At 63.5% G+C, this 57671-nt stretch carries 51 protein-coding genes, 1 other RNA gene and 1 riboswitch (2 of these 53 running past the window's edge); of the genes, 24 read left to right on the top strand and 28 right to left on the bottom strand.

What is annotated here, in order from left to right:
* Together ACFV4R_RS01275 and ACFV4R_RS01270 are read left to right on the top strand one after the other, a co-directional pair.
* Positions 1–339 carry the 3' portion of a PadR family transcriptional regulator gene (locus ACFV4R_RS01275; RefSeq protein WP_377202695.1) on the top strand. The gene continues 273 nt to the left of window position 1, outside the view, so the window shows 339 of its 612 coding nt (coding positions 274–612); the start codon falls outside the window, past its left edge; it ends in the stop codon at positions 337–339.
* Between the two features lie 121 nt (positions 340–460).
* On the top strand, positions 461–535 hold the full coding sequence (locus tag ACFV4R_RS01270; protein WP_369299106.1) for a 50S ribosomal protein bL37: 75 nt from the start codon (positions 461–463) through the stop codon (positions 533–535).
* A gap of 161 nt (positions 536–696) precedes the next feature.
* Here ACFV4R_RS01270 and rsrA read toward each other — a convergent pair whose 3' ends face one another.
* Positions 697–957 (bottom strand): mycothiol system anti-sigma-R factor, encoded by a 261-nt coding sequence (gene rsrA, locus ACFV4R_RS01265; protein ID WP_015937560.1) that lies wholly within the window; start codon positions 955–957, stop codon positions 697–699.
* On the bottom strand, positions 954–1718 hold the full coding sequence (locus ACFV4R_RS01260; RefSeq protein ID WP_377202696.1) for a sigma-70 family RNA polymerase sigma factor: 765 nt from the start codon (positions 1716–1718) through the stop codon (positions 954–956). Before ACFV4R_RS01260 ends, rsrA begins: the two co-directional genes overlap by 4 nt.
* Positions 1719–2013: 295 nt before the next feature.
* On the opposite strand from ACFV4R_RS01260, the gene ACFV4R_RS01255 reads away from it, so the two are divergent.
* The 10 genes from ACFV4R_RS01255 to ACFV4R_RS01210 all read left to right on the top strand — a co-directional run bounded on the left by ACFV4R_RS01255 (position 2014) and on the right by ACFV4R_RS01210 (position 10571).
* The gene (locus ACFV4R_RS01255; RefSeq protein ID WP_015937562.1) at positions 2014–2562 is read left to right on the top strand and encodes a DoxX family protein; all 549 of its coding nucleotides are present in this window, start codon (positions 2014–2016) and stop codon (positions 2560–2562) included.
* Between the two features lie 5 nt (positions 2563–2567).
* Entirely contained in the window at positions 2568–3995 is a 1428-nt protein-coding gene (gene aroA / locus ACFV4R_RS01250) for a 3-phosphoshikimate 1-carboxyvinyltransferase (RefSeq protein WP_377202697.1), read from the top strand.
* The gene (locus tag ACFV4R_RS01245; protein ID WP_377202698.1) at positions 3979–5094 is read left to right on the top strand and encodes a ribosome small subunit-dependent GTPase A; all 1116 of its coding nucleotides are present in this window, start codon (positions 3979–3981) and stop codon (positions 5092–5094) included. Before aroA ends, ACFV4R_RS01245 begins: the two co-directional genes overlap by 17 nt.
* A gap of 61 nt (positions 5095–5155) precedes the next feature.
* Positions 5156–5968: a histidinol-phosphatase gene (gene hisN, locus ACFV4R_RS01240; RefSeq protein WP_015937565.1), complete on the top strand. Its 813-nt coding sequence runs from the start codon at positions 5156–5158 to the stop codon at positions 5966–5968.
* 160 nt (positions 5969–6128) lie between these two features.
* Positions 6129–6242, top strand: a riboswitch (SAM riboswitch).
* A 38-nt stretch (positions 6243–6280) separates the two neighbouring features.
* Positions 6281–7699, top strand: a complete 1419-nt coding sequence (locus tag ACFV4R_RS01235; RefSeq protein ID WP_377202699.1) for an aminotransferase class V-fold PLP-dependent enzyme — start codon at positions 6281–6283, stop codon at positions 7697–7699.
* 77 nt (positions 7700–7776) lie between these two features.
* Positions 7777–8535, top strand: a complete 759-nt coding sequence (locus ACFV4R_RS01230; protein ID WP_377202700.1) for a class I SAM-dependent methyltransferase — start codon at positions 7777–7779, stop codon at positions 8533–8535.
* Positions 8536–8580: 45 nt separating this feature from the next.
* Positions 8581–9294 carry a metal-dependent transcriptional regulator gene (locus ACFV4R_RS01225; RefSeq protein WP_377202701.1) on the top strand — a complete coding sequence of 238 codons (714 nt, stop codon included), beginning with the start codon at positions 8581–8583 and terminating at the stop codon, positions 9292–9294.
* A 15-nt stretch (positions 9295–9309) separates the two neighbouring features.
* Positions 9310–9744, top strand: a complete 435-nt coding sequence (locus tag ACFV4R_RS01220; RefSeq protein ID WP_377202702.1) for a fluoride efflux transporter FluC — start codon at positions 9310–9312, stop codon at positions 9742–9744.
* Complete coding sequence (locus ACFV4R_RS01215) at positions 9741–10142, top strand: fluoride efflux transporter FluC (protein WP_377202703.1); 402 nt, start codon at positions 9741–9743, stop codon at positions 10140–10142. Before ACFV4R_RS01220 ends, ACFV4R_RS01215 begins: the two co-directional genes overlap by 4 nt.
* Positions 10143–10193: 51 nt before the next feature.
* Positions 10194–10571, top strand: a complete 378-nt coding sequence (locus tag ACFV4R_RS01210; protein ID WP_377202704.1) for a hypothetical protein — start codon at positions 10194–10196, stop codon at positions 10569–10571.
* A 15-nt stretch (positions 10572–10586) separates the two neighbouring features.
* Here ACFV4R_RS01210 and ACFV4R_RS01205 read toward each other — a convergent pair whose 3' ends face one another.
* Positions 10587–11570: a S1C family serine protease gene (locus tag ACFV4R_RS01205; protein WP_377202705.1), complete on the bottom strand. Its 984-nt coding sequence runs from the start codon at positions 11568–11570 to the stop codon at positions 10587–10589.
* A gap of 400 nt (positions 11571–11970) precedes the next feature.
* Between ACFV4R_RS01205 and ACFV4R_RS01200 the strand changes: the two genes are divergently transcribed.
* On the top strand, positions 11971–14121 hold the full coding sequence (locus ACFV4R_RS01200; protein WP_377202706.1) for an acyltransferase family protein: 2151 nt from the start codon (positions 11971–11973) through the stop codon (positions 14119–14121).
* Between the two features lie 197 nt (positions 14122–14318).
* Here the strand turns inward: ACFV4R_RS01200 and ssrA are convergent.
* The 13 genes from ssrA to ACFV4R_RS01135 form a co-directional block, all read right to left on the bottom strand.
* Positions 14319–14687: a transfer-messenger RNA gene (gene ssrA, locus ACFV4R_RS01195) on the bottom strand.
* Positions 14688–14787: 100 nt separating this feature from the next.
* Positions 14788–15264: an SsrA-binding protein SmpB gene (gene smpB, locus ACFV4R_RS01190; RefSeq protein WP_015937574.1), complete on the bottom strand. Its 477-nt coding sequence runs from the start codon at positions 15262–15264 to the stop codon at positions 14788–14790.
* Between the two features lie 83 nt (positions 15265–15347).
* Positions 15348–16772 (bottom strand): peptidoglycan DD-metalloendopeptidase family protein, encoded by a 1425-nt coding sequence (locus tag ACFV4R_RS01185; protein WP_377202707.1) that lies wholly within the window; start codon positions 16770–16772, stop codon positions 15348–15350.
* Positions 16773–16799: 27 nt separating this feature from the next.
* Positions 16800–17714 carry a permease-like cell division protein FtsX gene (gene ftsX, locus ACFV4R_RS01180; RefSeq protein ID WP_377202708.1) on the bottom strand — a complete coding sequence of 305 codons (915 nt, stop codon included), beginning with the start codon at positions 17712–17714 and terminating at the stop codon, positions 16800–16802.
* Positions 17711–18499, bottom strand: coding sequence for a cell division ATP-binding protein FtsE (gene ftsE / locus ACFV4R_RS01175; RefSeq protein WP_377202709.1), 789 nt, complete (start codon positions 18497–18499; stop codon positions 17711–17713). The genes ftsX and ftsE overlap by 4 nt, the downstream gene beginning before the upstream one ends.
* A 183-nt stretch (positions 18500–18682) precedes the next feature.
* Positions 18683–19798, bottom strand: a complete 1116-nt coding sequence (gene prfB, locus ACFV4R_RS01170) for a peptide chain release factor 2 (protein ID WP_261619205.1) — start codon at positions 19796–19798, stop codon at positions 18683–18685.
* A 67-nt stretch (positions 19799–19865) separates the two neighbouring features.
* On the bottom strand, positions 19866–20309 hold the full coding sequence (locus ACFV4R_RS01165) for a pilus assembly protein TadG-related protein (protein ID WP_377202710.1): 444 nt from the start codon (positions 20307–20309) through the stop codon (positions 19866–19868).
* On the bottom strand, positions 20306–20695 hold the full coding sequence (locus ACFV4R_RS01160) for a hypothetical protein (protein ID WP_377202711.1): 390 nt from the start codon (positions 20693–20695) through the stop codon (positions 20306–20308). Before ACFV4R_RS01160 ends, ACFV4R_RS01165 begins: the two co-directional genes overlap by 4 nt.
* 112 nt (positions 20696–20807) lie before the next feature.
* A complete protein-coding gene (locus ACFV4R_RS01155) occupies positions 20808–21224 on the bottom strand; it encodes a TadE family protein (protein ID WP_377202712.1) in 417 nt (138 codons plus the stop codon).
* Between the two features lie 4 nt (positions 21225–21228).
* Entirely contained in the window at positions 21229–21522 is a 294-nt protein-coding gene (locus ACFV4R_RS01150) for a hypothetical protein (RefSeq protein WP_377202839.1), read from the bottom strand.
* A gap of 88 nt (positions 21523–21610) precedes the next feature.
* On the bottom strand, positions 21611–22549 hold the full coding sequence (locus ACFV4R_RS01145; protein ID WP_377202713.1) for a type II secretion system F family protein: 939 nt from the start codon (positions 22547–22549) through the stop codon (positions 21611–21613).
* Entirely contained in the window at positions 22546–23403 is an 858-nt protein-coding gene (locus ACFV4R_RS01140) for a type II secretion system F family protein (protein WP_377202714.1), read from the bottom strand. Before ACFV4R_RS01140 ends, ACFV4R_RS01145 begins: the two co-directional genes overlap by 4 nt.
* Positions 23400–24623 (bottom strand): CpaF family protein, encoded by a 1224-nt coding sequence (locus ACFV4R_RS01135; RefSeq protein ID WP_377202715.1) that lies wholly within the window; start codon positions 24621–24623, stop codon positions 23400–23402. Before ACFV4R_RS01135 ends, ACFV4R_RS01140 begins: the two co-directional genes overlap by 4 nt.
* 295 nt (positions 24624–24918) lie before the next feature.
* Between ACFV4R_RS01135 and ACFV4R_RS01130 the strand changes: the two genes are divergently transcribed.
* Entirely contained in the window at positions 24919–27726 is a 2808-nt protein-coding gene (locus tag ACFV4R_RS01130) for a GH25 family lysozyme (protein ID WP_377202716.1), read from the top strand.
* Between the two features lie 66 nt (positions 27727–27792).
* Here ACFV4R_RS01130 and rfbA read toward each other — a convergent pair whose 3' ends face one another.
* Positions 27793–28665, bottom strand: a complete 873-nt coding sequence (gene rfbA / locus ACFV4R_RS01125) for a glucose-1-phosphate thymidylyltransferase RfbA (protein WP_377202717.1) — start codon at positions 28663–28665, stop codon at positions 27793–27795.
* Between the two features lie 55 nt (positions 28666–28720).
* Between rfbA and rfbB the strand changes: the two genes are divergently transcribed.
* Genes rfbB through ACFV4R_RS01105 form a run of 4 tightly spaced genes read left to right on the top strand, consistent with a single transcriptional unit; the run spans position 28721 to position 32294 of the window.
* The gene (gene rfbB / locus ACFV4R_RS01120; protein WP_261619200.1) at positions 28721–29719 is read left to right on the top strand and encodes a dTDP-glucose 4,6-dehydratase; all 999 of its coding nucleotides are present in this window, start codon (positions 28721–28723) and stop codon (positions 29717–29719) included.
* 3 nt (positions 29720–29722) lie between these two features.
* Positions 29723–31147: a sugar nucleotide-binding protein gene (locus ACFV4R_RS01115; RefSeq protein ID WP_377202718.1), complete on the top strand. Its 1425-nt coding sequence runs from the start codon at positions 29723–29725 to the stop codon at positions 31145–31147.
* Positions 31144–31875 carry a glycosyltransferase family 2 protein gene (locus ACFV4R_RS01110; protein ID WP_377202719.1) on the top strand — a complete coding sequence of 244 codons (732 nt, stop codon included), beginning with the start codon at positions 31144–31146 and terminating at the stop codon, positions 31873–31875. The genes ACFV4R_RS01115 and ACFV4R_RS01110 overlap by 4 nt, the downstream gene beginning before the upstream one ends.
* An 8-nt stretch (positions 31876–31883) precedes the next feature.
* Positions 31884–32294 carry a DUF2304 domain-containing protein gene (locus ACFV4R_RS01105; protein ID WP_377202720.1) on the top strand — a complete coding sequence of 137 codons (411 nt, stop codon included), beginning with the start codon at positions 31884–31886 and terminating at the stop codon, positions 32292–32294.
* A 55-nt stretch (positions 32295–32349) separates the two neighbouring features.
* Here ACFV4R_RS01105 and ACFV4R_RS01100 read toward each other — a convergent pair whose 3' ends face one another.
* Positions 32350–33231 (bottom strand): glycosyltransferase, encoded by an 882-nt coding sequence (locus ACFV4R_RS01100; protein WP_056085029.1) that lies wholly within the window; start codon positions 33229–33231, stop codon positions 32350–32352.
* A 240-nt stretch (positions 33232–33471) separates the two neighbouring features.
* On the opposite strand from ACFV4R_RS01100, the gene ACFV4R_RS01095 reads away from it, so the two are divergent.
* From ACFV4R_RS01095 to ACFV4R_RS01080, 4 genes are all read left to right on the top strand, one after another.
* Positions 33472–34401: a glycosyltransferase gene (locus ACFV4R_RS01095; protein ID WP_377202721.1), complete on the top strand. Its 930-nt coding sequence runs from the start codon at positions 33472–33474 to the stop codon at positions 34399–34401.
* Positions 34402–34433: 32 nt separating this feature from the next.
* Positions 34434–35141, top strand: a complete 708-nt coding sequence (locus ACFV4R_RS01090) for a glycosyltransferase (RefSeq protein WP_377202722.1) — start codon at positions 34434–34436, stop codon at positions 35139–35141.
* The gene (locus ACFV4R_RS01085; protein WP_377202723.1) at positions 35138–36196 is read left to right on the top strand and encodes a glycosyltransferase; all 1059 of its coding nucleotides are present in this window, start codon (positions 35138–35140) and stop codon (positions 36194–36196) included. The genes ACFV4R_RS01090 and ACFV4R_RS01085 overlap by 4 nt, the downstream gene beginning before the upstream one ends.
* 102 nt (positions 36197–36298) lie before the next feature.
* Positions 36299–37489, top strand: a complete 1191-nt coding sequence (locus ACFV4R_RS01080) for a lipopolysaccharide biosynthesis protein (RefSeq protein ID WP_377227102.1) — start codon at positions 36299–36301, stop codon at positions 37487–37489.
* Between the two features lie 59 nt (positions 37490–37548).
* Here the strand turns inward: ACFV4R_RS01080 and ACFV4R_RS01075 are convergent, their stop codons facing one another.
* The 6 genes from ACFV4R_RS01075 to ACFV4R_RS01050 form a co-directional block, all read right to left on the bottom strand.
* Entirely contained in the window at positions 37549–39519 is a 1971-nt protein-coding gene (locus ACFV4R_RS01075) for a DUF6541 family protein (RefSeq protein ID WP_377227104.1), read from the bottom strand.
* 157 nt (positions 39520–39676) lie between these two features.
* Positions 39677–40402: an ABC transporter ATP-binding protein gene (locus ACFV4R_RS01070; protein ID WP_045729775.1), complete on the bottom strand. Its 726-nt coding sequence runs from the start codon at positions 40400–40402 to the stop codon at positions 39677–39679.
* Positions 40403–41284, bottom strand: coding sequence for an ABC transporter permease (locus ACFV4R_RS01065; protein WP_056085018.1), 882 nt, complete (start codon positions 41282–41284; stop codon positions 40403–40405).
* On the bottom strand, positions 41281–43305 hold the full coding sequence (locus ACFV4R_RS01060; RefSeq protein ID WP_377202726.1) for a glycosyltransferase: 2025 nt from the start codon (positions 43303–43305) through the stop codon (positions 41281–41283). Before ACFV4R_RS01060 ends, ACFV4R_RS01065 begins: the two co-directional genes overlap by 4 nt.
* A complete protein-coding gene (gene glf / locus ACFV4R_RS01055) occupies positions 43302–44489 on the bottom strand; it encodes a UDP-galactopyranose mutase (RefSeq protein WP_043794670.1) in 1188 nt (395 codons plus the stop codon). Before glf ends, ACFV4R_RS01060 begins: the two co-directional genes overlap by 4 nt.
* 120 nt (positions 44490–44609) lie before the next feature.
* Complete coding sequence (locus ACFV4R_RS01050) at positions 44610–45194, bottom strand: acyltransferase (protein ID WP_377202727.1); 585 nt, start codon at positions 45192–45194, stop codon at positions 44610–44612.
* A 185-nt stretch (positions 45195–45379) separates the two neighbouring features.
* On the opposite strand from ACFV4R_RS01050, the gene ACFV4R_RS01045 reads away from it, so the two are divergent.
* A complete protein-coding gene (locus tag ACFV4R_RS01045) occupies positions 45380–49411 on the top strand; it encodes an FtsK/SpoIIIE domain-containing protein (RefSeq protein WP_377202728.1) in 4032 nt (1343 codons plus the stop codon).
* Here the strand turns inward: ACFV4R_RS01045 and ACFV4R_RS01040 are convergent.
* On the bottom strand, positions 49406–49804 hold the full coding sequence (locus ACFV4R_RS01040) for a hypothetical protein (RefSeq protein WP_377202729.1): 399 nt from the start codon (positions 49802–49804) through the stop codon (positions 49406–49408). The two genes, ACFV4R_RS01045 and ACFV4R_RS01040, sit on opposite strands and share 6 nt — an antisense overlap.
* A gap of 321 nt (positions 49805–50125) precedes the next feature.
* On the opposite strand from ACFV4R_RS01040, the gene ACFV4R_RS01035 reads away from it, so the two are divergent.
* Positions 50126–50374, top strand: coding sequence for a WhiB family transcriptional regulator (locus ACFV4R_RS01035; RefSeq protein ID WP_015937605.1), 249 nt, complete (start codon positions 50126–50128; stop codon positions 50372–50374).
* Between the two features lie 134 nt (positions 50375–50508).
* Here the strand turns inward: ACFV4R_RS01035 and ACFV4R_RS01030 are convergent, their stop codons facing one another.
* The 3 genes in view from ACFV4R_RS01030 to ACFV4R_RS01020 are tightly spaced (at most 57 nt apart) and all read right to left on the bottom strand, a layout consistent with a single transcriptional unit that may run on beyond the window.
* Complete coding sequence (locus ACFV4R_RS01030; RefSeq protein WP_377202730.1) at positions 50509–51981, bottom strand: sensor histidine kinase; 1473 nt, start codon at positions 51979–51981, stop codon at positions 50509–50511.
* A 28-nt stretch (positions 51982–52009) separates the two neighbouring features.
* A complete protein-coding gene (locus tag ACFV4R_RS01025) occupies positions 52010–56863 on the bottom strand; it encodes an NAD-glutamate dehydrogenase (RefSeq protein WP_377202731.1) in 4854 nt (1617 codons plus the stop codon).
* A gap of 57 nt (positions 56864–56920) precedes the next feature.
* Positions 56921–57671 carry the 3' portion of a CpaE family protein gene (locus tag ACFV4R_RS01020; protein WP_377202732.1) on the bottom strand. 557 nt of this gene lie beyond the right edge of the window, so only the last 751 of its 1308 coding nucleotides appear in the window; its start codon lies beyond the right edge, outside the window; it ends in the stop codon at positions 56921–56923.

Genomic DNA, 57671 nt, shown 5'->3' with positions numbered 1-57671 from the left:
GAGAACGAGATCTCGGCCTCCGTGCGCCGGCTGGCGGACAGCCTCCGGGAAGACATCCGAAGCAACATGCGCGGCCTCCGCGCGGACCTCGCAGCCACGGCAGAGGCCGCCCGCGCCACCGCCGCCGCTGAGTTCAGGGGCAGGCCCGGACGGACACCGGCCGAGGGAACCCGGGCGCTGAAGGAAGCGGAAATGATGCTGCAGGTATTCCGCGACGATCTCCGGCGGGAGCTGCGGCTGAAGGCGGGCAAGGAGCCGCTGAGCCCCGTGGCCTTGGAGACGGTCCGCACTGTGCTGGAGCAAGCCAGGATCGCCGTCCTGAACTCCCTGGCGCGCTAGCAGCGGCCACACCCGCCTGGTCCAGCTGCAGGTCATGCGGTGATGCCGGTTCGCGGCGGGTCTGATCATGTGGGAGACTGGAGGGCAGCTCTTTTGAGTACCGAAAGTAAGGAGGCCAGCTATGAGCAAGCGTGCACGCAAGCGTCGTGACCGTAAGCGTGGCGGCGCGAACCACGGGAAGCGCCCCAACACCTAGGCAACAGCCAGGTATCACGGTTCAAGTGAAAGACCCCGGACGCCAATCGGCTTCCGGGGTCTTTCACTGTTTAAACTTGCTGCTGCTTCCCGCACCCAAAGTATCCCGTTCCGAGCGGGTTGCCGTCGCGGCGCGTGGTCAGCGCACCGCCGCGTCCTGTTCTAGGCGTCCACGGGCCTGATGGCGTGGATGCGGTCCAGGATGGCGTTCTTGAGGTTGTCCGGGGCCGCTTCGGTGCAGGAGCGCTTCACCATGTTCCGGATGACGCACTCAAGGTCATACTGCTCCGTGCATTCCGGACATTCGTCGAGGTGGGTCTTGATCTCCGTGATGTCCTCACGGGTCAGCGCACCATCGAGGTACTCATAGATGCGTTGCATCCGGGTGTCGTCGCAATCGCCCAATCCCTGGCAGTCGCTCATTTCCTGCTCTCCTGTTGTTTGGTGTCGGCCGCGGCCTGCGATTCCACGCCCGTCTTGAATCCGCGCTCTGCGGCGTACTCCGCAAGCATGTCCCGCAACATCTTCCGGCCGCGGTGCAGCCGGGACATCACCGTTCCGATGGGGGTGTTCATGATGTCGGAAATTTCCTTGTACGCGAACCCCTCCACATCCGCGAAGTACACGGCCAGCCGGAACTCCTCGGGAATGGCCTGCAGGGCGCGTTTGACGTCGGAGTCCGGAAGGTGGTCCAACGCCTCGGCCTCAGCGGAACGGAGTCCGCTTGAGGTGTGCGATTCGGCGCGGGCCAACTGCCAGTCTTCGATGGTGTCCGAGTTGGACTGAAGGGGTTCGCGCTGCCGCTTGCGGTACAGATTGATGTAGGTGTTCGTCAGAATCCGGTACAGCCAGGCTTTCAGGTTCGTTCCCGGCTTGTACTGGTGGAAGGCCGAAAACGCTTTGGTGTAGGCCTCCTGCACCAGGTCTTCGGCGTCGGACGGGTTGCGGGCCATGCGCATGGCCGCGGAGTAGAGCTGATCGACGTACTGCATGGCGTCACGCTCAAACCGGAGCCTGCGGTCCTCCACCGATTCGGTGGAAACGTCCAGGCCGTTGCCGCCCGAATCGCCGGTGGGTACGGCCCGGGTTTCCCCGCCGTCTGCCGGCACTGCAACTTTTCCGCCCTTAGCTTCAGCGCCGGACGCTTCATACATGGCCGAGACGGCCGGATCCAAGGTACTCATTGCCTTCAAGTCTACTGTCAGGCTCCTCGGCCCGGCGCTGCCATACTCCGGCAACGCGTCCGATACCAGGTCCAGTGCCACCGGCCCTGGAGCACCAACTCCGTCCAACACCCTCGCCAAGGCCCAACTCCGCTCTCTGTCCGGTGTCCCGTTTTGCTGCTTGCTTTCGGGCCCAACCCCCTGTGCGGGCCCAAGAGCCATAACCGCCTGCCTTGGGCAAATATTCCCCAAAAGTGCAAGACTAGAACGGACTGATGCCGCTGCCGATGCGGTTCGTCCAGCCAGGAGGAAATCCATGTCCTTTGTCCGCACGCTCGCCCGCCCCATGCTGGCTTCCAGCTTCGTCATTGCAGGATTGGACAAGCTTAAGAACGCCGACGACACTGCCCAGCAGTTGTCACCCCTGCTCCGCAAGGCGGCGGCGTCCCTGCCCTTCCAAACGGACGAGAAGACGCTCGCCCGGGTCATCGGAGGAACCCAGGTAGGCGCGGGAGTGCTCTTCGGACTGGGCAAGTTCTCCCGGCTTTCCGCCACCGTCCTGACGGTGGTCTCGCTGCTCAACACCTTCGTTGAATGGCGCAGTGCGGACATCAGCAGCAAGGAAGGCCGTGAAGCCCGCCGGGGCCAGCTGCTCAAGAACCTGTCGCTCAGCGGCGGCGCACTGCTGGCTTCCGTTGACACCGCAGGCAGGCCCGGACTGGCGTGGCGCGCGGAGCACCTGGCTGCCGACGCCCGCAAGGGTGCCGCCCACCTCGCCGCGGATGCGCGCAAGACCACGAACAAGAAGCTGACCAAGGCCGACAAGGCCGTGCGCCGCGCCGTGGAGCAGGCTACGGGGGCCTAAAGGACATGATCGCTGCAGCCGCTGCCCGGAATGATTCCGGAACGACTGTCCCCCACTGGCCTGCACCCTACGCAGACCGTCCCGTAGATGCCACCGTCACCGTTCCCGGCTCCAAGTCCCTGACCAACAGGTATCTTGTCCTGGCTGCCCTGGCTGACGGGCCGTCGCGGTTGCGGGCGCCCCTGCATTCCAGGGATTCCGTCCTGATGATCGAGGCGCTGCGCCAGTTGGGCGCCACGATTACCGAGGTTCCCGGGGACGGCGCGTTCGGCCCCGACCTTGAGGTGGTACCGATGCGGCACCTGGAACCTGAACGGCAGGGGGCTGCAGCGGGCACCGCCGTCCGCATCGACTGCGGCCTTGCCGGCACCGTCATGCGCTTCGTTCCACCCCTCGCGGCGCTGCGCAGCGGTACCAGCACGTTCGACGGCGACCCGCACGCGCGGAAGCGCCCCATGGGGACAATCATCGAGGCCCTGAAAGCCCTTGGCGTCAATGTCTCGGCGGAAGACGGCGGCACCCCCGCGTCGCTGCCGTTCGTCGTCGAAGGGACCGGAGAAGTCCGCGGCGGGCATCTGGTCATCGACGCCAGCGCCTCCTCGCAGTTCGTCTCCGCACTCCTGCTGGTCGGTGCGCGGTTTACCGAAGGCCTGCACCTGGAGCACGTTGGCAAGCCTGTGCCCAGCCTCGACCACATCAACATGACGGTGGCCGTACTCCGCGGCGCCGGCGTGCAGGTGGACGATTCCGTTCCCAATCACTGGATTGTTGCACCGGGGCCCATCCGTGCCTTCGACCAGCAGATCGAGCAGGACCTTTCCAATGCAGGTCCGTTCCTGGCCGCCGCCCTCGCGTCCGGTGGAACAGTCAGGATCCCCGGTTGGCCGGAGCAGACGCAGCAGGTAGGCGACCTGTGGCGCAGCATCCTGGCCCGGATGGGTGCAGAAGTGACACTACTGGACGGGGTGTTGACGGTCCGGGGCGGTTCCGAGATCAAGGGGGCGGATTTCGCCGACACCAGCGAACTGGCACCAACAGTTGCCGCACTCTGTGCCCTGGCCACCGGCCCGTCCCGCCTGAGCGGCATCGCCCACCTTCGGGGGCATGAAACGGACAGGCTCGCCGCACTGGTCACCGAGATCAACCGCTTGGGCGGCGACGCAGAGGAAACCAGCGACGGCCTGGTCATCCGCCCGGCGAAGCTGCATTCCGGCGTTGTCCACAGCTATGCCGACCACCGCATGGCCACTGCCGGGGCAATCCTCGGCCTCGCCGTCGAGGGCGTCCAGGTGGAGGACATCGCGACGACGGCAAAAACCATGCCGGACTTCCCGCGGTTGTGGACGGGCATGCTCGCACAGCAGGGCCCGGCCCCGGCCACTCAAGGCTCCGAAAACGGTGCGGGAGGTTCCGCCGGTGCCGCGGAGGACTGACTCCTGGGACGAATCCGACGTCCGGATCCGGCCCAACAAGAAGGGCACCCGGCCGCGCACGAAGGACCGCCCCAGCCATGACGACGCCGTAACAGGCCGCATCATCACGGTGGACCGCGGACGCTACACCGCCGTCGTTGACGAAGACTCCGGCGACGAACGGACAGTCATTGCCGCGCGGGCGCGGGAGCTGCGCCGGAACCCGGTGGTTGCCGGCGATTTCGTCTCCCTCGTCGGCGACGTGTCCGGGGCCCCCAACACCCTGGCGAGGCTCGTCAAAATCCAGGACCGCACCACCCTCCTGCGCCGCAGTGCAGACGACACTGACCCCATTGAACGTGCCGTCGTGGCCAACGCCGACCAGCTGGTAGTAGTGGTGGCAGCAGCAAACCCCGAACCCCGCACAGGATTCATCGACCGCGCCCTCGTGGCAGCGTACGACGCCGGCATCGAGCCGATCCTGCTGGTCACCAAGGCGGACGTGAAGGATCCCGGCGAGTTCCTGGCCAACTACACGCACCTTGACTTCCCGGTCATCATCAGCCGGACCGCCGACCTGGAGGCGTCAGGGATCGACGCCCGCTCCGATGACGGTTTGTCGGCCCGGCTGGACAGTGACGCCGTTGCCGGGCTCAGGGCACACCTGGGAGGCAAGGTCACCGTAATGCTCGGGCACTCCGGCGTCGGTAAATCCACCATGGTGAACGCCCTGACCGGCGCGGAACGGGCCACCGGCGGTGTGAATGCGGTAACCGGACGGGGCCGGCACACGTCGTCTTCGGCCCTTGCCCTGCGCCTGGCCGACTCCCCTCCCGGCAGCTGGATCATCGACACCCCGGGCATCCGGTCATTTGGCCTCGCCCATGTGGATCCGGACCGGATCCTGAGGTCGTTCCCGGATCTTTCGCCGGGCACAGACGATTGCGAACGCGGCTGCAAGCACACCGCCACTGCCGTCAACTGCGGGCTCGACGCCTGGGTGGCCGGCGGACACGCAGGACCCACCGGTGAAGCACGCCTGGCTTCGCTCCGCCGGCTCCTCGGCGCCGATCCCAGGATGGAAGCCCAGGAGGCCAAGGAGCTCGGCACCATCAGCTGACAGCGCCAACCGGCACGGCCGACCTCCCGGCAGAACCGGCGCCAGACGGTAGTTTGGAACCATGATCCAACCCGCTTCGACCTATAACGACGACCTGCGCCTGGCCCATGTCCTGGCCGATTCCGTGGACGACCAGACCATGAGCCGCTTCAAGGCACAGGACCTCCACGTGGAGACCAAGCCCGACCTGACGCCGGTCACCGATGCGGACAAAGCCGCCGAGGAAGCCATCCGCGGCCAGCTCTCACGCTCCCGCCCCCGCGACGCCGTGCTGGGCGAGGAGTTCGGCAGCACCGGCCACGGCTCACGGCGGTGGATCATCGATCCCATCGACGGCACCAAGAACTTCGTCCGCGGCGTTCCCGTCTGGGCTACGCTCATTGCCCTGGTCGATGAGGGCGAGCCGGTAGTCGGCGTCGTCAGTGCACCCGCCCTGGGTAAGCGGTGGTGGGCAGCCAAAGGCATGGGGGCTTACATGGGCCGTTCCCTTGCATCGGCCACCCGGCTCCGGGTCTCGGACGTTTCCACCCTGTCCGACGCTTCACTGTCCTATTCCAGCCTGGGTGGCTGGAAGGAACGCGGCAACCTTGACGACTTCCTGGGCCTGACCGAGGACGTCTGGCGCACGCGCGCCTACGGTGATTTCTGGTCCTACTGCATGGTGGCCGAAGGGTCGGTGGACATCGCCTGCGAGCCCGAACTGAACCTCTATGACATGGCCGCCCTCGTGCCCATCGTGGTGGAGGCCGGCGGCCGCTTCACCTCCCTCGAGGGCGAGGACGGCCCCTTCGGCGGGAACGCCCTGGCCACCAATTCCATCCTCCATACCGAAGTGCTGCACCGGCTGAACCCCGGCCTGGACGACCTCCTGTAGGCCGGCCTCCTTCCGAACAATCGACGGCGGGCGCCTCCAAAAGGGGGCGCCCGCCGTCGTAATCTTCGAAGAAAGCCCGATTCGGGGCCGCGCGTAACAAAACCCTTAACAATCCTCCCGGCTTCAGACCGGGCCGCCACATGTTCTATGGTTTTATCCAGGTCACGAGTGCCAGCGCTAAACCCCGGTTTGCTGGCCGGCAACCCTCCATTCGCGGTGGGGTGCCCCGGGTGACGACCAGGCCGGTCCGGAGCGGATGCGGCAAGCGCGGATTCCAGCACTGCCGGAGTCCAGTCCTGAAGTGAGGTCTCCATGACTACTGCCGTCGACTCCCCCATTAACGCCATCGCCGCCGAAAGCGTTTCGGATGAACGCCTGGCCGCGGCCGGACGTCCGCTTTCCGCAGTTACCGGCGCTGAAATCCTGGCCCCGTTGATCTCCGGCGGCCACGTACGCTACGCCAACCTTGACTACGGGGCTTCCGCGCCTGCGCTGACCGTGGTGTCGGCCTACCTCAATGAGATCCTGCCGTTCTACGCCAGCGTCCACCGCGGCGCGGGTTACGCATCGCAGATCAGCACTTCCGTTTACGAGAACGCGCGCAACATCGTCCGCGAGTTCGTCGGCGGCCGCCCCGACGATTCCGTCATCTTCACCCGGAACACCACCGATTCCCTGAATCTGCTCGCCGGTTGCCTCCCCGGCACGGAGGGCAAGCCCGCCGGTGACGTCCTGTACCTGGACATCGAACACCACGCCAACCTGCTGCCGTGGCAGGGTGTCCCCCACCGGAGCATCGTTGCCGCCGACACGATCGCCGGGACCATCCAGTCCGTGCGTGCCGAGCTTGAGCAGGGCGGGGTCAACCTGCTGGCGGTCACCGGCGCCTCGAACGTCACCGGCGAAATCCTACCCATCCGGGAGCTTGCCGCCCTCGCCCACCGGCACGGTGCCCGCATTGTGGTGGACGCCGCCCAGCTGGCGCCGCACCGCCGCGTGGACATCAGCGCCGACGACGTCGACTACCTTGCCTTCTCCGGGCACAAGCTCTACGCGCCCTTTGGCGCCGGCGTCCTGGTGGGCCGCCCGGACTGGCTCGACGCTGGAACTCCACACCTCGCCGGCGGTGGCGCCGTTAAGGAAGCAAAGCTCGACGGCGTCAGCTGGGCCAGCGGCCCGGCCCGCCACGAGGGCGGCTCCCCCAACGTGCTGGGTGCGGCTACCCTGGCGCGGGCAACGCAGGTTATCGCGAGCCTGGACCAGGACCGCTGGCACGCCCACGAGTCGGCCATCCGTTCCTACCTGGTGGAAGGCCTGCAGGCGATCGACGGCGTCACCGTGCACCAGATCTTCAAGGACACCGATCCTGACAAGGACACCATCGGGGTGGTGAACTTCTCGGTGGCGGGTTACGATGCCGGCCTGGTAGCCGCCTACCTGTCCGCCGAACACGGTGTGGGACTCCGTGATGGCCGATTCTGCGCCCACCCGCTGCTGAAGCGCCTGGGCCTGCCATCGGGATCGCTGCGGGCAAGCTTCGGAGTCGGCTCCCGGCTCGAAGATGCCCAGCGGCTCCTCGCAGGCATTGAAAAGCTCCGACGCGACGGGCTCGGCTGGGACTACGTAGTGGATGCCGGCCGATGGGTGCCTGCCAACGACACCAGGACCTACCCCCACTGGGCACCGAACACCCCGGGAACTGCCGGCGCAGCTCCCTGCCTCGACGACTGACAGCCGGAAGCCCGCACCCGGGTGCATGCGGTAAATTCGGACGGTACCCGCAGGGAATCAGCTGAAGGAGGCCGCACGTGGTTCGGGGTGGGCCCAAGCTCGATCACGGGCGGCGCCAGGAGCTCGGCCAGAGCTTCCAGGACGGCGGCAAGCACTATGACAGGGTCCGTCCGGGGTATCCGGCGGAATCAGCACGGTGGCTGGTGCCCGCGGGCGCCCATGATGCGCTCGACGTCGGTGCCGGGACGGGCAAATTCACTGACCTGCTGCTGGCGCTGGGATTGTCCGTAACCGCCGTCGACCCGTCCGCGGACATGCTGGCGCAACTGTCCGCCCAATATCCGGCCGCTGCTGCCCTCCCCGGCACGGCCGAGGCCACCGGGCTCGCTGACGCAAGTTTCGACGTCGTCAGCGTTGCCCAGGCCTGGCACTGGTGCGACGCCCTCGCGGCCAGCACGGAACTGGCCAGGGTCCTCCGCCCGAAGGGAACGCTGGGACTGGTGTGGAACCAGCTGGACACTTCGGTGCCGTGGGTGCACCGGCTTTCCCGCATCATGCATGCCGGGGACGTCTACAAGCCCGGACAGCGGCCGCTGGTGGGCCCGGAGTTCGAGGGCCTCGAAGGGCACGTGACCCGCTGGCAGGATCCTGTCACCCCTGCCGACCTGATGGAACTGACCAAATCCCGAAGCTATTACCTGCGGGCCAACGAGCAGACCCGGGCCAAAGTCCTGGCGAACCTCAGGTGGTACCTGCATGAGCATCTGGGGCACGCCGAGGATGAAGAACTCAGCCTGCCCTACCTGACGTTGTCCTGGCGGGCCGTCCGCGCGTGACACGCCGATCCCGGCCGCGTCCCGCCAACGGGTAGGCTTGAACGTGTGAAGACCAGCGCGCCCTCCTCCTCCATTGAGGACTACGTCAAGGTGGTCTACTCGTTCACGGAATGGCAGGACAAGCCCATCACGTCCTCGCAGCTGGCGCAGCGCCTGGGAGTGGCAAATTCCTCAGTTTCGGAGATGGTCCGCAAGCTGAAGGACCAGGGCCTGGTGGACCATAAGCCCTACAGCGCAATTACCCTCACGGACGCCGGGCTCCGGCTTGCACTCTCCATGGTGCGCCGCCACCGGCTCATCGAAACGTACCTTGTCCAGCAGCTGGGCTACAGCTGGGATGAAGTCCACGACGAAGCCGAACTCCTGGAACACGCTGTCTCAGACACCTTTATCGAACGGGTGTCAGCCCAGCTGGGCCATCCGGACCGCGACCCGCATGGTGATCCCATTCCCACGGCCGACGGCAAGGTCCACATGCCCGTTGCCCGCCTCATGGGTGAACTCGATGAGGGCCACACCGGCCGGATCACCCGAATCAGCGACGACAACCCTGAACTGCTGCGCTACCTCGCGGCCGAAGAGATCGACCTTGATTCCGAGGTTGAAATCCTGGGACGGCGGCCCTTCGGCGGTGCCCTGATCGTGCGGATCAGCAGTGCCGGCCGGACCAGGGAATTCGATCTTGCCGACGAGGTCACCTCTGCACTGTGGGTACACACCGGCCGCCCCCATGAGGGTTGCATCCTGGCGGAGTCCTGACATGCGCAGGGCCGGATGAGGGAGTCGTGGATTCCGTCGGGCCGCGCCTGGCTTGCGGTTGCCGCCGGCGGCCTCGTTGGTTCTGAACTCCGGTACGGACTGGGCCTTGCCTTCCCCGACTCCGCCGGGGCCGTGCCCTGGACAACGCTCTGGATCAACGTCGCCGGCAGTTTCGTCCTGGCCGCCCTGACCACCGCCTGGATGGCGCGGCCGCAGACCGCATTCTGGCTCCGTGCCGGGCTGGGGCCGGGACTGCTCGGCTCCTTCACGACGTTTTCAGCGGTGGTGTTTGCCGTGGACCAGCTGGGGCGCGACGGTCAGCATATGGTGTGGATCGCCTACCTGGGGCTCTCCCTGCTGCTGGGCCTGCTCGCGGCTGCCCTGGGCTGGCGCCTCGGTAAGCTCACCGGGCGAGTGTCCACCCCGGGCGGCTCCGGGAGCCGGCAGTGATCAGCGCCGTGTTGGTGGGAATCTTCGGTATCTCGGGTGCGCTCCTGAGGTTCGCCACGGACAGCTGGTTCGCCCACCACAGCTCCCGGCGCACCGTACGGCTGGGACTGTCGAAGGACCGGCTCCACTGGCCCTGGGCAACACTTGTGGTCAACGTGGCAGGCTCCTTCATCATCGGGATCTCGTACGGCCTCACCACTCAGCTGGGGTTGGGGCACGAATGGGGCGTTGGGCTGGCGACGGGCTTTGCGGGCGGCCTGACAACCTTCAGTTCCTGGACCACTGCCACAGTGCGCCTGCTCGGGGAGGCAAGGTTCGGAGCCGCAGCCATGAACATCGCCGTCAACCTGGTGCTGGGCCTTGGCGCCGCCGCCGCCGGGATCGCCTTGGTGTCCTGAGGACTCCGGCCTGTCCATACCGGCCTGTCCCGTTCACGTATTGTGGAGGTGATGATCAGCAGACGCGACGTGGCAATAGCCCTCGATATCCCCATGGAAATGGCCCAGCGCCACGGCCTCCCTAAGTTCATGTCCGAGGAGCAACTCGGCGCGCTGTTGGACAGCCCGCCGGCCTGGCTGGAACAGTCCCGTGCCAACCGGACGGGCAAACGGCCGGTGTGGGTCCACCTGGTGTGCGCGGTGTGCGGTTACGAGGAAGCCGCACGGCCTAAAAAATGGTGGCCGGACTTCACCTATGTTGTGTGCGACCATCACCGCCCGGACGAAGTGCCGCCGGCCCAGCCGGGATTTGTCCGCAGTGAGTTCGACGGCGTCGGCACCCGCTTCGTTGGCATCGCGGACGTGGAAGCGCCCGACGGCGGACGCTAACCCGTTCAGCCACGCTCACTTGGGGTTGCTGGTCATTTCGTCAGGGACCGCCACCAGGCGGAGCTCAGCCCCATCACGGAACACCGCCAGGTCCAGTGGCTGGCCGATGGCATCGGAGAACAGCAGCCGCTGCAAGCTTTCGGCGTTGCTGACCGCCCTCCCGCCGGCGGTCATGACAATATCTCCTGCAGCCAGTCCGGCCCGGTCTGCCGGAGAGCCGGGCAGCACCTCAACAATGCGGAGCCCGTCCCGCTGGCCGCTCCGGATGACTGCGCTGGGATTGAGCCGGACCGGGGTACTGACGAGTCCCAGGTAGGCCCGCCGCACCCGGCCGTCCGAGAGCAGGGCGGAAATGATCCGCCGGGTGGTGGAGTTGATGGGGATCGCCAGGCCCAGCCCTGCCCCGGCCACGGCGGTGTTGATGCCCACGATCCTGCTGCGAGTATCGGCCAGGGCACCGCCCGAATTTCCCGGGTTCAACGCAGCGTCGGTCTGGATGACGTCCTCGATCACCCTCCGGTTGCCGTCCGCCCAGACCGGTATGGCGCGGCCCAGGCCGCTGACCACCCCCGCCGTTACGGAACCTGCAAGTCCCAAGGGGTTTCCGACGGCAACGACAAGTTGCCCCACGCGCAGCGACTCGGCATCCCCCAGTTCGGCGGGCAGGACCTTGGGGCGCCGGCCATGGACCACTGCAAGGTCGGACAGCGGGTCAGCGCCCACCAACTCCAGCTCCATCCTGCTCCCATCGGCAAAGACCGCGTGCCCGGTCCTTGTTCCCGCCACAACATGGGAGTTGGTGACGAGGTAGCCGTCCTCCGTGAAAAGCACCGCTGAGCCCGCTCCAACGCGCATCCGGCCGTCGCGGCGCGTGGCTGACATCTCAATGGCGGCAACATGCGGCGTGACCGCCGCTGCCACCCGCATGACTGTGCGTGAATACGAATCCAAGGCGTCGTCGTCGTACCTGTCCGAAGCCTCTTCCCGTGCCCGCTCCATGACGCACCTCCCTGTCCCGGCACCCTGCGCCCGCCGCGCTGGGGGCTTACCGGGTACAACGGGCGGCCGCGCAACGCTAGTCCCGGGCCGGCTACGCCTTGGGTGAACGCCTGCTCTGGGTGCTCGTCCCCCTCTGCAACCGCATATCCGCCGCACCCCGGGCCGCCCTTCACCTTGGCCGGCCCGCACCATCAGCGGGGCATGTGCGGTGCTAAAGTACCCGAGGGGAATTCCTACACAACCCCACACACCATGCGGGTTGTACTGGCTTCACCGACGATGCGGTTTTCATGCCACCCGGGCGTTGTTCCCGACGGAAAGCACGCCTGGCCGCCAAAGCTCTGCCGGCACAGGAACCCACACCACGGTGAACCCACAGGACGAATAACAAGGAGTACGTGTGACCGGACAGGTCTTGTTCCGAACGCGGTCGGAACTGCGACGAAAAGAATCGGTCAACGCGACGCGTAAGGACATCCAGGCCCTTCGGGCCCTGGCAGTCATGCTGGTGGTCCTCAACCACTTGTGGCCAGTCCGGCTCCCAGGCGGGTACGTCGGCGTCGACGTATTCTTCGTGATCTCGGGCTACCTGATCTCCAAACACCTGCTCGGTGAACTGGAACGGTCAGACCGCATCAACCTTGGTCAGTTCTATGCCCGGCGGATCAGGCGGCTCCTACCGGCAGCAACCCTTGTGGGCGTCGTTTCCCTCCTGGCCGCCTGGGTGCTGCTTCCGTTCTCACGCTGGGTGGCCATAGCCCAGGAGACCATGGCGTCGGTCCTGTATGTCGAAAACTGGGTTCTGGCCGCCAAGTCCGTGGACTATTCAGCACACAACGAAGCCGCGTCCACCGTGCAGCATTATTGGTCGCTCTCAGTCGAGGAACAGTTTTACCTGGTCTGGCCGCTGCTTATGCTCGGGCTGTTTACGGCCGCGGTCAAGTTCCGGCTCCGCCGGCGGGCGCTACTGACCCTGGGGGTCGCGCTTGCCAGCGTCATCGCGCTGGTGTTTTGCATCTGGTTTACGTACACCAACAGGAGCCCGGCCTACTTTGTCACGCCGGCCCGCGTCTGGGAGTTCGGCGCCGGGGCCCTGGTGGCCATTGGGGGCGCCCACGCTGTGGGGGCCCTGCGCCTGCGGCTGCCTTCCTACCACGTGGCACTCCCTGGAACAGCGCAGTGGCTGGGGTACGGCCTGATCGCGTTCTCCGCCCTGACGTTTAATGAGCAGACGTTTTTTCCCGGTTTCGCTGCCGCGGTTCCCGTGGTCGGCACTGTGCTGGTGATTGCTTCGGGGCCGAACAGCCCCTTTTGGTCGCCCAACCAGGTCCTTGCCGCCAGGCCAATCCAGTTCGTGGGCGATGTGTCCTATTCGCTGTACCTGTGGCACTGGCCGCTGATTGTCCTGGCGCCGGCCATCCTGAGCCGCCCGCTGGGGACCCTGGACAAGATCGGTATCCTGGCACTGGCCATAGGGCTCTCCTACGCCTCGAAGAAACTCGTTGAAGACCCGGGCCGCACCAAGCTCCTGAAGGGGGCCAAACCACTCCGGGTCGTCCTGGTCATGGCAGCAGCCATGGCCACCGTCTGTGCCTTGTGCGGGGGTCTCTTGCTGAGTTTCGGAAAGGCGCAGGAGGCAGAGACAGCCAAGCTGCAGAATCTTTCCGGTGACCCCTGCTACGGCGCCCGCAGCCTGGACCCGAAAAACAACTGCGGTGATCCCTTTGGTGCTGCCCGGGTTGCCAACGTGGGCCCGAACGAGGCGCCGCGCTTTGACGCCCCGGAGTGCCACCCGGCCGCAGACCCGATCGTTTTTGAAGACCAGAAACTCCTGACGGAGTGCGACTTCACAGGCGGCGCTCCGGCCACCGCAACTGTTTGGCTGATCGGCGACTCACACGCGGAGCAGTGGAAGAGCGCCCTGTATGAGCTTGCCCGGCTGCACAAGTGGAAGCTGAAGGAGTCCATGGTGGGTGGGTGTCCGTTCGTCGACGTAAAGCGGGTCGCTTTCATGGGCGAACCCGCGGATGACGCACGCTCCCAGAAACGGTGCCTGGAGTGGAGCAAGCAGGTGACGGACAGGATCGTCCAGGAAAAACCCGGCATGGTCTTTGCTTCCTCCTTCGGCGCCGGCGAGACGATCGACGACGGCACCGGCCGCCCCCAGTTGGAACAGTACAGCGACGCCGTCGCGAAGCGGTTCCTGGCTTGGACGGGTGCAGGATCCCGGGTCTTCGTCTTCCGCGATCCCCCCTTGACCCTGCGCCACAGCAGCCCGGACTGCGTGGCGCTCAACCAGCAACAGCCCATCAACTGCGCAAACCCCCGTACCGAGGCTCTGGTGCCGGACCCGATTGCGAGTGCTGCCGTTGGCATGGGCAAGCCCTCGGTGAAGGTGCTCGACATGTCTGACCAGTTCTGCGACGACCAGACCTGCTACGCGGTGATCGGCGGCCTGCAGGTCTACGCCGATTTCGACCATGCCTCACGGAGCTATGTCCACTCGCTGATGCCGGTGGTGGCGCAGCGCTTCAACGAGGCCCGGCAATAATCCTGTCTCCAGGGGTTTTGAGGAACCGGCCCCTGGACCGCACTGGTCCAGGGGCTGTCCCTTGCATGGGGCACCTGCCCGGTCAGTACGGGCAATCCGGGCAATCCGGGCAAAGAAAAACACCCCGGTCCGAAGACCGGGGTGTTTTTCTCGGTAACTCGATCCATCCTCAAAGGATGTCCCGAATCACCGCTTGGGTGTGGAGATGGGGGGAATTGAACCCCCGTCCGATGTCGTGTTGTCAGGGCTTCTCCGGGCGCAGTTTGCGTCGGACTTTCTCGGCCCCAGCCATGCTGCAAACAGCTGGCTGATCCGGGCCCAGTCATCTAAGAGTCCCGTTTACCCCGATGACGGGGGCAAACAGCAGTGGCTATCTAAATGACGCCAGGATCCGGGGCAATAGCAACCTCGGGCTGACGGACTGTCTTACTGCTTAGGCAGCAAGAGCGAAGTCAGTGCGCTTAGATTCGGCACTTATTGGTTTGCAGACAGCGTTTACGAGATAATTCTGCATCCTCGGCCCGCTTCACCTGTCGCGACTAACATCGTCGAAACCGATCATCCCCGTATTTTGTTACCAATCCATGTTACCCAATCCAGCGGGCGTACCCGCCGGACTATTCATAGTAACGCATGTTGTGCCGGATTCATTCCGGGCGACACCGCTCAGCCGCGCCGCCTGTTGCGTTCCCGCATCTCGCGCTGGGCTTCGCGGTTGTCCTGTTGTTCGCGGAGTGTCTGCCGTTTGTCGTACTCGCGCTTACCGCGGGCTACGCCAATTTCAACCTTCGCGCGGCCATCCACAAAGTAAAGCTGGAGCGGCACGATCGTGTAGCCGGCTTCCTGGACCTTGCGGGAGATCTTGATCAGCTCTTCGCGGTGCAGGAGCAGCTTACGGCGGCGCCGGGCAGCGTGGTTGGTCCAGCTGCCCTGGTTGTACTCCGGGATGTGGATGGCTTCCATCCACAGTTCGTCGTTATAGAAGGTACAAAACCCGTCCACCATGGACGCGTGCCCCTCGCGAAGGGATTTCACTTCGGTGCCCATCAGCGCAATGCCGGCCTCATAGGTATCCAGCACGTGGTAATCATGCCGGGCCTTGCGGTTGGTGGCCACCACCTTACGGCCACTTTCTTTGGGCACGGAACAGCTCCTCAATCAAATCGAAATGTCCTCCGGCCGGGTCGCAGCGGAGTCATACCAGTGTACGGCAGGGCCGCACAGCCCTAGAGCAGGCCCATCGGGTCGACGGCGGCACCGTTCAGCCAGGTTTCGAAGTGGGCGTGGCAGCCAGTGGAGTTGCCGGTACTGCCGGAGTACGCGATGAGCTGGCCCTGCGAGACCCGCTGCCCATTCGACACCACAATGCTGGAGTTGTGGTAGTAAATGGTGGTCAGGGAGTTGCCCTGCACCACCCCATGGTCCAGCTTCACCCGCCAGCCGCCGCCGTCTGCCGAATTCCATCCGGAGCTGAAGACTTCACCGGCTGCTGCGGCGTACACAGGGGTACCGCAGGCGGCACCGAAATCGATACCGGTGTGGACGTAGCCACCCTGGCCGTAAAAATCGATGGTCCCCGGCGGAGTAGTGCGCCAACCAAAACCGGACGTGATGGGAATGCTGCCGTCGAACGGGTGGCGGAGGCCGAAGGCCGACGGCGATCCGGCAGCAGGCGGGACGTACGGCTGGACCGGCGGTGCCGGGCGGTTCGCTGCCGCAGCCGCGGCGGCGGCAGCCGCAGCAGCTGCTTCGGCCAGCCGGCGCTGCTCGGCTTCCCATGCCTCCCGTGCCCTGCGATCGCGTTCGGCGATCTCGTTGGCCACCTGGTTCTGGCTTGCCTGGACTCCGGCGAGCTGGGCCTGGATTCCCGGCTTGGCGGCCTGCAGCTCGGCGTCGAGGCGCGTCGTATCAGCGATCAGCTGGTCAACCTGGGCTTTCTTGGCGGCGGCCTCGTCGCGGGCCGCCTTCTCGCGCTCAAGGGCGGCGTCAGCCTTTGCCTTCAGGTCCTTGATTTCCGCTTCCACGGCCTGCAGACGTGCCTCGGAGTTGACGTTGGTGGCGTTCTGCTGGCTCAGCTTGTCCATGGCGGCGTTCTGGCTGCGCATGGCCTGATCTGCCAGGTCCATGGTGTCGGTGAGGCTGCCTCCGTTGTTGGAACCGAAGAACAGCGAGAGGTTGGAGGGGACACCGCCGGACTTGTACGCCTGTGTGGCGATCTGGCCGATCAGTTTCTTGGTGTCGGCGATCTTCTGCTTGTCAGTTTCCAGCTGCTGCGTGATTTTGGCCTTGTTCTGCTGCGCCATGTCAACGCGGGCGGACAGTGCCTCGACTTCCTTGACGGCGCTGGCCACGCGCCCCTGCGCTTCGAGCAGCGCCTGCTGGGCGCCGGGCAGTTGGCCCTGGTACAGGACCAGGTCACCGGCGGCCTTGGCAATCCGTGAGTCAACAAACTCCAATGACTGCTGGACACGTTGCGCTTCGGCCTGGAGCGCGGCCTGCTTGTCCTCCAGCTCATCGGCGAATGCCGGCGGTGTGGACGAGGCAAGCCCGGAAGCGAGGACGACGGCGAGTACCCCGCTCAGGAGCGCCGAGCGGCGTGCGGCATGACGCCTCGGTCGCAGGCGCACGAGATTTTCTGACGTTACGTTCATCGGCATTCCTTGGTCGGTTTGCATAGCCTAAACGCGCAAATATCTGCGAAGGGTCAAGAGGGACGAAATTCCAGCCAAGGATCCGCCAAGGATCAGCAGTGCAGGCACCAGGATCAGTGTCTGGCCCGAGGAAATGAAAGCGGTGTCCGGATACTGCTTGGACATGTACTCCCCCAGGAAGAAGTGGGCCACGGCCCACAGCGTTGCCGAGGCAAGGGCTGCACCGATCACCGCTGCTATGACGCCTTCGAGGATGAAGGGTAGCTGGATGACGGTCTTCGAGGCGCCCACGAGGCGCATGATTCCGGTTTCCCGCCTGCGACTGAAGGCCGAAAGCCGGATGGTGGTGGCGATCAGCAGGATGGCACACACGATCATGACACCCGCGATGCCCACCGCAACGAGGGAGGCCCCGTTCATCACCGAGAAAAGCCGCTCCAGCAGCTGACGCTGGTCGATCACGGTTTCCACTCCGGGCTGGGAGCTGAATGTTTCACTGATGATTTCGTACTTTTCCGGGTCCTTCATGTTGATCCGGAAGGAAGCCGGCAACTGGTCCGGAGTTACGGAATCGACGATCGGTGAGTTCGAGAACTGGTCTTTGAAGTGCTTGTAGGCATCTTCCTTGGACTCGAACTGAAAGTCGTTGATGTATTGGGCCACTGCCGGAGACTCGAGCAGGGTGTTGAGGCTGTCCTGCTGCTCCGGGGTGACCGAACCGCCTGCGCAGCCGCTGGCCGTGGAGCCGTCGCTGCAAAGGAAGACGGCTACCTGGACTTTGTCGTACCAGTAGCCCTTCATCTGGTTGATCTGCATCTGCAGCATTCCGGCGGCACCCACGAACGTCAGGGAGACGAACGTGACCAGGATGACCGAGACCACCATCGATAGGTTGCGGCGCAGGCCGCTGCCTATTTCGGAAAGGATGAATGCGAGCCTCATCGCTGCGCCTCACCTTCACTGCCATCGTCCGCCGGACGGGCGTCGGGGTCGTCCCTGCCGCTGGCGTCCTTGAGCCTGCGGGACTGCCCGATGACCGGAATCATCGAGGTGTAAAGTGCCTTGGCCTCGTCGCGGATCACAACGCCGTTCTTGAGCTCGACCACCCGTTTGCGCATTTCGTTGACGATGTCGTCGTCGTGGGTGGCCATGACCACCGTGGTGCCATTCTGGTTGATCTTGTCCAGCACTCCCATGATGCCCATGGAGGTGGTGGGGTCCAGGTTTCCGGTCGGTTCGTCAGCGAGGAGGATGCCGGGGCGGTTCACGACTGCCCGGGCAATGGCGACACGCTGCTGCTCGCCGCCGGAGAGCTCATGAGGCATCCGGTGTTCCTTGCCTTCGAGCCCCACGGTCTTCAGGACCTCGGGGACGGTGTCGCGGATGACGCTGCGGCTCTTGCCGATGACCTGCATGGCGAAAGCCACGTTGGCGAAGACGTTCTTTTGGGGCAGGAGGCGGAAATCCTGGAAGACGACGCCGATGCCGCGGCGGAGGCGGGGCACCCGCCAGCTCGAGATCTTCGCGACGTTCTGGCCGGCCACGTAGACGGCGCCCGAGGTGGCGCGGTCCTCTTTGAGCACGAGCCGGAGGAAGGTTGATTTTCCGGAGCCTGACGCTCCGACGAGGAACGCGAATTCGCCGCGGTCGATCTCAAGGTTGATGGAGTCCAGCGCCGGCCGGGCCTTCTGGTCGTAGACCTTGGTGACATTTTCGAATCGGATCATGGCCCTAAGTACCCTGCAGGGCATGGCTGATGCGGAATGCAGCCCAGTTCTGCAGCCGGTGCACGGGTGTTCGTTGGGGGAAGTAGGGCCCCGGCCCCTCGACTATACGCAGGATTGGCTGCCTAATACGCGGCTTTGGGGGCGTGTCGCGGTAAGCCGATCCGCCGTTGCGGTGTTCCGGCCCTACTTCTCAGCGTTACGGTTGTCTGTGCGCCAGCGGATGCCGGCGTCGATGAAGTCGTCGATCTCGCCGTCGAAAACAGCCGAGGTGTTCCCCACTTCGTGTTCGGTGCGCAGATCCTTGACCATCTGGTAAGGGTTCAGGACGTATGAGCGCATCTGGTCTCCCCAGGATGCCTTGACGTCCCCGGCCAGCGCCTTCTTCTCGGCGTCTTCCTGTTCCTTCTTCAACAGCAGAAGGCGGGACTGCAGGACGCGCAGTGCCGCTGCCCGGTTTTGCAGCTGCGACTTTTCGTTCTGCATCGACACCACTACGCCGGTGGGAATATGCGTGAGCCGGACAGCGGAGTCTGTGGTGTTGACGGACTGGCCGCCGGGACCGGAAGACCGGAAAACGTCGACCCGGATCTCGTTATCCGGGATGTCGATCGAATCCGTCTGCTCGATCAGTGGAATGACCTCCACCGCGGCGAAGGACGTTTGGCGCCGGCCCTGGTTGTCGAAGGGGCTGATCCGCACCAGCCGGTGGGTGCCGGCCTCAACGCTGAGGGTGCCGAACGCGTAAGGGGCCTTGACCTCGAACGTGGCCGACTTGAGCCCTGCTTCCTCGGCGTAGGACGTGTCCATGACTGTAGTGGGATAACCGTGGCGCTCTGCCCAGCGGAGATACATCCGCATCAGCATTTCAGCGAAGTCGGCGGCGTCCACACCGCCGGCGCCGGCACGGATCGAGACCACAGCCTCACGCTCGTCGTACTCGCCGGACAGGAGCGTAACCACCTCGAGGTTCTTCAGCGCCTTTTGGATCGACTCCAGCTCCGCGGCCGCTTCTCCCATGGAGTCGGCGTCACCTTCGTCCTGGCCGAGCTCCACCAGGACTTCAAGGTCATCGATGCGCGATGCCAGGGTTGTCAGCCGTTCCAGCTCGGACTGCCGGTGTGAGAGGCGGGAGGTGATTTTCTGCGCCGCGGCGGGGTCGTCCCACAGGTCCGGCTCCCCCGCACGTTCACTGAGTTCGGCGATGTCTTCCCTCAGCGCGTCCATGTCGGTAACCCGTTCAATGGACTCGTAGGTGGCGCGGAGCGCGCGGATTTCAGCGGAAAAATCAATATTGGCCATGGTCGTTTAAGCCTACGCCATCCGGCGAAAGGCGCCGTTCCTTGCGCCGGGGCCCGGGATTGCCTGCCTACCGTGTTAACCGCGAGCGCGCTGTCGACGTCGCTTCAATCAGGATTCCGTCTGGAACCAGGAAGTTCACCACCGGCGGATGGACCGCGGCGGTGAGCACCACAACAGCGGTAGAGCCATCCGGGGTACCGGTTGCCCCGCCAACTGCCAGGGCGTCAAACCGTGCCGAGGCGGGGCTCCTGGCAACAAAGTCAGCCGCGACACTCCGAACCCGTGCGGGGTTGAGGACGGCAGATGGGCTGCCGCCCTGGGAAGCCACCTCACCCAGCGTGTAGCTGTCCGCGGCAGCAAGGGAGGCGCCGTCAGCCAGGGACAGCAGGCGCTTATGCTCCAGGTAAACGGAAGAAATTCCCATCACGACGGCGGCCACCAGGAGTGCCAAGGCCACATACCCGATAATCATTACCGTTATCTGGCCGTCCTCGGATGTCGATTCCCTCACCGGAACCTCCCCACAATCTGGGTAGCGGCTGCCTCCACCTCGGTGGCAGAGAGCCGGACGCCATCCTGGAATGGAACGAACGGCAGCGGGATGGACAACCTGACGGTGACGGTCACAGCAGTGCCCGGCGCGTGACAGTCAGCGGGGTCACAGGTTGTTGCCATCGAGGCCTGGTCCGGGCTGTGTCCAAAGTCGGCCAATGCCAACGCCACGGCCTGCTCCGCGGCCGCCTGGGCTGACGCGCTGTCGGGTTGGGCGACGTAGACCTTCGCAGCCTGGTCGGCTGCGCCCACCACAGCGAACGAGCCGCCCTGCATCTGGGCGACGGTGATGATGAAGTAAACGAGCGGGACCATCAACAGCAGGGCAAGGAACGTGAACTCCACAACCGCACTTCCCTCCTCCCTGCTCCCGGCGGCTCGCCGGCGGGATGATTCCGGTCCCCGGCACAGTGCCTCCAGCAACCGGCAACGGACAAGCCGGAGCACTCGCCGGAAGTCACGGCTGTACCGCTGCATGGCCCGTCACCTCCAGCGTTCCCCGGGGTCCGATCAACCCCACTACAGGCATGGGAGCCCGGACCGTTACTTCCAGCGTTCTTAGCCCCTGAACGGTCACTTCGTTCGTGCTGATCTCCTCAGCGAAGGATGGGTTCAGGGCAGTCATGATGAGGCCGCGGGTCCGTTCTTCGGCATCACTGGCACCCCGGTCAGCGAGTGTTCCGTACCGGGCGCCAGAAGCTGCCGCGTCAATCAATGTGTTCCGGACGTGCAGAACAAGGGTCAATTGGAGAATTGCCAGGAAGAACATCGTGAGCAGTCCGCCCACCAACACAAAATCCACGATCGCCGAACCCTGTTCCCGGCCACGGACACCTGAAGGACTGCCACCGGTGGGGCGTACGGAAGCGGCCATGGGGCTAGTTGCCCACCTTGTCCATTGCCTGGTTGAACATCGCCTCCAGCGCGGGACCGGCGAGCGCCAGCAGGGCAGCCACGAGCACCGCGGACATTAATGTGATCATGACCCACCCAGGAACATCACCCCTCTCTGGACCATCGGCAACGTGGGACATCCCGCGCTGTTGCGCGCCGCGCTGGACGGCAGGGAAACGGTACCGGGCCGCGCGCCGGACGCCCGTGCCGGCCCATGCGGCGGGTGAGGTGGCGACCGCGATCAGTAATAGTGCCCAGCGGAGTACTCGAGTCTTCATTTGCTCTTCCTGTCCCTTGTTGTTTTCCGTGCCGTTGACGGCATTGCCTTGGATTGCATGCTGTTTTCGTCCCGATCAGATGGCGCCATTAGAGACCCAGGCTGATTGCGGCGATGCCGGGAAAGACGGCAAATACCACCGTCAGCGGAAGCACTCCGAAGACGAGGGGCACCATCATGGCAATTTCCTTCTTACCGGCGGCTTCCATCAAGTCCCGCTTGGCTGTGTCGCGGACATCCTGGGCCTGCGCCCGCAGTACGTCCGCGAGGGGTGTCCCCCGTTCCACCGCAACAACGATTCCGTCCACGAACCGGACGAGCGGTGCAAGGTCCGTACGCGCGGAGAACTCCTGGAGGGCGTTGACCAGAGGCTTGCCTGCCCGCGTTTCTGCCAGGATCATGGAAAACTCCTTGGACAACTCGCCCTTGGCGCTCCGGCAGACCCGGTCCAGGGCTCCGGTGGCACTTTCCCCTGCACCGACGGCCAGTGCCATCAGTTCGGCGAGGCTGGGAAACTCGGCCATCATGCGCTCTTCCCTCCTGCGGACCTGCACACCCAGCCAATAGTCCCGGAGAACGAAGCCTGCCACCCCGCTGCCGATGATGGCCACAGCAGCCAGCAGGGCGTTGAACCTTCCGGCCGCAGCTCCAACGGCGACAATGGCCGAAGTTAGGGCGAAACCTGCGGCACCCCACATGACCTGCTCAGCGCGAAAATCTATAACTGACTTGCTGATTCCGGCCTGCGCGAGCCGGCGGGCTGTTGCCCCTGGAGCAGGACTCATTTTCCCCAGGGTGGAAATGCCGTCGCGGATAAGCGGGCGGAGGATCCGCTCCAACGGTCCGAAGGGCGTCAGGGTGTGTTCCCCGGAGAGGAGGCGCGACTCCAGGTTCTGCGATTTCAGCTGGGGCTCAATGCGCTGGGCCAGAGTCGTCGCCCGCATGAGCGGAGACCTGAAAATGACCAGCCAGAGGCCGATTCCCAGGACGGCACCGCAAACGGCGGCGGCCGGTGACACGGTGATCATCGGAGCACCCGTTCATCCTGGGGCAGGGCACCGATCCTAAGCATCGTTGAGTAGCAGACCAGCGAGATCACGAGGCCGCCAAGGAGAACGGCCGCTCCCATGGCTGTATTGTATGCCTGCACAGCTTCGGGGCGGGTCGCGAGGAGAAGCATCACAATCCACGGCGCTGCGACCGCAAGACGGGCAGCGTTTACGGTCCAGGACTGGCGGGCTTCGAGTTCACTGCGCGTCCGGGCGTTTTCGCGAAGGAACTCGGCCAGGGTTCCCAGCAACTTGCCGAGGTCAGACCCTCCGACCTCACGAGTCAGCCGCAAGGCTTCAACGATCCGGTCGGCCACCGGGTCGGCGAGCCGGTTCTTCAGCTTGTTCAGGGAACCATCGAACTGTCCTCCGGCCCTGTAGTCCGCGCCGAAGTCGCGAAAGACCGGCCTCAGCTCTTCCGGCCCCTTATCCCCCAGTTGGATGAGTGCTTCAGGCAACGGGAGTCCGGCCCGGATCGCTGACCGCAGATGGTCAACGACGTCGGGCCACAGCTGGCGAAGGAGTGCAGTCCGCTTCTTCGCGCGCCACCGAAGGATGGTGAGCGGAAGCCAGCCTGCGAACAGCCCGAAGCACGCAGCGATCGGCCACGACCTGCTCACGGCGAAGAACACCAGGACGACGAACAGTCCCAACCCGAGGCAGGTTCCGAGCAGTCCGCCCACGGAGACCTTCTCGACTCCTGCGGCTGCCAGCAGGTCGGCGATCCGGCTGGGCTTCCTTCGGCGGGGCGTGCGCTCAGGCGATTCCCACAGTGACCACCAAATAAGGAACAGGCCCGTTCCCGCAGTGGCTCCCAGCAGTGCAGACATCATCGGGGGTCCAGCAGGGCTGCAACGTCATAGCCTGCGCGGGCAAACTTCTCTATTGCAGGCATCGCATTGGCACGTGACTGCAGAACGCCGTCGGCCATAGCGAAGACCGGTGATGACTCAATGATGCCGTTTTCAACCCGCCGCCCAAGGGAAAGGATCTCGGTAACCTCCCGGCGTCCGTTGGCAAGCCGGCTGCAGTGAACCACCAGGTCAATACAGGATGCCACCGTTGGCACGACGAAAGCCGAAGAGATGTTCTCCCCTGCCAACAGGGGAAGCGTGCAGATCTTGGTGACGGCATCATGGGCTGAGTTGGCGTGGACGGTACACATCCCCGGCAATCCGCTGTTGAGCGCAATCAGCATGTCGAGGCTTTCAGCTTCCCGAACTTCACCGACCACGAGGCGGTCTGGCCGCATGCGCAGCGCTTCCTTGACGAGGCGCCGGAGCGGGATCTCGCCTGTTCCTTCAAGGTTCGGCTGCCGGCACTGGAGTCCCACCACATCACGCAGGGGAAACTGCAACTCAAAGATTTCCTCTACCGTGATGACCCGCTCCCGGCTGCCGATGCTGGCGGCGAGGCAGTTCAACATGGTTGTCTTACCGGCCTGGGTTGCCCCTGATACCAGGATGTTGAGCCCACTGGAAACGGCAGCGCCGAGGAACCTGGCCGACTGCGGCGTCAGGGTTCCGAGTTCAACCAGGTGCTCGAGCCGGCTGGCTTTGACAACGAACTTTCGAATATTCACGGCCCAGTGGCGGCGCGTGACGTCCGGGATGACGACGTGGAGCCTGGAGCCATCAGGGAGCGCAGCGTCAACAAACGGAGATGACATGTCCAGGCGCCTGCCGGAACTCTTCAGCATCCTCTCCACCATGTCACGCACCTGCTGCTCAGTAAGGCTGAGCGAGGTCAACTCGGATTCCCCGTTGCGTGCCACATAGATCTCGTTGGGAGCGTTCAGCCAGATCTCTTCTATCGAGGGATCGTCCAGCAGCGGTTGGAGCACTCCGAAGCGTGCAACGGCATCGAACAGAAACCGTCGCGCTGCATCCAAAGGACCCAGCGGTGGAAGCGGTCCCATGAGGGCCCGCTCGTCGTAGTCCGTCACCGCGGCGTCGACCAGCCGCCGTACTTCGCCTGATTGGTTGAGCGGGTCAAGCCCCCTGCGCCTGATCAGTTCCCGGACTTCGTCCTCGACTATCCCCAGAGCATCCATGCCAGTTTCCCCCAGTTGACTGCCGCCCCCGGCGGAGGCAGTTCAATTGGGTCCAGCCTAGGGAGGCTACACCATGGCAACAAGTCAAATTCCCGGGAATGTGGATAAACCATCTACGTGGTCCCCTTTATCACTCCAGCCCCAAAAGAACCACTGGTTACGCTGGTCACACCAGTGCTATGGTGAGCGCGTTATTTGTCGAATTTTCACGGTCAGGTGCCTCCCTGGGGGGCAGCATTTGGCCAGTAATCGAAATGAGCGCTCAGGAGAGCGCCACATTGTCTCCGGAGCCAATATGAAGCGGAACCCGTCTCAGTCCCGTCGCCCCGCCGTGAAATCGCTGTGGGTCATGCTGCTGGCAGCCTCACTAATGGCAAGCCCCGGAATTACGGGCGTCGCCTTGGCTGTTGAACCGGCGCCCTCACCAACTGCGTCGGCAGCACCCCAAGCAAGTGCGCCTACCACGCAGCCGGACCCCGCCGCGCCGTCTCCAGGCGGAGCCGCCCCGGCACCGCAGGAACCTACGGCAGCCACCGAGCCTCCGGCTCCGACACCCTCTCCGGAAGCCCAGCAGTCGATGGCTGAAGCGGTCGGGATTGGCGGCGCCGAAATGGGCCAGCGGTCTGCACGGGTAGTACGCACGGCCCCCTCGGAATCAGTACGCAAGCTCAGTTCCGAAGCACTGGCCAGCGAAGGCACCTGGATGCCCACGTTTGGCGTCCAGGGGCTCGACGTGAGCGGCCACCAGCCAACCGTGGACTGGAGACAGCAATGGAACATGGGGTCCCGGTTCGCCTATGTGAAAGCCACTGAGGGAAACTACTACACCAATCCCTCCTACAGTTCCCAATACCAGGGAGCACGGAACGTCGGGATGATCAGGGGTGCCTACCACTTCGCTATCCCCAATTGGTCGTCGGGCGGAGACCAGGCCCGTTACTTTGTTCAAAATGGCGGCGGATGGTCCTCGGACGGTTACACAATGCCGCCGGTGCTGGACTTTGAGTTCAACCCTTACGAGGGCCGAACGATTAACGGTTTCTACTTCGGCAACACCTGCTACAACATGTCCGCAGCGCAGCTTCAGTCCTGGATCCGGGACTTCGGAAACACCATGCGCTCGTTGACCGGGCGGCTTCCTGTTATCTACACCAACACGAGCTGGTGGAACCAATGTGTGGGAAATCCTGCCGGGTTCGGCGATTATCCATTGTGGATGGCTGCCTACCCCAGTTCTGCCACCAACAATGCCGGCCCTGTACCGACGGGTAGCTGGAGCACCTACAGCATCTGGCAATACAGTTCCACGGGCCCCTTCGCCGGCGATTCCAACGTCTGGAACGGGGACTACGCCTCCTTGCGTACGTTCGCCGGAGCCGCGGCTCCCGACGGGTCCTTCGACGACCTGTCGGTGCAGCGGGTCGGATCCACTACGCAGCTGAACGTGCGCGGCTGGGCCGTCGACTTTGCCAACTCCTCTGCCTCGACGCAGGCTCATGTATATGTCACCGGCCCCGATGGAGTGCGCACGGGCTATGCGCTCCCCGCCAACATATCCCGCCCGGATGTGAATGCCGCCCTTGGAGTCACCGGGCAACATGGCTTCCAGCAAGGCATCCAGCTTCAGAAATCCGGAACCTACCGGGTCTGCGCCTACGCCATTGGCGCCTTCAGCAACACTGAAATTGGCTGTAAATCGATTGATGCAAAGGGCGTTGAGTCGCCCATGGGCAGCATTGATGACGCCAGGGAAGTGCGGAGCGCAGACAAGGTCACGCTTTCCCTTCGGGGCTGGGCAATCGACGGTGCCAACCCGGCCACGGCAACAGAAGCCCATGCCTACCTGACGGCGCCGGACGGTACCAGGACCGGTTACGTTATGCCCGCGAATCTGTCCCGACCCGACGTCGACCAGGCGTTGGGGATGGGTGCCAATCATGGCTACCAACGCGATATTCCCATCACGGCGCCCGGCAGCTACAAACTCTGCGTTTACGCCATCGGACAGTACAGCAATCCCGAGATCGGCTGCAGGCAGCTGAACTTCGCTCCGGCGGCCGCCCCCATTGGCAGCTTCGATGACGCATCCCTGATAAAAACATCCACCACAGCCGCCCTTTCAGTTCGGGGTTGGGCAGTGGACCGTGGGGACTCAACACGGTCCATCTCTGTCCACGTCTATGTGACCTCGCCGGACGGCACCACTAAGAGCTACCCGTTCTCTGCCGCGCAGGCCCGGGCCGACGTCAACAACGCCCTTGGGGTGACAGGGAACCATGGCTTTGCCGCGGCCATACCCATCACGGCGCCCGGGCAGTACAAGGTCTGCACTTACGCCATAGCACTCAGCCCGCTTGCCCCCGGAAACCCCCTCCTGTCCTGCCGGACTGTCGACGTCGGAGCTGTCGCACCCCCCATCGGAAGCCTCGACAGCATGACAGTCAACAAGACGAGCACCTCCGCCTCGCTGTCGCTCGCCGGCTGGGCCGTGGACAAGGCAGATGCCTCGCGGTCCATCGACGTGCACATATATGTGACCGCACCGGACGGAAACACGAAGGGATATGCCTTCAATGCGTCCCGGCCCAGGACTGACGTCAATACTGCGTTCGGTGTGACGGGCGACCACGGCTTCGCTCCCTCGATCCCCATCACCAGCCCCGGCGTCTACACTGCCTGTGCTTACGCCATCGCGCCCAGCCCTCTGGCGTCCAATAACCCGTTGATCGGCTGCCGCACGGCTGACGCCGGCAAGAGCGGTGTACCGGTGGGCGTGCTGGACTCCGTAGCAATAAAGACGACTGCGGGGGTTACCTCGCTGGAGGCGACGGGGTGGACCTACGACCCGGATATGCCCACGCTTTCGAACCCTGTCCACGCGTATGTCACCGGCCCCGACGGCAAGACCACGGGATACGTTTTCTCAACCACGGTGGACCGGCCCGATGCAAACAAGGCTTTCGGCATCACGGGTACCCACGGATATTCAGTCAATGTCAAAACCACTGTCCGTGGCACATATACGCTGTGCACCTACGGGATCGGAGTGTCCCCGTTCACCACCGGGAACACGGCGCTGGGTTGCCGGACCCTGACGTACTAGGGGGCCGCCCGGCCAAGAAAAAAGAGGGGTGAAGCTCGGCTTCACCCCTCTTTCTCTTGGCTCCAGCTAGTTGTTGCTCTCGGCAAGCAACTCCAGGAGGTACGCCCCGTAACCGCTCTTGACGAGCGGCTCGGCGCGTTCCCGCAACTCGTCATCAGTCAGGAAGCCCAGGCGCCACGAGATCTCTTCCGGCGCCCCGATCTTGAGGCCCTGCCGGTTCTCGACCGTGCGGATGAAGTTTGAAGCGTCGTTCAGGTCATTGAATGTCCCGGTGTCCAACCAGGCAGTTCCCCGTGGCAGGATCTCCACTTGCAGCTTTCCGGCTTCGAGATATTTACGGTTGACATCCGTGATCTCAAGCTCTCCGCGGGCCGAGGGCTTCAGGTTTTTTGCGATGTCCACCACGTTGTTGTCGTAGAAGTACAGCCCGGGCACCGCATAGTGGCTCTTCGGAGCAGCTGGCTTTTCTTCCAGGGACAGTGCCTTGCCCTGGTCATCGAACTCGACCACGCCATAGGCCGACGGATCCTTGACCCAGTACCCGAAGACTGCACCGCCGTCGATGGTCTTAAACCGTCGCAGCTGGGTACCCATGCCCTGGCCATAGAAGATGTTGTCGCCCAGCACCAGGGCCACACTGTCGTCGCCGATGTGCTCTGCGCCGAGGACAAAGGCCTGGGCCAGGCCATCCGGCGAGGGCTGCTGCTTGTAGGTGATGGAGACGCCGAAACGGGAGCCATCCCCGAGGAGCCGCTCGAACTGTTCGGCGTCATGCGGGGTGGTGATAATAAGAATGTCCCGGATCCCGGCAAGGATGAGGGTCGACAGCGGGTAGTAGATCATCGGCTTGTCATAGACAGGGACCAACTGCTTGCTGACACCCAGTGTGATGGGGTGAAGCCTTGAGCCGGTTCCGCCGGCAAGTATTATTCCGCGCATGCCCCCATCTTTCCCTTCGCTAAGTGCAGCGGCAAATCCGGTACCCTTGGGAATTATGCAGCGACTTCTTGTGACCGGCGGAGCCGGCTTCATTGGCTCAAACTTTGTCCACTATGTATTGGAAAACACTGATGACCATGTCACTGTTCTGGACAAGCTGACCTACGCCGGCAATCGTGAATCACTGCGCGGCCTGCCCGAGGACCGCTTCACCTTCGTTGAGGGTGACATCGCCGATGCCGGCATCGTGGACGGCCTGGTCGCAGGCACCGACGTCGTAGTCCACTACGCAGCAGAATCGCACAACGACAATTCCCTGCACGACCCCCGCCCCTTCCTGGATACCAACATCATCGGCACCTACACGCTGATCGAAGCGGCCCGGAAGCACGGCAAGCGCTTCCACCACATCTCCACCGACGAGGTCTACGGCGACCTCGAACTGGACGATCCCGAGCGGTTCACCGAGCAGACCCCGTACAACCCCTCCAGCCCGTACTCCTCCACGAAGGCCGGCTCGGACCTCCTGGTCCGCGCCTGGGTGCGCTCCTTCGGGCTGCAGGCAACCATCAGCAACTGCTCGAACAACTACGGCCCCTACCAGCACGTGGAGAAGTTCATCCCCCGGCAGATCACCAACGTGATCGACGGAATCCGTCCCAAGCTATACGGCAAGGGCGAGAACGTCCGTGACTGGATCCACGCCAACGACCACTCCTCCGCCGTCCTGGCCATCATCGCCAAGGGAACCATCGGGGAAACGTACCTGATCGGTGCTGACGGCGAGAAGAACAACAAGGACGTCGTTGAACTGATCCTCAAGCACATGGGCCTGGCCCCGGACGCGTACGACCATGTAGTGGACCGTCCCGGCCACGACCTGCGGTACGCCATCGACTCCACCAAACTCCGCAACGAACTTGGCTGGGAACCCCAGTTCTCGAACTTCGACGCCGGCATCGAAGACACCATCGACTGGTACCGCAACAACGAACAGTGGTGGCGCCCGCAAAAAGCCGCCACCGAAGCCAAATACAAGGAACAGGGCCAGTAGTCCATGTCTCTGGAGTTCTCGAAAAAGCTTTCCGGCCACACAACCCCCATTCCCGGCGTCGTTCTCTACGACCTCCCCGTCCACGGCGACAACCGCGGCTGGTTCAAGGAAAACTGGCAGCGGGAGAAAATGGTTGCCCTGGGACTGCCTGATTTCCGGCCGGTCCAGAACAACATCTCCTTCAACGAAAAAGCCGGAACCACCCGCGGCATCCATGCCGAACCGTGGGACAAGTTCATCTCCGTTGCCACGGGGCGGATCTTCGGGGCCTGGGTGGACCTGCGTGAAGGGCCCTCGTTCGGAGCTGTCTTCACCGCTGAGCTGGACCCCAGCCAGGCGATCTTCATTCCGCGCGGAGTCGGCAATGCCTTCCAGACCCTCGAGGACAACACGGCCTACACCTACCTGGTCAACGACCACTGGTCCGCCGATGCCCAGGGGCAGTACACCTTCTTGAACCTGGCTGACGAAACCGCTGCCATTTCCTGGCCGATCCCGCTGGACCGGGCCGAACTCTCCGACAAGGACAAAGCCCACCCGCGGATGGCAGACGTCGCCCCGATGCCGGCCAAGAAGATCCTCGTCGTTGGCGCCGATGGCCAGCTGGGCAAGGCATTGCGCGAACAGCACGACGGCGACGCACGGGTCGAGTTCGCCGGCCGCGGTGAGTTTGACCTTGCCCGGGAGGATTCCTTCAAGAACCGGAACTGGAAGAACTACTCCGCCATCGTCAACGCCGCGGCCTACACCGCTGTGGACGCTGCCGAATCCGAGGAAGGCCGGGCTGCCGCCTGGGCCATCAACGTGACGGCCGTGGCCAACCTGGCGCGCACCGCCGTCGAGCATGACCTCACGCTGGTCCACGTCTCGTCCGACTACGTTTTTGACGGGAGCCGGGACAACCACGACGAGGACGAGCCCCTCACCCCCTTGGGCGTTTACGGCCAAACCAAGGCTGCAGGCGAGGCGGTGGCAAGTGTCGTTACCCGCCACTACATCGTGCGTACAAGCTGGGTTATCGGTGAAGGCAACAACTTTGTCCGAACCATGGCCAGCCTCGCTGGGCGGGGGATCAAGCCGGCGGTGGTCAACGACCAGACCGGCCGCCTGACCTTCACCCAGGACATCGCAGCTTTCATCAGCCACCTGCTGACCACCGAAGCCGCCTACGGTACCTACAACTTCAGCAACGCCGGACCCGTGAAAAGCTGGGCCGACATAGCGGCGGACGTCTACGAGCAGGCCGGCGCCCCCAGGACTGATGTCACTGGAATCACCACTGCTGAATACTTCAAGGACAAGGCCGCCGCTCCGCGACCGCTCAAGAGTGCCCTGAACCTGGCGAAGGCACACTCCACGGGTTTTGTTGTCGCCGATGCCGAGGAGCGGCTGACTGCCTACCTAAAGGCGGAAAACGATAAAGCATGACTCCCGCAGAGCAAGCCCACCGCACCCTGGTGATCATGCCGGCCTGGAACGAGTCGGAGGCCATCGGCGGCACCATCCGGGAAGTGTTCGAGTTCGGCCCTGACTGCAGCGTCCTCGTCGTGGACGACGGCTCACGCGATAACACTGCCCAGGTTGCCCGCGAGGCTGGCGCGCTGGTGGTGCAGCTCCCGTTCAACATGGGGGTGGGCGGCGCGATGAGGACCGGCTTCAAGTACGCAAAAATGCACGGCTACACCCGGGTTATCCAGGTGGACTCCGATGGCCAGCATGATCCTCGTGATATCAAGGCCGTCCTCGACGGCCTGCAGGAAGCGGACATCGTCATCGGGGCCAGGTTCGCGGACAAGGGCACGTACACCGTCAGGGGGCCCCGCAAGTGGGCCATGAACGTCCTGGCCTGGACCATCTCTCGGATTGCGGGCACCCGGCTCACCGACGTGACGTCCGGTTTCCGCGCTGCCAATGCCAAGGCCATCCGCCAGTACGTGGACCACTACCCCGCGGAATACCTGGGCGACACCATCGATTCCCTGGTCGTCGCCATCCGCTCGGGATGTACCGTTCGCCAGGTGGGCGTCTCAATGCGCGAACGGCAGGGCGGGACTCCAAGCCACGACCCCGTCAAGGCCGCCATCTACCTGGGCCGGTCAGCCTTTGCCCTCCTCTTTGCGTTGACGCGCAAGAAGAACGAACCGTCGTCCAACTAGGAGTTTCCATGGCCACCCTCGTTGGCTTCATCTTTGTGCTGGTCATTCTGCTGATCATTTTCGAAATGCTGCGACGCCGCCACCTGCGCGAAAAGTACGCCGTCATCTGGATCATCATCGGGATTGGCGTCCTGGTGCTGGTGGCCTTTCCGCAGCTTCTCTTCTGGTCCAGCGGAGTGCTCGGCGTGAAGGTGCCTTCAAACCTACTGTTCGCCATGGCGATAGTACTGCTGGTCTCCGTTTGCCTGCACCTCTCCTTCGAACAGTCCCAGGCGGAAGACGAAGTCCGCGTCCTGGCGGAGGAAGTGGGTATCCTTCGGCTCAAAGTCCTTCAGCTTGAGGAGAGCCTGACGCGGGGTGGCACAGCCGCCGGCAACGGGACGCACCCGGAAACGCTCCCACCCGAACCAACGCCCTAACGAAAAAGGTGGCTGCCCCCAGGATCTGGGGGCAGCCACCTTTTTATGCAGTCCGCTAGGAAACCACGTGCTTCAGCAGCCTGGGCAGCGAATCGGTTTTCCCGATCATCAGTGAGCGGGCAACCAGGGTGGCTGCATTCAACCGCGACGTCGTGTGGAAGGCCGCAGCCCGGGCGGTTCCGTTCCAGCCAAGCTCCCGGAAACGCCGTGCCTGTCCCTCGAAGTACGCGCGCTCTTCATCGAACCGGCGCCCGTCAAGGGCCTTGACCGACGAGTCCGATGCGGAGTGCCGGCGGTAGAGGAACGCGAGCGTCGGGTCGACCACCATGGAGCCGCCTTCGGCTGCAATATCCAACAGCAGCGCAAGGTCCTGCACCACGTGCAAACCCTCCGTGAAGCCGATACGGCGGATAACGTCCGTGCGCCATGCCAGGGACGGGAAGTACGCCCAGTCGGCCCGGACAAGGCTGGTGGCCATCTTTTCGCCCTGCAGGAGGACTGTGGACTTGGTGGAGGGTGCGTATACCTTCTTGACGATGTCCACTAGCGGGGAGCATGCCCGCCCCTGCTCATCGATAACCTGAACACCGGGCTGGACAACGCTGGCCTCGGGGTAGGCTTCGAACGCCTTTGACACGACGTCGAGGTAGTTCGGCAGCATGATGTCGTCGGCGCCCATGACCACAACAATGGGAGCTTCGGCCAGTTCCAGCGCCTTGCGGTAATTGCCGTTGGCGCCGAGGTTCTCTTCGTTCTTCTGGTAGCTGACCCGCGGGTCAGACATGGATTCGAACCAACGCTGGGGTTCCGGGCTGGGGTAACCGTCGTCGACCACGATGAGGCGCCAGTCCTCGAACTGCTGGCTCATGACGCTTTGCGCCGCAAGTTTCATCAGGTCGACGTCGCCGTAGTACGGAAGCAATACATCAATGGCCATGTGCCAGGTAGGTCCTTTTCTTGAAGATTCACAGGGTTGGATCTGTTTGCCCGGAGATGAGCACCCCGGTCAATGCTACCGTGTCGGCCTGTGCGGGCGGCTTCCAGCGGCCTGCCCCGGCCAGCGACCCCGGGCAAATGGAGGCCCCTCGGCCCCGACGATAGACTGAAGCCTGCTGTCTGACAGTTCCCTGACGCATCGGAACGGTCTATTTGGGTAAGCGAGAAGGAACTATAAGACGTGACGCACCAGAGTGACCCGCGGGTGGTGGCTGTTATCTCAGCCTTCCACCCTCCTCAGGACCTTCCCCAGAGGGTCGAAAAACTCAACCAGCAAGTCGTTCACACAGTTGTTGTCGACGACGGTTCCGACCCCCAGCAAACGAGCAGCGTGCTGAACGCCCTGGAAGCGCTGGGATGCACCGTGCTGCGCATGCCCGAGAACGTGGGAATTGCCGCAGCACTCAACGCAGGACTCGATGAGGCGCTCAAGGCGTGGTCTCCGGATTTCCTCGTCACGCTTGACCAGGACTCCGCACTTGATGATGGATACATCGCTGCCGCATTGGCCACCTACGCGGAGGCAAGTGCCAACGGTGTCGACGTCGGCCTGGTCAGTGCTCAGTCGCACAACGGCCTCGACGTTCCGCTGATGACCAGGAGGGCACGGTTTCCCGAAGCCTTCGACCCCCTGCAATCCGGCGCCGTCATCCCGGTATCCACGCTCAAGACAGCGGGAATGCTCGACGGAAGGTTGTTCATTGACTGCGTAGATTCTGAATTCAATCTTCGCGTCAGGTCCCACGGCCTGGCCACCCTCGTGGGCAAGGGGTGCAACATGACCCATGCCCTTGGCCAGGCACAGCCAATGATGCTTTTCGGATGGCATGTCAGCGTTTTGGGCCGAAAGCGCCATGTACATTCACATGCCCCTTTCCGGGTGTACTACATGACCCGGAACAACATCCACCTCTGGCGGCAGTACGGCGCCAGGTTCCCTATCTGGCTGCTCCGGAGGCTCCGCTTCCAATTGGAAAGTGACGTCTTCAGGATGCTGTACGGCCCAAATCGAAAGGGGCAGTACCGGGCGTTTGCCCGCGGCTTCGTGGATGGCTGGCTCGGACGGCTCGGGAAGATCGATCCCTCGTTGCAGCGGAAGATCAGCGCGTGAGCGGGGCCGGCGCTGTGCGGGTATCCGTGTGCATGGCTACATACAACGGCCAAGAGTACGTTGCAGAACAGATTCAATCCATCCTTTCGCAGCTCTCACCGGAAGACGAGCTCATCATCGTGGACGACGCGTCAAAGGACTCCACGCTCGACGTCGTCCGTCGCCTTGAGGACCCGCGCATAGTTCTCCTGCCAAGCGCGGAAAACAAAGGTTATGTTGCCAGTTTCGAAAAGGCAGTTTCCGCCAGCAGGGGTGAGTACATCATGCTGTCGGACCAGGACGATATCTGGCTCCCCGGACGCGTGGAGACGCTTGTGGGAGCCCTGCAGGCCAAGGACTTCGCCGCCAGTAATTTCACCGTGTTCGGCGGCCCGGCCAACAGGTATCACAAAGTTCAGCTCAAGGAATCGGACAGCGGCAGGTGGGTGGCCAACCTGGTCACCACGTGGATAGGCATCCGCCCCTACTACGGGTGCACCATGGCATTCCGTGCGGCAGCCAAGAAACAGATACTCCCCTTCCCGGAGTTCCTGACCGAAACCCATGATCAATGGATCGCCATCGTCGCCAACCTCAACCGCAGCATGGTCCACGTGGCCGCCCCCACTGTTGCCCGGAGGCTGCACGACGAGAATACGACCCCCAAATCCCGCCGCCCGGTCGCGGTGATCCTGCGGGCGAGGATCATGCTCCTTCGCGCCATTTTTGTGGCCCTGAGCAGGAAGCCGGGAACTTCATGACATCGCAAGGGACCCCTGCGCCCCACCCATCCGGGGCGGGCACTTACGCCGGAACCTTCGGCGCGGTGGCCCTGGCCGCCTACAAGCCGGATCAGCCCATGTTTGCGCGCCAACTCCTGTCAATCCAGGCACAGACCCACACGGATTTCGTCTGTCTCATCTCGGTGGACGGCGACTACCAGCAGGTTGCGGATATGGTCCGGCAGATTTGTGGCGGCGATGAGCGCTTCCAGGTGCTCGGATACAGCAGCCGGCTCGGGTTCCACCACAATTTCGAGCGGGCCCTCAAAGCCGTTCCGAAAGATGCCCGCTGGGTCGCCCTCAGCGACCAGGATGATTACTGGTATCCCGGGAAACTGGCGGCGCTTCTCCCCCGCCTTGACGGTGCCGCCCTGGTTACTGGGCAGGCACGGGTGGTGTCGCCGGAAATCTCCGCAACCGACCCGGACCCCGCAAGGGGGACCCTCACCGATAGGAGAAATGTCGGGGCTGCGGACCTCATCGCCACTAACCAGGTCACCGGATCCCTGTGCGTTTTCCGGCGCGAAATGCTTGAGACGGCCCTCCCCTTCCCGTCGTTGGCAGCGCCGTCCCAGTATCACGACCACTGGCTTGCGCTCTGCGCCCTCGCCTCCGGAGGCATCAGCATCCTTGACGAGGTGTTCCAGGATTACATCCAGCACGGCGGCAACGTGGTTGGCGAATCGCGGCAAAGCCTGCCCACTTCCATACGGAACACTCTCCGCTTTGTGAAGCGGTACGAAGGAAACACCTCACCGCGGAGTATCTGCAGCATCATCTACAAGACAGGGCTCGGATGGCGGACGCTCATGGCGAGGACTCTCTTGGCACGCTCTGTGCAGGCCGGCTCCTCCACGAACCCGGAATTGCAGGATGCCCTCAACCTGTATGCACGTCCCCGGGCCTGGCACTTGTTCAAGTCCCTGAGGGACGGGGTGCGGCGTAAGAACGTAGCTCCCATCCGAGCTGCGGAGATTTACCTCGGCGTCGTGCTCCCATGGGAGCGGCACAGCGGGATCAGCAATCCTCGGTAGCCCAGCGCCGTTCCGAACCACCGGCGGACGGAGCTGGCCCACGGCCAGCCGGCAACACCAACAAAAGGAAACACTTAAGGCATGAGAGCTGTGTTGTTAAGATTGGCCGGCTTTACGGGGTTGCCCCTGGTGTCGATACTGACCCCGTTCCTCCTTATTCCGATCGTGTCGCGCGTCGCCGGGGAGGGCGGCTGGTCCACCGTCGTTTCAGGGCAAGCCATCGGGGCCTTTGGCGGTGCAGTCATCGCGTGGAGTTGGAACACCCTCGGCCCGGTCGAGATAGCCCAGAACCCTTCCCCGCAGCACCGTGCCGAAGTTTACCGGCAAAGCTTGAGGACCAGGCTGGTCCTGTCTGCGTTGGTTTTCCCTTTTGTGTTTATTCTGGCGTGGCAGTTGGCAGCCCCTGACCATCGGTTGGATGGCGCAGCGATGTCCCTGACGACCGCTGTTGCTGGACTATCCCCGGCCTGGTACTGCATCGGCGCAGGAAAGCCCGCCCTTCTGGCAACGTTCGACGCGCTGCCGCGGGTGGCAGCCACAATTGTTGCCGTTCCGGTGATCTTGCTGACAACCCATATCTGGCTGTACGGAATCATCCTGCTCGCGAGCGTTGGCGTAAGCCTGGTCATATTCCACCGCATCGTAGTTCCCGAGCGGGGCAAAACCTTCGCGTCCCGGGGCGGAACTTGGCAGTACTTGCGCCAACACTTCGGACCGGCCGCCATCAGCCTGTCCGGCACAACCTACGCAGCAACACCCGTTCCAATAGGGCAGGCCTTCGTGCCCAACGCCGTTATGGCCGGATTCAGTTCCGCGGACACGGTCTACCGTTTCGGTCTCTTTTCTGTGATGGCTTTGGGCAATACGTTCCAGGGCTGGACCCTGGAGCCGCAGGACGCAAGCCCGAAGAAGCGCCATACCGCCGCCATCGTGTCCCACCTTGCACTGGGGCTCGCAGGAGCTGCCTTCCTGGCTATCCTGGGACCGCTGGCTACGGAGATCATCATGGGATCGGTCAACAAAGCCGGTCAACTGACATGCGCCCTCTACGGCCTGTCGTTCCTCTTCATCTCCGCCAGCACCCCGTTCATCCGCAACCTCCTGCTCCCGCAGGGCCGGCAGCGTCTCATCCTCGTGTGGACACTGATCTCGGCTGTCATCGGAATTGCCCTCATGGTGCTCGCGGCGACCCGCGGCTGGGCGGATGGCATCGCGCTGGCAATGGCCCTCAGCGAGGCAATACTTTTCCTGGGCCTGCTGATGCCAGGGCTACGCCTGCTGAGAAAGGCTTAGCCCAACACCAGTTTCCGTCAACGCCACGGCAGATGGAGATGCGCTGGCGGATCCCTCGCTCAGTTTCCGCAAAGCTGCAGCTTGTAGAGCTTTGCGTCGCCTTCCGAATCTTCAAGAGTGGCCATGCCTGCGGCGATGAGGCTGTCCAGCCCCTTGTAACCGCTGTCCCGGCCGTGCACTTCACGATGGCCGAAGTCCAGTATGTAGTCGATGTTCAGTTTTTGGACCGCAGGGCATACCGCAGGATCGTCTTTGGACGGGGTAGGCCCGTTGAGGAGCGCTCCCGTTCCGTCAGGAACTGCGCTAAGGATGTGCAGCTGGATCAGCTTCCGGTCTGCCAGGGCATAAGCCAGGGAACTGCCGTTCCAGGGGTTCCCCACCATAACGGCGTCTTCCGGCACCTCCTCCGAAAGGCGGTCAATCAGCTCCAGCTCATCACTGGAGATCAGGGGTGAGTCAGCAGAAAGCCGGTATGACCCGGCCATCGAGTCCTGCGCTTGGCGAACACTTCCACGCTGTGTGAGCACACCCAGCGCCAGAACTGCAATCAGGCCGGCAACCACCATGTAGTTTGCCGGCGTTACGCGGGCGCCTTTGTCGAAGGGTTTGTCCCGTTCCGCTGCAGTCTTCCGCTGCACGATGCCCGCGCCGCCAGTGACTCCCCGAAGCAGTAGCTCCCAAGCGCAAACGGCGCCACGGGTGGCAAGGGGAATCGTGACCAACGGCAAGAGAGCGGCCAGTCGGGGAGGATCGTTGTACCAGATTCCCGTCCAGTAGGCCCGGAAGTCGTCAGCGGGGAACGAACTGACCACAACGAAGAGGAACGCCGCCACGGCATACGTTCCCAACCACCACAGCTGCCGGCCGGACCTTATTACCACGAAGATGCCAACGAGGGTCAGTGCCATGACGGCCCACGCCACGGGACGGCCAATTGCGGAGCTGGCGATGACTTCTCCGATGGCCTGGCCGCTACTCTCAACGGGTGGCCAGAAGGCAGCCTCCGCCGGTGGCCGGACGAGGTCCCAGAGAATCCTTACAACGACGACGGCGATCACGCCCAACGCCATCAGGGCCGCAGTGGCTATCCAGCGGGTTCGCCCACGCGACGAAGTCCATGTTCGCACCAGAAAACGCACGTAGACGAAGACCGCAGGCGGAGTCATCAGGGCAATCCAGGCCATGGCGGCGCTGGGGTGGGCGAGGGCGACGCCCGGGAGTACTGCGAGGAGGACCAGTGCTCCGATGATCCGGGAATGGACCGGCACCGCGGACAATCCGAGTACTTCAAGCGAAACAGCCAGAACCAGGGGCAGGAGGGCAACGGCAAGGAAATTCGGGTACAGCACCCCAAAATCGAGCAAAGAAATGGGAAAGGCGCCAAAACCGGCGGACAGGACACCGGCGGACAGGACGACCGCGGGGCGGTTCCCCCAGACAGTACGTGCGAGATACAGGCAGCCAAGGGGCCAGACAACGGCGGCGACAACAATGTTGATCACATTGACCGAGACGGGAATTCCGCCGCCGCCAACGCTGACCAGCAATGAAACAAGGTCATGCCATGCCGCAGGGTAAGAGGCCGCACCTGTCATCTCATTGAGCGTCAGGGAAGAGCCTGAGCCGGTATCGAGGATGTACCGGATCGCGTTCAGATGAAAGACATTGTCAAATGTCTGTGAAAATGACTCCGGGTGGCCGATGGCTTCCACAAGCCGGCGCGCAACCAAGAAGGCTGCCATGACAACAGCCAACACGATGGAACCCACGACCCAACGCCGATTGCCGCTGTCATGCGGCTGAACAGCCCCGCTTTTCTTCGTCACCACAACCGACGCCGCAAAGGCGAGTCCGGCCAAAATCGCAGTAATAACAAGGACTGGCGGCAGCGACCACCGGATTCCCGCGAACGGAGCCACGATCGCAGCAATGGCTATGACAGACACGCTGATTCCCGGTGCCAAGGCGAAGATACGGAATCCCCTCAACCTGGCTGCCGCACCCACGGCGAGTCCCGGAACAAACAGCAAAGCCGCTGCCAGGACAAACTGAGGGACTGTTTCAAACCAGGACAAGAATCCTCCGAAAATTCAGTGGCACAGCGGCCAGAGCGGCACGCCGTGCCACAAACTTTGACGAAACGGGACCATCATCCCCCCGAGACGAACCTCCTCGCGCAGCTAACTGTCAGGCGCGCAGAATCGAAACTGCCTCGTGGATGGGTCCGTCGAATTTCACGTTACCGTGCTCCAGGAGGATTCCCCGGTCGCAAATGCGGGAGACCAGGTCCAGGTCGTGACTCACCACCACAAGCGTCTTTCCGTCGCGGGCGAGTTCCTGGATCTTGTCAATGCACTTTCGCTGGAAAGGTTCGTCGCCCACGGCCAGAATCTCATCGATCAGGAACACTTCGGGATCAGTATGGACGGCAACGGAAAATGCGAGCCGCAAGTACATTCCCGACGAGTAGAACTTGACCTCGGTATCAATGAATTGCCCGATCTCGGAGAATTCCACAATGTCGTCGAATCGGTCCTTAACCTGCTGCTCGGTCATTCCCAGGATGGCGCCGTTGAGGAAGACGTTATCCCGGCCAGACAGGTCGGGGTGGAAGCCAGCGCCCACTTCGATGAGGCCAGCCACTCGCCCCCTGGTCCTTACGGTTCCCGAATCCGGCAGCATCACTCCGGAGATGTGCTTCAGCAACGTTGATTTGCCGGAACCGTTAAGGCCCAGCAACGCCACGGTCTCCCCCGTTTTGACGTCGACAGAAACGTTCTTCAGTGCATGGAACTTCTCGGACAGGTCGCCTTTCCGGCCCTTGACCAACCAAACAACTGCCTCTTTGATGGAGCGCGTGTGCCGGAGGACGAACTGCTTGCTGATGTCTGAAACTTCAATTGCGTTGACCACTCACAGCTCCTGAGCGAAGCGGCCCTCGAGCCGCCGGAAGGTGAACTGACCCAAAATAACAATGGCCAAGGCGATGACCAGGCCCAGCGGTGTCCACAGGGTGAAGAGATTTGGTGGCATAGCGGTGGTGCCATCTGTCGTGGGGAACCAGAACGCGTAATGGAACAGTTCCACACCAATGGTGATGGGGTTCGCCTGGTAGATGGCAAACCACGTTGAACCGAGTTTTGCCTCCACCATCGACCACGCGTACATCACCGGCGAAGCCCAGGTGGCAACCATCAGGAGCATGTCCACCAGGTTCTCCGAATCCCGGAAGTACACGTTTGCAGATCCGAACAGCAGGCCGAGGCCCGTGGCCAGCAGGCCCACGATCACAAAACCCGCCACGGCCGCCAGCAGCTGGAAGACACTCGGGTGCCATCCTGCCAGCAGGCAGCCGGCTACCAGGACTACCAGCTGCGGGAAGAAGTGAACCGCGGACACCCACACAGAGGCAACCGGGAAAAGTTCACGGGGCAGGTAGATCTTCTTGATCAGGTTCCCGTTGTTCACAATTGAACGGGACGCGTTTCCCAGCGCCTCGGAGAAGAAGTTGATCAGAACGATTCCCGAGAAAAGGTAGACCGCATAGTTGGGAAGACCTTCGGGGTTCCTGGCGCTGCGCTCCAGCCCCAGGAATACACCAAGGGCAACGTAGAAGACGACGAACTGAACGCCGGGTTTGACGTAGGACCACAGGAGTCCGAGTACGGACCCTCGATAGCGGACCTTGAGTTCCTTGCGGACCAACAGCTTGAGGAGGAACCCCGACTGCCGGATGTCCCGCAGTCCACCGCCAAGCCCTGGACTGGTCAATTCAGCCGGAGACGATGCACTCACTTGATTTCGTTCTGCGTGTGTTGCTCGAACGTCTTCCTCCACGACTCCATCGACGTCAGGTCCGCGACAGCTGCCTTGTACTTCCTGCTGAGCGCGGGCCATTCCTTGAGCAGCGCGGTGTGCAGGCGCGCACTCTCTGCCAGCATCTTCCTCAGTTGCTTGGGGTCCCGCTGGTACCAGGACGCACCGGTCCCCTCGGCGTTTGAGACTACTGCACTGTCGTACTGAGCCATGCGCCACCACCGGTTGTCCTGGTGGGCAATGGTCGTTTGCGGACGCTCGGTGCTGGTTCCCTTCACCGGGCTCGCCAGCTGGCGGACGACGGTTTTTGCTGCCCAGGGAAGCAGGGACATCTTGGACGGCTGGGCCGGCCCGTGTCCTCGGCGCGGAGGCTTGTCCATCTTCGCCGCCGGGAAGTCCTCAGGATTCGGTTTGAAGACGGCGTCCGGGTGCGCGGACATCATTTCGCGGATCTGGGGCAGCTTGGACGGCAGAAGGTCAGGCAGGGCTTCGGGGCCCTTCAGGACGTCTTCGAGCGCCCACTGGCGGCCCTGCGCGGTGGCGTACTGCATGGAAACAAGGTGTTTGACATCGGCATACTGCGATTCCTTGATGACGCGCCCGCCAAACTCGTAAGGGCTGTGGAGCAGTGCGGCCACCACGCGGTTACGGGCGTGGAAGTATGCCTGCCAACCGACGAGGTCGTCCTTGTCAATCCAGGAGACGTGCCAAACGGCCGATCCCGGAAGAGAGACCGTGGAGTAACCGTGGGCTTTCGCACGCAGCCCATACTCCGAATCATCCCATTTGATGAACAGCGGAAGGGAGAGGCCGATTTCCCGGATAACCTGCGTGGGAATCAGGCACATCCACCACCCGTTGTAGTCAACGTCGCAGCGGCGGTGCAGCCAGGACGTCTGACGAAGGTTGGAGGACTGGAAGTCGTGGCCCAGGATCATTTCGTCGCTGGGCAGGGACGGCTGGAACCGGTAGGGGTTGACCACCTCTCCAAAGGTGTGCAGCACCGTCCTGTTGTAGAGGTCGAACATATGTCCGCCCACCAGGGTCGGCGTCTTGCAGCGATCCGCAAAGGTCAGGAGCCGGATGATGCTTTCCGGCTCCACGACGACGTCGTCATCCATAAGGAGTGCGTAGTCGCTGCCGTTTTCAACGGCTTCGAACATTCCGCGGGCGAATCCGCCCGACCCCCCGAGGTTGGACTGGTTAATGATGCGCAACTTGCCGTTGAGCATCTTTTTGATGTCGTCAAACCCGTCCGCGTCGGCGAGCTTCTGGGTCCCCTGGTCCACGATCAGGATTTCCTGGACGTGGTCGAGGGCCTCTTTGCTTTCGGCCAGAAGCCGGAGGTTGTTGAGGCAGAAGTCGGTCTTGTTCAGGGTGGTGATCTGGAGGGTTACGGAGCCGGGGGTACTCTCAACGGCAGGGCCCTGCCATTCCGCATCGAGCATCACCAGCGGCTCAGTTCCGGCCAGCAGGTCGAACCAGTACCAACCGCCGTCACCAAAGGGTGCAAGGGACAGTTCGAAGAAGTTCTCGGCAGTACCCTCAACGCGGCGAGTGTCTACGCGCTGCAGGGATCCGCGGGCGTTCGACTTGTACACGATGACAGAACCGGTGCCCTGCGTGCGGACCTGCAGCCGGACCTTGTCCACGGTGGTCCAGCGCCGCCAGTAGCTGGCAGGAAACGCATTGAAGTAGCTGCCGAAGGACACCCGTTCGCCCGACCGTACGGAAGTCGAGTGCCGTGAGAGGAAATCCTCCACGTGCGCTTCCTTGGTGGGGCTGCTGATGGTCCGGGCCTTGGGGGTTTTCCCGTCCCGGTCGCCAGCCGTCGGCAACTGGATTCCTGTGGCTGTGCCCATGTCCATGTAGAGGGGAACAGTATCCATCTGGCTGGCGCTGGGGAGGATGACGCGTTGCAGCGTCTGCCACTGCTGGCCGGTTTCCGCTGCGCCGCCCTCGGCCTTGTTCTGGTTCTTGGTATCGGTGGGGACGCTCATGCGTCGACTCCTCCGCTTTCGATGTCGGCTCCCGCCTCGAAGTGAGGACGGATCTTGTTATCGAACATGGTCAGGGCAGAACCGATGGCCATGTGCATGTCAAGGTACTTGTAAGTGCCCAGGCGGCCACCGAACAGGACGTCCTTTTCACCGGCCGCGAGATCGCGGTACTTGAGCAGCCGGTCGCGGTCTGCCGATGTGTTGATCGGGTAATAGGGCTCATCGCCCTTCTCGGCAAAGCGCGAGAACTCGCGCATGATGACGGTCTTTTCCGTCTGGTACTCCCGCTCGGGGTGGAAGTGCCGGGGTTCGATAACGCGGGTGTAGGCCACGTCTTCGTCGTTGTAGTTGACCACGGACGTACCCTGGAAGTCGCCGACGTCGAGCACTTCCTCTTCGAAATCAATCGTGCGCCAGGAGAGGTCACCCTCGGCGTAATCGAAGTAGCGGTCAACGGGACCCGTGTATACGACCGGAATATTGCCGACAACCTTGTTCTTGCTGTATTCGTGCGACTCGTCAAAGAAGTCCGTGTTCAGGCGGACCTCGATGTTCGGGTGCTCCGCCATCTTTTCGATCCAGGCCGTGTAGCCGTTGGTGGGCAGGCCTTCGTACTTGTCGTTGAAGTACCGGTTGTCGTAGTTATAGCGGACCGGCAGGCGCGAGATGATCCCGGCGGGAAGGTCCTTCGGGTCCGTCTGCCACTGCTTGCCCGTGTAGTGCTTGATAAAGGCTTCGTACAGGGGACGCCCGATCAGCTGGATTCCCTTGTCATTAAGGTTCTGCGGGTCGGTGCCTGCAAGCTCTCCGGCCTGCTCCTGGATCAGGTCCTTGGCCTGGCCCGGAGTGAGGTTTGCCCGGAAGAACTGGTTGATGGTGGCGAGGTTGATGGGGAGGGAGTAAACCTCACCCTTGTGCACCCCGTAAACCTTGTGCACGTAATTTGTGAAGCTGGTGAACCGGTTGACGTACTCCCACACGCGTTCGTTCGAGGTGTGGAACAGGTGGGCACCGTAGCGGTGCACCTCGATACCTGTCTGCTCTTCCTTTTCGCTGTAGGCGTTTCCGCCGATGTGGTGGCGACGGTCGAGGACAACGACCTTCAAGCCGAGCTCAGTGGCGGCCTGTTCTGCGATTGTCAGGCCAAAAAAGCCGGACCCTACGATGACGAGGTCAGCGGTCACAAAATCTCCTGGTTCGAATGCGGGCAGCGCAATGTTGAGCATTGTCTGCTGCTCTAGCCTACCCGAGTGACTGCGGCGCCAGTCGAATCGCCTCCCCTGCCGGTTCGGCCTGGGAGCGGGTTATACCTCCCGCAGCTCCCCGTCCGTTTCCACATAATTGGCCCCGGTCTGCGGACAGACCCAAAAGGATCCATCCTGCTTCAAGGGGTGTCCTGCCCGGCCAACCCATCCCACGCGGCGGGCAGGCACCCCCGCGACAAGGGCGAATTCCGGCACATCCTTGGTGACGACGGCGCCCGCAGCAACGGTGGCCCAAGCACCGATCGTTACGGGCGCAATGCACACCGCCCGCGCTCCAATGGCGGCGCCTTCCCGGATGGTTACCCCTACCTTGTCCCAGTCCTCCTCCGTCTTCAGGCCCCCGTCGGGCGTGACCGCCCGGGGGAAGACGTCATTGGTAAGTACAACTGCGGGTCCGATGAAGACGCCCGGGGCAAGGACGGCGGGCTCATAGACAAGGGCGTAGTTCTGCACCTTGCAGTTGTCCCCCAGGACCACTCCCGGACCTATATAGGCCCCGCGTCCAATCACACAGTTACTCCCCAACCGCGCCGATTCCCGGACCTGGGCCAGGTGCCACACTTTCGAACCGGACCCGATGACGGAGTCGGGGGAAACATCGGCACTGTCAGCAATGGTGCTCACAGGTCTCCTTCGTGGCCGCAGGACCGCCGGTGGAGGTCCGTGTGGAGCGATCCTAGCCCAGTGAAGGATCAGCAAGGGAGTACCTCCCCGGAACAATCAAAGGTTTTCCACATAGCGCCCTTACGGGGCTGCCCGTGCGGGGGCCGGACCTTAGCTTGGAAACAACGTTCAAAGGAATCCCACACATGACACTCCACTGCACGTTGGTACGAGCAGCCGGCCCTGGTTCGGGCAACGAGCCCCTGGAGCTGACCATTGAGGCTCCCCAAGGAACCCCCGGGACGGAACTCCACCACCTTCTTGCCCGCAAGTTCGGCACAGGGGAGGTTACCGTCCGGGGAATCCGCCTGGGCTCGCTCAACGTTGGCACCGCTCCGCTCGTCGCCGGTGCGGTACTCGTCGATGCCGGCGATGCCAGGCTGCCGCTCCGGAAGCAGCTGTCCCGGGTTGCAGCCGAGGCGGAAGCTGGGCTGGCATTGGCTGTCCACAGCGGCTCGGGAGCCGGCACCGTGGTTGCCCTTGCCCGCGGGACCTTCACAATTGGCAGGAGCGGCGCACGGATCTCCCTTGACGACGCCGAAATGTCGCGGGAGCACGCGAAGCTGACCGTCACGGACACGGGCATCTTCATCGAAGACCTGGACAGCTCCAACGGAACCTGGGTGGATGGCCGGAGAGTCCGGAATGCGGCGGTGTCCACGGCATCCGACATACGTTGCGGAACGTCGTCCATGTCCCTGATCTTCACGGATTGCCTGCCGGTGCCTCTGGCGGATGCGGGCGCGTCGGTGGCGGACCCCATTGCCGTTACCGCCGGCACTGACCATGGAAGCCGCGCGGTCATCATACTGACCGCAACGCTCCCCCTGGCCATCGGGGTCGGGTTGGCGGTCTTTACGGGGATGTGGGTGTTCCTGGCGTTCGCCGGCGCCTCAGCCGTCTCGGTGCTTGTTCCGCTGCTAACAGGGCGCAGGCAGCGGCGGGACACCGCAGCCGCGGTCGCTGCTGCTGTCCAGAAAGACAAGCAACGACGACGGCGGGCCGGGCCATCCCTGGCCACGCTCGCCTTGAGTACGCCGCGCCTTGGATCCAACGGAACAGGCGCCGGCGAAGGAAGGATCTGGCTTCGACTCGGCCTGGGCGTCCAGCCCGCGAATATCAGCGTCCAGCCTGCAGGCGCAGTCCGGGACCTGCCGTCCGCGGGTGCAGTGCCACTCCTCCTCGACCCGTCCCGGCCGGAAACAGTGTTTCAAGGAGCACGCCCGGCGCTGGACGCCATGATCAGGGCGCTGGTCATGCAGATGGCCGGTTATCCCCGGAGCCGTGAGACCAGGGTAGTCATCCACGGCCGGCCCGATGTCCTTCCCCTCGCTGCCAGGTTCCTTCCGCGCGTCGTCCTGACGGCAACCGGGGAGTCATGCCGACGGCATCTGTCGGAGAAGTTTTCAGCGGGTCCCCCGCATGGAGTCCTCATCTTGGCCGGCCCGTTCGACAGCCTGGAACCGGACAACACCCTTGCCGCTACTGGCGTCCAGCTCGGCTGGCAGGTCCTCAGGTTCACCACCCCGGCAGAGCCAGCCAGTACAGCGGATGTGGACCTGTCCGAGCCGGAATCGTCCCTCCTCCGCCCGGGAAACCACTCGAAATTCGTTCCCGACCTGGCCCCCGCGAAGGTCTTCGACGCGTTCTGCCGGAACCATGCAGCCGGAGCCGATAACAAGGCGCGGGAAGACTACATCCCGGATACGTGCGCCCTCGCGGACGTCATGCCATTGTCGGCGGACGCAACAGCTGCCCGATGGGACAAAGGCGCGCAGACCACAGGGCTGGCAGTTCCGTTGGGACTCAGCGCCGGAGGTGTCAGGCCCTGGGACCTTGACGGCGACGGGCCGCATCTCCTGGTGGCAGGGACCACCGGTTCGGGGAAGTCGGAGTTGCTGCGCACCCTCGTTGTTGCGCTGGCACTAAGCCATCCGCCCGAACTGGTGAACTTCCTCTTCGTCGACTTCAAGGGTGGCTCCGGACTCGGGCCGCTGACCAACCTCGTGCACTGTGTCGGGCTGCTGACTGACTTGTCCGCCAGTGAGCTTGACCGCACCCTTGCCTCATTGCGGGCTGAGATCCGGCTCCGTGAAGAGGCCCTCGCCGCGGCCAACGTGCCGGATCTGGCCTCCTACCATTCCACACAGGAGGTGGCTGGCCCTGCTCTCCCCCATCTGGTCATCATCATTGATGAGTTCAGGATGCTCGTGGATGACGCCCCGGAGGTCCTGCGGGAGCTGATGCGCATTGCCGCGATCGGACGGTCCCTCGGCATCCATCTGGTGATGGCCACGCAGCGGCCGCAGGGAGCACTGACAGCCGACATCAGGGCCAACGTGACATCCAGCATCGCCCTGCGGGTCCAGTCCGACATGGAATCCCATGACATTATCGGCACCAAAGCTGCGGCAGGCATTGGGGTGGACTGCCCAGGGCGCGCGTTCCTTGCACGGGGAACGGAGCCTGCCCAGGAGTTCCAGGCGGCAACACTCAACCTTTACGGCAGTGAAACCCGGAACGATGCCCTTCACATTCAGCGCACCGTCGATTTCCTGAGGGCGGAAGAAGGAGCTGCTCCCGGATGCCAAGCGCCCACCCCAGCGCAGGCCGCACGGCCCTATGTTGAATTGGTCCGCACGCTTTGGGCAGCACGGGGCGGGTCCCTGCCCCGGCACCCAGTAGCTCCTCCCCTTCCGCATGACCTCCGAGACCCTGTGGCGGCACCGGCGCAGGCAAGCGGCCGGCCGCCAACCGGATCGCAGCCGGATTGGTCTGTTGAGCTGGGCGCCATGGACCTTCCCCATGCCCAATGCGTCCTTCCACTGACCTGGGAACCATCCCGGCACGGCCACCTGGCTTTCATTGGCTCGGCCTCCTCCGGCGCCGTTGAAGCCCTCGACCTCGCAGTCCGTCGCCTGCTGGCGCACCCGCGTGAGTCACACTGCTACTTCTTGGATGCCCCTGGCGGACTCCAGCATGCCGCCGGCCATCGAAGGACGGGTGCCCATGCCGGAATCCACGAACTCCGCCGCGCGGTCCGGGTACTGGAGCGGCTGGCCCTCGAGCTTGGGCACCGCCTCAGCCGCCCCGATGAAGGGGCCACTCCGTTGGTGCTGGTCATCTCCGGGTGGGGATCGTGGGTGTCTGCCTTCAGGTCCGGACCGCTTGCGTGGGCTGAGGACGTGGTCCAGGACCTGGTAAGGGACGGTCAGCGCGCCGGGATAACTGTCGCGGTATCCGGGGAACGGGAACTGGCCACCGCGCGCTTTGCCGGTTCCCTGCCCAACCGGCTGTACTTCCCCGCGGCCTCCAACGAGGACAGCAGGCTCGCTTGGCCCAGGATGCCTTCCACGGAAAAGGTAAAAGGACGGGCGGTGGCCTTCGGACCAGTCGCCGGAGGCGAGCCAGCGGTCTGCCAGGTCTATGACCTCGCCATAGCGGACCAGGGACAACAGGCCACGGGCATGGAGCTGAACTCCAAACCTGAATTCCCGCCCTTCCGGATTGAGTCATTGCCCCCGCTTATCTCAGCGGCGGACGTTCAGGAGTCTGCGGCGAGCCGGTCCTCATCCGTGGCCGCCGCCCGGTCCACCCCGCCCGGACTTCTGATCGGCGTGGGTGGAGACGAACTCTCCCCGGTCCGCCTGAACTTACCCGCCGGCGGCGTTTTCACCATCCTTGGCCGTTCCGGCGGTGGTAAAACCAACAGCCTCCGCGCCCTGAGGATCCTTAACCCGGAAGCCTGCTGGGTGCATCCGCCGGACACCGCAGAGCCGGACAGGTTTTGGACATCCCTGCGCCTGGATCCCGCGTCCCGGGCTGCGGCCGGGCGCCGGGTCCTCATCGCCGACGACGCCGACCAACTGTCTGCAGACGCCCTGACCGCACTGGCGGAACTTCACTCACGGGGCCACACCGTCCTGTTGACCGCAAACTACAATCCCCTGCTGCTGCAGCGCCTCCCCCTTGTCATGGCGTCGAGGGCTCACGGCGCCGGAATGCTGCTCGCGCCGCGCTCCATGGCGGACGGGGACCTCTTCGGCGTCCGCTTCGAAGTGGAGCCCACTGCTCCGCCGGGCAGGGCAGTGCTGATTTCCGGAGGAGGGTCGGCCGCCGTCCAGGTTGCCTGGGCGCCGCTGGGAGGGGATGCCGAAGGGCGGCCAAACGGGCTATAAAGCCGGCGGCGCTCCGCCGGTCCGGGAAGCGTAGGCGGTGACGCTGTTATGGAACAGGAGCACAAGGGCTGCCACCGCAGGAACGACCATGGCCAATCCAGCCAGAACCAGTCCGCTGGTCAGGGTTGGGAAGCCGATCGTCAGAACGAACAGTTGGGCTACCAGGGCCGCCGCACGGGTCCACCGGAACCCGCGGTATAGGAAATGGCCGACCGCGTACAGCCACGCCGAAAAAGCGAGCAAAAGCCCGAGGGTGAACACCGCACCCCAGAACGACAGGACCGGGCTCCCTGATACCAGCTCGAATGCGTACCAGGCAGCTGCCGCCAGGAGGGCCGTAGCCTCAGCCGCAACCACCACGGCAATGAGGACCGCAGCGCGGGGAGGCCGCACTTTCCCCGATGCATCAGCACCGTCCTGGCCAGGGTGGGTTCCCCCGGGAGGAGGCGGGGGATCTGCGGGGTTGGAAGGGGGTCTTGACACACTGGCACCCTACCGGACATAGTCGGAGACTGGTGAGGGCCAGTGCCAACAGTGTGATGTATCGCTCAGCATTCCCGGGATATCAAGCGTTATTACCCCTTGTTTACACAGCGTTAACATGACAGGCTTGATGGAGATGACCAAGGGGGCCCTGCCGGGCCCTTTTCCTTTGTAGCTACTAGTGAATAATTTCACAAAGGGCGATTCCCAGAAATGGAGCAACTAATCAGCATGGATTGGCGTAACCGCGCAGCGTGCCTCGAGAAGGATCCGGAACTTTTCTTCCCCGTCGGGAACACAGGGCCGGCACTCCTGCAGATTGAGGAAGCCAAAAGTGTCTGCCGCCGGTGCCCGGTAGTCGATACCTGCCTCCAGTGGGCACTTGAGTCCGGCCAGGACGCCGGCGTTTGGGGCGGCATGAGCGAAGACGAGCGCCGCGCCCTTAAGCGCCGGGCAGCCCGGGCACGCCGCGCTTCATAAGCGGCAGCCCCCCCGACATACAGCGGAAAGACTTCCGCAAGTAGAAAGAGCTCCGGCAGCAACCGATCAGGTTGCCGCCGGAGCTCTTTCCATTCAATGCCAGGGGACGCCGCCGGACAGCAGGCGGCGCCCGGCTATCTGCCCAAGAGACTCAGGCGGATGCGGACCGCTGTGCCGCCGCCTTCGCGGGGCAGCCACTGGATGGTTCCGCCAAGCTCGCTGGTCACGAGGGTCCGCACGATCTGAAGCCCAAGACCCTCGACGTGGGGAGTATCCGGTAGTCCCACGCCATCGTCGGCGATGGTCACGATCAGCTCCTCGTCGTCGCCATCCTCGCCCTCCGCACGGTCGGCAATGAGCCACACAGTCCCTGCACGCCCCTCAAGGCCATGTTCCACAGCATTGGTGACCAATTCGTTGATCACCAGCGCGAGGGGGGTGGCCAGGTCGCTGGGAAGCTCGCCGAAGGTGCCCGAACGCTCCGTCTTCACCTGCTGGGACGGTGAGGCGACCTCCGCGGACAGCCTGAACTGCCGTCCGATCAGCTCATCAAAATCGACGCTCTGGGTCAGTCCCTGGGACAGGGTTTCATGGACCAGGGCGATCGTCGCAACCCGGCGCATCGCCTGTTCCAGGCCCTGTTTGGCTTCCTCGCTGACCATCCGGCGTGACTGCATCCGGAGGAGTGCGGCAACGGTTTGAAGGTTGTTCTTCACCCGGTGGTGAATTTCGCGGATGGTGGCGTCCTTGGTGACCAGCTCCATTTCCCGCCGCCTGAGCTCCGACACATCGCGGCACAGCACCAAGGCTCCGAACCGTTGCTGTTCGTCGCGAAGGGGAATCGCCCGGAGAGACAGGCTGACGCCGCGGGACTCGATTTCACTGCGCCACGGCATCCGGCCGGTAACAACCAGGGGCAAGGTTTCATCGACCATCCGACGGTCCTTGAGGAGGCTTGCAGTTACTTCCGCCAAGGAGCGGCCCTCCAGCGATTCACCATCACCCAGCCGGCGGAAGGCAGAGACACCGTTGGGGCTGGCGTACTGCACCACGCCGTCGGCGTCGAGCCTGATCAACCCGTCGCCCACCCGCGGTGCCCCGCGGCGCGACCCCGTCGGTGAGGCGAAGTCAGGCCACAGGCCAAGCGTCCCCATCCGTAACAGGTCATAGGCGCACTGACGGTACGTCAGCTCAAGCCGGGACGGCATCCGTGAGCTGGACAGGTCCATGTGGGTAGTGACAACGGCCAGGGTCCGTCCATTCCGCACCATGGGAACAGCCTCAACCCGCAGAGCCATATCGCTGCTCCAGTTTGTCTCACTGGAGCGCTCGATGGCCCTGCTGTTCCAGGCCTTGTCCACCAAGGGCCGAAGGTCGGAGCGGATGCCTTCGCCGACAAAGTCCCCATGGAACACGGTGTGCGTTGTGGACGGCCGGACGTGCGCCAGCGCCACATACCCGTACTCGGGATGCGGGAACCACAGTGCGAGGTCGGCGAAGGCCAGGTCCGCAACCATCTGCCAGTCCCCCACCAGCAGGTGAAGCCATTCGGCATCACCCGGGCCAAAATCGGCGTGTTCCCTGATGGGGTCGGTAAAGATTGCCACTGCACCTCCAGTTGCGACGCCTGATTAGTCAGCGCCGGACGATAGACCTCAAGAGCCTCAATGCTACCGACAGCGACGCCATATCGTCGGTTTCGAGTGCGTTGACCTCATCGAACATGCTCTTGGCACGGCCCAGCTGTTCGGCGTTCCGTGCCTCCCACTCCGTGAGCCGCGCCTCCGGCGACTGTCCCGCAGGCGTGGCGTCCAGCACCGCCGTCGTAATGTCCGACACCGTGGAGTACAGGTCATCACGAAGTGCCGCCCTCGCCAGGGCCTGCCAGCGGTCCTGCCGGGGAAGGCTGCTGATCCGTTCCAGGAGGGAATCGGCGTGGAAACGGTTGAACACCGTGTAATACGCGGCGGCAATATCCTCAACCGGTTCTTTCCGCAGGCGTGCGATTTTTGCGATGTCCAGCAGCACGAAGCTTTCGAACAGTTCAGCCCAGCGCAGGGCAAGACCATCCGGAAGTTCCCATTCACGTGCGTTCTCGAGCCAGCTTCCCACCCGTTCCCGGTCCTCACCCCGCAGGTAGTCCAGGACGCGTGCACGCAGAGGATCCATGAGTGGCTTGAACTCAGCCACCACTTCATCTATGGGCTGGGATACGGTGCCCTGGGTGAGGAGCCACCGCACTGCGCGGTCAAGCAACCTGCGGATATCCAGATGGACCGTGCTCCAGTGCTCCGTGGGGAACGACGCAGGCAGGCTGTTGAGCTCCCGGACCATCACGTCCAGCTCGTAAATCTCCCGCAGTGCGACGAACGCCTTGGCCACGGCCACTTCGCTGGCAGACGTTTCTTCCATGACGCGGAAAGCAAAGGTGATGCCTCCCATGTTGATCATGTCGTTGGCAACCACCGTGGCGATGATTTCGCGCCGCAGCGGATGGGTATCCAGTTCAGCGTCGAAACGTTCACGCAGCTGCGCCGGGAAGTAATCGCGGAGGGTCTGCCGGAACCACGGATCGTCCGCGAGATCGCTGTCCCTCAGTGCTGTCGCCAGTTCGATCTTGGCATACGCCGCGAGGACTGAAAGCTCAGGCGACGTCAGGCCCTGGCCCTGCTGCAGCCGTTCGCGCAGTGTGTCCGTGGTGGGCAGGGCCTCAAGGTCGCGCTTCAGGTCGGCTGATTTTTCCAGCCAGTCCATGAGGCGTTCGTAGCTGGGGCTCCATTCGGCAACCCTTGTGCGGTCGTTCAGCAGCAGGATGTTCTGGTCAATGTTGTCTTCCAGGACCAGGCGGGCCACCTCGTCGGTCATCGAGGCAAGGAATTCGGCACGTTCGGCAGCGTCCAGCTTCCCGGCAGCAACCATCCGGTCAACGAAGATCTTAATGTTGACCTCATGGTCGGAGCAGTCCACGCCTGCGGAGTTGTCGATGGCGTCGGTGTTCAGGATGACACCCTGGAGCGCCGCCTCGATTCGTCCGCGCTGCGTCATTCCGAGGTTGCCACCTTCACCTACCACCTTGACGCGGAGGTCCCTGCCATCAACCCTGATCGAGTCATTGGCCTTATCCCCCACGGAAGCGTTGGACTCGCTACTGGCCTTCACGTACGTCCCGATGCCGCCGTTGTAGAGAAGATCTGCGGGGGCCAGCAGGATTGCCCGCAGGAGCTCGGGAGGGCTGAGCTCCGTGGTGGCGGCGGGAAGTCCCAGGGCGTCGCGTACCTGGGGCGACACCGGGATGGACTTGGCCTGCCGGGCGAAGACACCGCCGCCTTCGCTGATGAGGGACTTGTCGTAGTCGTCCCATGACGACCGGGGCAGCTCGAACAGGCGCCGGCGTTCAGTGAAGGACGACTCCTCGTCCGGCGTGGGATCCAGGAAGATGTGCCGGTGGTCGAAGGCAGCGAGCAGCCGGATGTGCCTGGACAGCAGCATGCCGTTGCCAAACACGTCGCCGGACATATCGCCGACGCCCACCACGGTGAACGGCTGGGTCTGGGTGTCCAGGTCCAGCTCGCTGAAGTGCCGTTTCACGGATTCCCACGCACCGCGGGCGGTAATGCCCATCGCCTTGTGGTCATAGCCAACGGAGCCCCCCGAAGCGAACGCATCTCCGAGCCAGAATCCGTACTCAGCCGCCAGGCCGTTGGCAATGTCCGAGAAAGTGGCAGTTCCCTTGTCCGCAGCGACCACCAGGTAGGAATCGTCGTCGTCATGCCTGACAACGTCCGACGGCGGCACCAGCTTCTCGTCCGCGCCTTCAGTTACCAGATTGTCAGTGAGGTCCAGCAGGCCCCGGATGAAGGTCTTGTAGCTTTCGACGCCTTCGGCCATCCACGCCGCCCTGTCGACGGACGGGTCCGGCAGTTGCTTCGCGAAGAAGCCGCCCTTGGCCCCGGTGGGAACGATGACTGCGTTCTTTACCGTCTGGGCCTTCACGAGGCCCAGCACCTCGGTGCGGAAGTCCTCCCGGCGGTCCGACCATCGCAGGCCACCGCGCGCGACCTTGCCAAATCGGAGGTGCACGCCCTCAACCCGCGGAGAGTAGACCCAGATCTCGAACATGGGACGCGGGAACGGCAGGCCGTCGATCCGCGCCGGATCGAGCTTGAAGCTCAGGTGCCGTTTGTCCTGGTAGAAGTTTGTCCGCAGGGTGGCCTCGATGAGGTTCACAAATGTCCGCAGGACACGGTCAGCGTCCAGTGTTGCAACTTTTTCGATGGACACTGACAGTTGTTCGCGCACGGATTCCTGGGCCGCCTGCCGTGCATCGGCATCCAGTGACGGGTCGAACCGGGCAGCGAAAAGGGCACTGAGCCCCCTGGTCACATCGGGGTTGGCGAGGAGGGTATCGGCCATGAACCCGAACGAATTGGTGTTGCCCATCTGGCGCATGTAGCGGGCGTAGGCACGCAGGACGGTGATCTGACGCCAGTGCAGCCCTTCCCGGAGGACCAGACGGTCAAAAGCGTCCGATTCTGCCGCGCCGGTCACAGCCGCGCTGAAGGAGTCCGCCAGGAAGCCTCCGGTAGCCACCGGGTCAACACCCGCGGGGTATTTCAGACCGAGGTCGTACAGGAAGAAATCGCGGCGGTCCGCGGTCTCGATTTCGAAGGGCCGTTCATCGAGCACTTCGAGTCCCAGATTGTGGAAGAACGGAAGGATTTGGCTCAGGCTCTTGGGCTCGAGCATGTACAGCTTGACCCGCGCGTCCTCCTCAAGCGTTGCGCCGGCCCCCTCGGGGAGGTAGACGTGGACGCCCGGGCGCTCCTGCCGTGCCCCCTCGGTGCGCTCAGCCGCCGCTCCGTACTTCTCGAAGCGGGCGATGTCGTCAAGGGCATCTTCCACTTCGTAGTCAACCCGGTAGCTCGCCGGGAACGCCTCAGCCCAGATCGCCGCCAGTTCCTTGGCTTCCGCCGCGTCGCCGCCGTCGCGCAGCACCTCGGCGATGCCCTCGCTCCAGGACCTGGCCGCACGGACCAACCGCTTTTCGAGCTCCCCGCTGTCGACGTGGCTGACGTCTGCATCCTTCGGCAGGCGGATCCTGAAGAAGAGGCGGGCCAGAGCCGACTCGGTCATCCGGGCTTCGTAGTCAATGGAAACCGCCTGGAAGGTCTCGCGGAGTTCCTGCTCGATCCGAAGCCTGACATTGGTGGTGTAACGGTCCCTGGGCAGGTAGACGACAGCCGACATGAAGCGGCCGTAGATGTCGGGCCGGAGGAAGAGACGCGTCCGGCGGCGCTCCTGCAGCTTCTGTATGCCGACTGCCGTGGCGGCGAGGTCGGGAACTTCGATTTGGAACAGCTCGTCGCGGGGGTAGGTCTCCAGGATGCCGAGCAGGTCCTTTCCGGAGTGCGAGTCCGGCGGGAACCCCGCATTGCGCAGGACGGCGTCGACCTTCTCCCGGACGATCGGAACTTCACGTACTGAGCCGGTGTAGGCACTGGTTGCAAACAGCCCGATGAAGCGCCGTTCTCCATTGACGTTGCCGGCGGCGTCGAAACTCTTGACGCCGATGTAGTCCAGGTAGGCGGACCGGTGGACGGTGGAGCGGGAATTGGCCTTCGTGATGACAAGGGCACGCTTTTCCCGCGCCTTTTTGCGTCCTGTATCCGTCAGGTGCTGGATATGGGGGGAATCGGCCGCTGCCCGGAGCAGGCCAAGGCCGCTGTCCTCCCGCAATTCCAGGACGTCTTCCCCGTCCACGTTGATCAGGACGTATTCCCGGTAGCCGAGAAAGGTGAAGTTGCCGTCGTCGAGCCAGCGCAGAAGGTCCTGCGCCTGCCGCAGTTCGGCAATTTGGGCCGGGTTGGCTACCTGATCAAGGCTTTCGGCAATCTGCAGCGCTTTCAGGCGCATTTTGGGCCAGTCTTCGACGGCGGCGCGAACGTCCTTAAGCACTCGCTGCAGTCCTTCAAGCAGTGACGCCTTGGCTTCGTCGGAGATGCGGCTGATCTCGACGGCGATCCAGGACTCCATATGTGAGGCATTTTCGCCGGTGGCAATCAGGTGGGACAGGCTCGGCATCGCTGCAGTATCACCGCTGGAAATTCCAATGTGCGACGGAACCCTGTTGACCTTGACCAGGTGCCCGGATTCCCGGTTGCGGGTGGCAACGAACATGGGATGGATGACAAGCTTGATGGCCGCATGCTGACGGACCAGTTCGGCGTTGACTGAATCCACCAGGAAGGGCATGTCGTCCGTAACGACGAACACGACGCTGCTGTCTTCCTCATCGGCAATGGCCACTTTCGCCTGCCCCGGCAGCCGCTCTGATGCGACCTCGCGGTGGTGCTCCGCCCGCTGCGCCAACAGTTCCTGCGGATAGCTGCGCGCGTCCTCCTCGGCGAGATGCTGGTAGTAGTCCCCCATGAAGCCTTCAAAGCCTTCAACGGAAAGGGCCTGATCCTCCACGCTGGATCCAGACGACATCAACAAACGCCTCCATCACACGATATGCGCTGCACCTTTGCAGCTCTTATGGCGAGCCTAGTCCTTTGCCCTGCGGCCTGCTGTGGAAGAAAATACAGAGGATTTGGCCTTTTGCTGGACGGGTGCACAAACAAGTTCACGGATTGAGCGGCGAAGGGCTGACTCGGGCGACGATTCAAGCAGCAGCGATCCGGCAAGCAGGGCTGCATCTGCGGCACCGATGTCATATGGCAGGAATGCTTGGAGCTCAGATGCCGGCCCGTAACGCTCCCAGGCATCCCGCAGCTGCCGCTCGGGGCCCCTACCGACAGAGGACGACCGCACTTTGTTCATCACCACCATGGGAGATGCTTGGGGAACAGCGTTCTCCAGTTCAGCAAGGCCTTTGACCAACCGCGGCACGCCCACGGGATCAGCAGCCCCGACCGCGAACACGGTGTCTGCCAACTCCAGTGCACGCAGGGTGGCCGCGTTTCGCCGTGGCGCCATGGTGTCAAAACTTAGTTCTTCATCCGCTTCGAGGCAGAAGCCGGTGTCCACGACAACAACGTCCGCGATCTGCCGCGCCCGTTCCAGGACGATCGCCAGGGCTGGTGCCCTCAGCTCCGTCCAGCGATCTGCACGCGTAATGCCGGTGAGTACTTTGAAGGTTCCGGCAATGGTTGCCACAGGGGCGGCGAGCCTGCGAAGGGCGTCTGCATCCAAGGCGCCCTGGTCCGCAAGCCGGCAGGCCTGGGCCAATGCAGCCGATTCGTCGAGCAGCCCGAGCACCGCAGCGACGCTCGCCCCGTAGCTGTCAGCGTCAATG

This window comes from Pseudarthrobacter sp. NPDC059871 (assembly GCF_042731175.1).
Classification (GTDB): Bacteria; Actinomycetota; Actinomycetes; order Actinomycetales; family Micrococcaceae; genus Arthrobacter.
The sequence above is the reverse complement of the archived record's forward strand: the minus strand, read 5'-3'. Positions and strand labels throughout refer to the sequence as shown.

What these genes read in the sequence shown, in the direction of transcription:
- rsrA (WP_015937560.1), bottom strand. Translation starts at nt 957, where the DNA reads ATGAGCGACTGCCAGGGATTGGGCGATTGCGACGACACCCGGATGCAA.
- ACFV4R_RS01260 (WP_377202696.1), bottom strand. Translation starts at nt 1,718, where the DNA reads ATGAGTACCTTGGATCCGGCCGTCTCGGCCATGTATGAAGCGTCCGGC.
- ACFV4R_RS01255 (WP_015937562.1), top strand. Translation starts at nt 2,014, where the DNA reads ATGTCCTTTGTCCGCACGCTCGCCCGCCCCATGCTGGCTTCCAGCTTC.
- aroA (WP_377202697.1), top strand. Translation starts at nt 2,568, where the DNA reads ATGATCGCTGCAGCCGCTGCCCGGAATGATTCCGGAACGACTGTCCCC.
- hisN (WP_015937565.1), top strand. Translation starts at nt 5,156, where the DNA reads ATGATCCAACCCGCTTCGACCTATAACGACGACCTGCGCCTGGCCCAT.
- ACFV4R_RS01235 (WP_377202699.1), top strand. Translation starts at nt 6,281, where the DNA reads ATGACTACTGCCGTCGACTCCCCCATTAACGCCATCGCCGCCGAAAGC.
- ACFV4R_RS01220 (WP_377202702.1), top strand. Translation starts at nt 9,310, where the DNA reads ATGAGGGAGTCGTGGATTCCGTCGGGCCGCGCCTGGCTTGCGGTTGCC.
- ACFV4R_RS01210 (WP_377202704.1), top strand. Translation starts at nt 10,194, where the DNA reads ATGATCAGCAGACGCGACGTGGCAATAGCCCTCGATATCCCCATGGAA.
- ACFV4R_RS01205 (WP_377202705.1), bottom strand. Translation starts at nt 11,570, where the DNA reads ATGGAGCGGGCACGGGAAGAGGCTTCGGACAGGTACGACGACGACGCC.
- ACFV4R_RS01185 (WP_377202707.1), bottom strand. Translation starts at nt 16,772, where the DNA reads ATGAACGTAACGTCAGAAAATCTCGTGCGCCTGCGACCGAGGCGTCAT.
- ftsX (WP_377202708.1), bottom strand. Translation starts at nt 17,714, where the DNA reads ATGAGGCTCGCATTCATCCTTTCCGAAATAGGCAGCGGCCTGCGCCGC.
- ftsE (WP_377202709.1), bottom strand. Translation starts at nt 18,499, where the DNA reads ATGATCCGATTCGAAAATGTCACCAAGGTCTACGACCAGAAGGCCCGG.
- prfB (WP_261619205.1), bottom strand. Translation starts at nt 19,798, where the DNA reads ATGGCCAATATTGATTTTTCCGCTGAAATCCGCGCGCTCCGCGCCACC.
- ACFV4R_RS01155 (WP_377202712.1), bottom strand. Translation starts at nt 21,224, where the DNA reads ATGGCCGCTTCCGTACGCCCCACCGGTGGCAGTCCTTCAGGTGTCCGT.
- ACFV4R_RS01150 (WP_377202839.1), bottom strand. Translation starts at nt 21,522, where the DNA reads ATGAAGACTCGAGTACTCCGCTGGGCACTATTACTGATCGCGGTCGCC.
- ACFV4R_RS01145 (WP_377202713.1), bottom strand. Translation starts at nt 22,549, where the DNA reads ATGATCACCGTGTCACCGGCCGCCGCCGTTTGCGGTGCCGTCCTGGGA.
- ACFV4R_RS01140 (WP_377202714.1), bottom strand. Translation starts at nt 23,403, where the DNA reads ATGATGTCTGCACTGCTGGGAGCCACTGCGGGAACGGGCCTGTTCCTT.
- ACFV4R_RS01135 (WP_377202715.1), bottom strand. Translation starts at nt 24,623, where the DNA reads ATGGATGCTCTGGGGATAGTCGAGGACGAAGTCCGGGAACTGATCAGG.
- ACFV4R_RS01130 (WP_377202716.1), top strand. Translation starts at nt 24,919, where the DNA reads ATGAAGCGGAACCCGTCTCAGTCCCGTCGCCCCGCCGTGAAATCGCTG.
- rfbA (WP_377202717.1), bottom strand. Translation starts at nt 28,665, where the DNA reads ATGCGCGGAATAATACTTGCCGGCGGAACCGGCTCAAGGCTTCACCCC.
- rfbB (WP_261619200.1), top strand. Translation starts at nt 28,721, where the DNA reads ATGCAGCGACTTCTTGTGACCGGCGGAGCCGGCTTCATTGGCTCAAAC.
- ACFV4R_RS01115 (WP_377202718.1), top strand. Translation starts at nt 29,723, where the DNA reads ATGTCTCTGGAGTTCTCGAAAAAGCTTTCCGGCCACACAACCCCCATT.
- ACFV4R_RS01110 (WP_377202719.1), top strand. Translation starts at nt 31,144, where the DNA reads ATGACTCCCGCAGAGCAAGCCCACCGCACCCTGGTGATCATGCCGGCC.
- ACFV4R_RS01105 (WP_377202720.1), top strand. Translation starts at nt 31,884, where the DNA reads ATGGCCACCCTCGTTGGCTTCATCTTTGTGCTGGTCATTCTGCTGATC.
- ACFV4R_RS01100 (WP_056085029.1), bottom strand. Translation starts at nt 33,231, where the DNA reads ATGGCCATTGATGTATTGCTTCCGTACTACGGCGACGTCGACCTGATG.
- ACFV4R_RS01090 (WP_377202722.1), top strand. Translation starts at nt 34,434, where the DNA reads ATGGCTACATACAACGGCCAAGAGTACGTTGCAGAACAGATTCAATCC.
- ACFV4R_RS01085 (WP_377202723.1), top strand. Translation starts at nt 35,138, where the DNA reads ATGACATCGCAAGGGACCCCTGCGCCCCACCCATCCGGGGCGGGCACT.
- ACFV4R_RS01060 (WP_377202726.1), bottom strand. Translation starts at nt 43,305, where the DNA reads ATGAGCGTCCCCACCGATACCAAGAACCAGAACAAGGCCGAGGGCGGC.
- ACFV4R_RS01045 (WP_377202728.1), top strand. Translation starts at nt 45,380, where the DNA reads ATGACACTCCACTGCACGTTGGTACGAGCAGCCGGCCCTGGTTCGGGC.
- ACFV4R_RS01035 (WP_015937605.1), top strand. Translation starts at nt 50,126, where the DNA reads ATGGATTGGCGTAACCGCGCAGCGTGCCTCGAGAAGGATCCGGAACTT.
- ACFV4R_RS01025 (WP_377202731.1), bottom strand. Translation starts at nt 56,863, where the DNA reads ATGTCGTCTGGATCCAGCGTGGAGGATCAGGCCCTTTCCGTTGAAGGC.